The sequence below is a fragment of the Nocardia sp. NPDC055029 genome, assembly GCF_053608525.1.
In genome coordinates, this window is record NZ_JBSGVQ010000011.1 from 114077 (window position 1) to 171747 (window position 57671).

Here is a 57671-nt window from a genome sequence, read left to right on the forward strand (position 1 = left end):
CTCTGGGACCGCTACTTCGAGGTCGTCGACCTCCTCGTCGGCACCGAGAACGGTTACGCCCGAAACTACGGCCTCGAACCCCTCGCCACCATCACCACCTGAACCCCGGCGAGCCCCTACACGGCGCGCGGGCTAGACGCAGACGAACTCGTCGTCGCGGGCACCGGCGACGAAGGCCTCCCACTCACCGGCGGTGAAATGAAGCAGGATGTCGTCGTGGCGGAGGGTCGCCGAACCGTCGACGGAGACGTGGGCGACCAGGTCGGGATGACGACGCGTGCTCAGCAGGCAGTGTAGGAACGCGGTCCACAGCTCGGCGTCAACGGTGATGATCGGCTCGTCGAGACCGACGTTCATCGGATTGCGACGGAATTTGCTGTCACGTATCTGAACCGTGTCACCATCGAAACGGACCTCGACACATTGGTTGCCGTTATTGGAGCGCGACGAGGTGAACCAGCCGTGATCGGCCGGGCGGCGACGAGCGGTGGTGGACATAGCCCGAATCTTACACGCTGGCATAGTCGCTGATCAGAGCCAGAGATTCGGTGCGCGAGAGGGATTGCTCCCTGGCGCGCAGGTAGGCGAAGCCGAGATCGCGGACCTGTTCGGCATCGTCGACGGGGCCGCCGAAGACAGCGCTCTCGGCCCACGCGAAGGTAGGTAGCTGATCGCTTGCGAAGTCGAGCAGATGGAAGCTGGAGCCACCGAGAACGGCACCCTCTGGCGCACTGAACGGGATGACGCGCACGTCGACGGTGTCCAGTTCGCGCATCAGGTCGGCGAGCTGACGCAGCTGCCCGCGCAGCACCTCGGGTCCCCCGGTCTGCTGACGCAGCGTCGCCTCGCCGAGCACCGCGGTGAGCTCGAGCGGATCTGGCCCGCGCAGGCGCTGCTGACGGCGCATCCTGATCGCGACCAACTGGTCGACCTGCACCGGCCGGATCATCACATCGGCGCTGATCAGGGCGCGCGCGTATGCCTCGGTCTGGAGCAGGCCGGGCACGATCAGGCTGTCGTAGCTGCGGATGCTCAGCGCGCCGGCCTCCATGCCGTAGAGGCGCTGCAGCTCGGGACCGATCAGCGCCGACGAGGTCGACCACCAGCCGCGCCGCTTGCTCGCCTCGAGCAGGGCGAGCAGTTCCCCGCGCTCCTCGTCGGCCACGTCGAGGACGTCGAGGACCGGTTCGATGGTGGTGCGGGTGAGCACCCGCCTGCCCTTCTCGACGTGGGACCAGTTGGCAGGGGTGAACCCGACCCGACGGGCGAAGCCTGCCGAGTCGAAGCCGCGCTGCTCGCGCAGTTCGCGCAGGCGCAGCACCAGTTCCCAGCGCGCCGCGGTCGGCGAAACGGGTGGCATGGGCGAATATCGTACGCTGATCGACACGCCAGCTACTGACTATTGTCAGCGCGGTTGTGCGGCACTAGGCTGTTGCGAACGGCATTTTTCCCCTGGTAGAGGCCGTTATGAAAAAGTTTCCCGCTTCACCCGGTTCGTGATGCAGAGTTCCTCCCCGTTCGAGCGAATCCACAGCTACATCGAGTCACCGTCGACAGAGACGAGGTCGTGATGAGCACGTCGCGCACTGATGAAAAAGGCGGGTATACCGCGGCCGAGGAGTACTCGGCCACCCAGGATGCGCTGGCGCGCTGTCGCCACTATCGCAAGCACAACGGGCTCTACGGCGTGGTCGACTCCTCGATGGGCCGGATCATGCTGGAAATCGGTGCGGTCGGCGCGGTGGTCATGCCGTCGACGCTGGGGGAGCGGGTGCGCGGCCTGCTGATCGGGCGCGGCCAGCGCTGCGGGCCGATCATCGCCCATCCCCGCTCCGGCCGCTGGACCTTCCTGACCGGCCCCACCGACAATTCCTATCTCGACACCGTGCTGTTCGCCGAGCTGTTCCGGGTGTGCGCCTCGGTGGCCCTACCCGGCAGCGAGATCGTGCTGCCATCGCCCGCCGACGAACGCAGCGGCTACCGCACCTGGGTGCAGGAGCCCGACGGCGACTACCGGCCCGACTTCGCCCAGATCGTCGCCGCCACCCGCACCAACGCGCGGTCGGTGGTCCTGGCGCAGGAGTCCGGCTCGGCCTGAGGTCACTGCCCGCCCAGGCGGGCGTGCATCTCCCACACCAGCACCTCGGCGTCGCCGTGCGGGCGCACCAGCTGGCCGCCGGAACGGGTCAACCGGACCGCGTCACCCTGGTACATGGTGCCGATTCCCTCCACGTCGACCTCGCCGCGCGCTACGAAGACATGCAGGTAGGGGGCATCGGGCAGGGTGATGCCCGGACTGTCGGCCTGCATCCGCGCGACGTGCATGGCGGCGTGCGAGGAGTTGATGGCGATCGCCGTGCGATCGCGGTAGCGGGGCAGGCCGGAGGCGACCGTCACCAGGCCGCCGCGCGCCAGCTCGTCGTCGATCTCGAGCTGCTGATAGCCCGGGTCGACGCCCGGCTCGTCCGGCACCACCCACATCTGGACGAAATGCACCGGTTCGTCGTGCTCGGGCACCTTGCCGTCCAGGCGCCACGAGTCGTTCTTCTCCGAGTGCATGATCCCGGTGCCCGCGCTCATCCGCTGCGCGAGGCCGGGGTAGATGATGCCGTTGTGGCCGAGTGAGTCCTGGTGCACCAGGCTGCCGCCGAGCACCCAGGTGACGATCTCCATGTCCCGGTGCGGATGCGTGTCGAAGCCCTCGCCGGGCAGCACCACGTCCTCGTTGTTCACCAGCAGCAGGCCGTGATGGGTGTTGTCGGGGTCGTAGTGCTCGCCGAAGGAGAACGAGTGTTTGGAATCGAGCCAGGAGATCCGCGTCTTCATCCGGTCTCCGCCGCGATGGAGTTCGATCCGCGGTGTCGTCGATGTGGACATGACGTTCCTCCTGCTCGCACCCGTACCGCCGACTCAATTCTGGCACCACTATCCTCACGAGGTGTCGACTGATCGCCATGACGGCTCGAATCCGGCAGGTGAGCGGCCGATCTCGATGCGAAACTTGCGCCGCGACAGCCGCGGGGTGCTGCGGCGGAATCCGCAGATGCCGCGGCTCGCGCTGCTGCGCCTTGCGGCCCAGTTCGGTGACGGGATGTTCCAGGCCGCGCTGTCGGGCGCCATCCTGTTCAACCCGGAACGCGAGACCGACCCGCTGGCGATCGCCGCCGGCTTCGCGGTCCTGCTGCTGCCCTATTCGGTGCTCGGGCCCTACGCGGGCGCGCTGCTCGACCGGTGGGATCGGCGCAATGTCCTGCTGACCGCCAGCGTGGCCAGGGCGGTGCTGATCGGCCTCGCCGCGATCGGGCTCGCGATGGGGATCGGGGAGACGCCGCTGTTGCTGCTCGCGCTCGCGACCGTGGGAATCAGCCGGTTCGTGCTGGCCGGTGTCTCGGCGGCGCTGCCGCGGGTGCTCGAACAGCGATGGCTGGTGCCGATGAACTCGGTGCTCGCGACGGTGGCGTCGGTGTGCGCCGGCATCGGTGCCGCGGCGGCGGTGGCGGTGATCGCCCTGATCGGGGCGGGCGACGCCGCCTCGGCGGTGGCGGTGGCGCTCAGCGGCATCGGTTCGATCGTCGGCGCGATCCTCGCCTTCGGCTTCCGGCGCCGGGTGCTCGGGCCCGAAAGTGGTTCGGCCACTTCGGAGAGCACGGTGCACGCCATCGCGACCGGCTTGCGCACCGGCGCGGTCACGGTGTGGCGATCGGTGCAGGTGACGACGGCGATGATCGGCATCGGCGCGCACCGGATCGTCTTCGGCATGAACACCCTGATCATGGTGCTGGTTCTGCGCCAGCACACCGGCGACACCGAGATGAGCGGTGGCCTGGTCGGATTCGGTGTCGCGATCGGTTTCGCCGCGGCGGGCATGCTGCTCGCCGCGATCCTGGCGCCGGTGCTCATTCCGCGCCTCGGCAGGCCACGCACCGTGCTGCTCGGGCTGACGACCGCGGTCGCCGTGCAGTTGACGCTGGTCACCCCGATCGCGCTGGCGACCGGTTCGGCCGTCGACAACGCCCATCGGCTGCTGCTCGCGGGCGCGTTCGGGCTCGGCCTCGCGGGCCAGACGATCAAACTGACCGGCGACGCGAGCATGCAGATCGACATCGACGACGACCAGCGCGGCCAGGTGTTCGCCCTGCAGGACACGGTTTTCAACATGACCTTCGTGCTGGCTATCGCCGCGACCGCGCTGGTCATCCCCGCCGACGGCCGCTCGATCGGGGTGGTGCTGGCAGGCGCGGCCGTGTACGCGCTCGGCATCGTGGCGATCGCGCTCAATTCCCGTCGAGCCAGGGCGGCCTGCTGAGCGGACTCGCGGTTTCCTGCGCGAGCACCGCCCGGTGGTCGACGGAGAACAGCGGGATGTCCGGCAGCAAGGCCGAATCGAGAGCGGCGGCGCCGTCGCGGTCCCAGGAGGCCGCGTCGTTGCTCGTGTCGCTGTCGAAGTCGAGCCATAGCGTGTCGGCGATGCCGGTGTCGGCCAGTTCGGCCTGCCCCGACCAGTCGTGCACGATGCCGTCACCGGTTCCGAGGACGTACTCGATTTCGCTCACATAGGGATTGGACGCACGGAAACCCCGTTCGGTTCCGGTAAGTTCATGGTCGAGTCGGTGGTATTTGTTTGTTCGTTCGGATATCCATTCGAGGGAGCACATGCGCGCATCGCACGGATCGACCGCACTCGGCGCCCTGCTGGCGGTGACGCTCGCCGTCCCCGCCTACGCCGCGCCGTTCCCCTGGATGCCGCCGCCCGTAAACATCTGCGGTGAAACAGGATTCGACCCACTCAACCGGCTGCCAGATCCGGACGCGCCGCCCGCGCCGCTCGGGCCGATGGTTCCGCCGAGCATCGATATCCCCGTCGTGATACCGGAGCTGACCCCCGTGCCGCTGCCCGATCCGCCGCACGACAACACCCGCGTCGCGCAGGTGCCGTTGCCCTCGGATCCGTGCCTCAATCCGTGCCCCGAGGTCAGGGACACGCCCGAACCCGAGGACGGAATCGAGGAGTCGGACGCCACGTCACCGAGTTCGGGCTCTGGCTCGGGTTCGGGGACGGGTTCGGGTTCAGGCTCGGGGCTGCCGCGCATCCGGCTCAAGCCCGAGCGGGAGACTATCCCGTACCCGGTACCCGGTGGCGAGGGCGAACCTGCCCAGGAAGCGCCGCCACATGTGGTGCGTCCGGTGGAACCGGGTCCGCTGCGGCCCGCGGTCGCGGCGCCGGTGGTGGAGTCGGTGCGGCTCGTCGAGCAGGTCACCGGGCACGGCTCGAACAACCGGACCGACATGCGCTGGCAGGTCGACGGCACCGACCTCGGCCTGTTCTGGGAGACCGAACCCGGCAAGGTGGCCATGGTCTTCGGCGACACCTTCGGCGAGGGCTGGGAATACGGTGGCGCCGGCTCCGACACCGCCGACTGGCGGTCCAACGTGCTCGCCTACAGCACCGACACGAACCTCGACGACGGACTCGTCATCGATTCGATGGTGCAGGACAGTCCCTGCCACGCCGCCGAACTGCTCGGCAGCCGCAAGATCAAGAACTGGGAGACCACCACCATCCCCACCTCGGGATTCGCGATCGGGCGCAGGCAGTTCCTGAGCTACATGTCGGTCAACCACTGGTCGAGGGTCCCCGGCATGTGGCTGACCAACTACGGCGGGCTGGCGTACTCCGACGACGGCGGGCAGACCTGGACCAAGGATCAGCATGCCCGCTGGGAGAACATGTTCGGGGTCGGCCGGTTCCAGGTGGCGGCGATGGTGCCGCACGGGGAGTACGTCTACATGTTCGGCACGCCCAACGGGCGGATCGGCGTGATCGGCCTGGCCAGGGTGCGCAAGAGCGACGTGCTCAACAAGACGGCCTACCAGTACTGGGTGGACGGCGATTGGGCGCCCGCCGCGGAGAATTCGGCGACACCGCTCGTCGCGGGCTCGGCCAGCGAACTGTCCGTGCGCTTCGACGCGGAGAGCCGACAGTGGCAGATGATCTACCTGGACGCGCCCGCCAGCCAGATCGTGCTCCGCACCGCGTCGGAACCGCAGGGGCGGTGGACCGCGGCGGTGCCGCTGGTTTCCACGCAGGACTATCCGATGGCCTACGGCGGCTTCATCCACCCCTGGTCGACCGCGCGCGACCTGTACTTCACGATGTCGGCGTGGCAAAGCTACAACGTGTACCTGATGCACGCCCGGCTGAATCCGCCCGGCTGATCAGCGCGCAGGCACGAACCGCAGTCGCTCGCCCGGCCTGGCCTGGGCCACCCGGTCCACATCCGCGTCGAGCACGACGGCGATCACCGGATAGCCGCCGGTGATCGGGTGATCGGCGAGGAAGACGACCGGCTGGCCGCTCGGGGGAACCTGGACCGAGCCGAGCGCCACCCCTTCCGCAGGCAGTTCGTGGTCGACCGACCGGACCAGCGGTCGGCCCTCGGCGCGATCGAGGCGGGCGCCGATGCGATCGGTGTCGGCGGAGACCACCCAGGAACCGTGGAACAGCTCGTCGGGGTCGGTGAACCAGTCGTCCCGGGGGCCTGGCCTCGCCCGGATGGTCAGCACCTCCGGTGGCACCGGCAGCGGCGCGAACTCGACGGTCGGCATGGTTCGTGGCGGCGGCCCGACCGGGAGCTGCGTGCCCGGCTGTAATGGCTCGGGACCGATGCCGGACATGGTGTCGCGGCTGCGCGAACCGAGGACCTTGGGCACGTCGATGCCGCCGCGCACCGCCACATAGCTGCGCAGACCCGACAGGGCCAGACCGAGTCGCAGCACCTTGCCCTGCGCGAGTTCGAGCACGCTGGCGTGTCCGACCGGCGTGCCGTCGACGGTCGCGGGCGCGGCGGCGCCGGTGACCGCGACCGTGAGGTGAGCGTCGGCGCGCAGGGCCAGCCCGCCGAGCAGCACCTCGATGGCGGCGTAATCCTCCGGATTGCCGACCAGCCGGTTCGCCAGCCGGAGCGAGGCGCGGTCGGCCGCCCCCGCCTGTCCCACCCCGGAATCGAACCACCCGGGCCGCCCCAGGTCCTGGACCGTCGCGAGCGGTCCCACCCGCTCGATGAAGATCAGCATGCGATCACTCCCCGATTCGCTGTCGAGGCGGCGCATCGTTGAGCAGCCCTGGTGTTATTCCGTGGTCGCGGTGTCGACGAACCGTACCGCCGTCCCCGCCCGCACCAGCGCTGGTGGATCACGGTCGACCACCCACATCCGCAGATCGGTCGTGCCGATCAGCTGCCAGCCGCCCGGCGTGCCCCGCGGATACACCGCGGAGTAGCCGCCCGCCAGCGCCACCGCGCCGGGCGGGATGGCGGTGCGGGCCTGGGCCCGGCGTGGCACCGTCAGCCTGCCGTCGGGCGAGGTCAGATAGCCGAAACCGGGTGCGAACCCGACGAACGCGCACCGCCAGACGGTGCTGGTGTGCGCGGCGATCACCTCCGGCACCGACAGGTCGAGCAGCCGGGCGACCTCGGGCAGATCCGCGCCGTCGTAGCGGACCGGAATCTCCACCACGTCGGCGGGAATCTCGCTGTCGGGCAGTGTTCCACGGGAAACATCGGGCGAATCCGCTTGCGGGGGTTCCTGATCCAGCCGGTCGAGCAGCGCGACGAGCTCGCGGCGGACCTGGACGCCGTAGCTCACCGAATGCATGGTCACCAGAACGGTTTCCGCCGCGGGCAGCACGTCCTGCACACCGGCGATCGCATGCACGCGCAGGGCCGAGGCGAGCCGTTGCACCGGCCGCGGATCGTCGAGCGTGATGAGCATGGCACGGTCACCCGCGGGCCGGATCCGCGAGTTCCAATCGTTGGCCGTGTCCCTCGGTCCTGCCTCGTCCATCCTGCCTCCCACCCTCAGCCGAACGGCTCCACCGGTACGCCCGCCTCGTCGAGCGCCTGCCGAACTCGGCGGGCCATCTCCACGGCGGCAGGGGAATCGCCGTGGACGCACACACTGGCCACGGTCACGGCGACCGTACCGGGACCGTCTACGGTACGCGCGGTGCCTGACACCGCAAGAGAAACAGCCTGGGCGACGGCCGTGTCGGGCGGCAGCACCGCGCCGGCAACTCCGCGCGGGGCGAGGGCGCCCGTCGCGGTGTAGGCGCGATCGGCGAAGCCCTCGCCGACAAACCGGACGCCCAGTCTGCCCGCGGCTCGCTCGAGCTCCGTTCCGGCCGGTCCGAGCAGGGCCAGTCCGGGTTCGGCCTCGGCCACCGTGGCCAGCACGGCGTCGGCGAGCAGGCGATCGCGGGCGGCCGCGTGGTAGAGCGCGCCGTGGGGCTTGACGTAGCGCACCCGGTCGCCCGCCGCGCGCGCGAACGCCGCGAGGGCGCCGATCTGGTACAGCATCTCGTCGCGCAGGTCGGCCGGGGCGATGGCGATATCGCGGCGGCCGAAGCCAACCAGGTCGCGGTAGCCGACGTGGGCGCCGATCCGCACGCCCTTGGCGACCGCGAGTTCGCAGGTCCGGCGCATGATGGACGGGTCGCCTGCGTGGAAACCGCAGGCGATGTTGGCGCTGGTGACGATGTCGAGCATCGCGGCATCGTCCCCCATGCGCCACGGGCCGAAGCCTTCGCCCAGATCACTGTTCAGGTCCAGCGGCATGCGATGCCCTCCGGTGTTCGCGCGGCACTCCCAGGTGGTGATTCGAGCATGAACGACTCCGTTCGCGCCGTCACCACCGGGGCGTGGATACCCGCACCATCCGGCCGAGCCGCGCGCACAACACGCCGTTGAGCATGGCCGCTGGGGCGGTGGCCAAGTACGCTCGGACCATCATGGCCACGTATTTCGATCCGAAGTCCTGGTCACTGTCGGGCGCTGTCGACCTGGGCAGACGCCTGCTCGACCCGTCGTGGATCGACCAGTGGCTCGGCTTCACCACGTCCTGGGCCGACCCCGTCGCCGACCTCGGCTCCGGCACCGTCACCGCGCTCATGCCCGATGTGCTGATGACCGTGCTCAGCGAGGGAATCCTCAGCCGGTTCGGCGGGCAGGAAGTCAGCGCCACCCTGCTCGGTCACGACCTCACCGCCACCCTCGACGTGTTCAAGGTGCGCAGGCGCGGCGCCCACTTCCAGAGCAAGACGGTGCTGTCGGACCTGGTCTGGGACTCGCATCCGTTCGACAACGTCACCGTCATCGCGCACGGCGTCCGGCTCATCCCCGGCGTGCCGACCAAGATCCGCGTGCAGCAGCTCGACATCGAGGGCACCATCGGCATCGGGGCGCTCGTGGAATGGGTGGACGCGCAGAACCTGGACTGGCGGGTGCGTCTCGATGAGCGTGGCCGCATCCTCGCGACGCATCGCACCCGCAAGATGCGGGCGCTGGTCGAGGCGCAGGTCTACGACAACCTGCTCAGCATCGACATCCGCAAGGCCAGCTGGCACGGCATCCGGCTGCCCAAGCGTGCGGTACCCGCACCCGCGCTGCTGCTCGACGACCTGCCCAACCGGGCGAGCATCACCTACGCCCACCGCCGCGGCGACAAGGTGCGCTTCCGGATCGAACTGCCCGAGACGACCGGCTCGTTCGACCTGGCGCAGATCCGCTCGGCCATCGTCGCGGGCACCACGCTGATCGTCTTCTGATCAGGCGTTCTCGGCGGCCCACCACTCGAGCAGCGCCGCCTCGGCTTCCTCGCGGGTCATCGGGCCGCGGTCGAGGCGCAGGTCCTTGAGGTATTTCCACGCCTTGCCGACCTGCGGGCCCGGCGCGAGGCCGAGCAGCTCCATGATCGAATTGCCGTCCAGGTCGGGCCGTACCCGGGCCAGATCCTCCTGCGCGCGCAGCGCGGCGATGCGCTCCTCCAGCTCGTCGTAGGTGGCGCGCAAGGCGGCGGCGCGGCGCTTGTTGCGGGTCGTGCAGTCGGCGCGGACCAGCTTGTGCAGGCGGTCGAGCAGGTCGTCGGCGTCGGTGACATAGCGGCGCACCGCCGAATCGGTCCACTGGCCCTTGCCGTAGCCGTGGAAGCGCAGGTGCAGGAACACCAGGCGCGCGACCTCTTCGGTGAAGGCCTTCGGATACTTCAACGCGCGCATGCGCTTGCGCACCATCTTCGCGCCGACCACCTCGTGATGGTGGAAGCTCACGCCGCCGCCGGGCTCGTTGCGCTTGGTGTCGGGCTTGCCGATGTCGTGCAGCAGCGCCGCCCAGCGCAGCACCAGGTCGGGGTCGCCCTCCTCCTGGTCGATCGCCTGGGAGAGCACGGTCAGCGAATGCTGGTAGACGTCCTTGTGCTGGTGGTGCTCGTCGATCTCGAGCTTCATCGCGGGCACCTCGGGCAGTACCCGCTGCGCCAGGCCGGAGTCGCACATGAGGTTGATGCCGTCGATCGGGTGATCGGCGCCGATCAGCTTGTCGAGTTCGGTGCGCACCCGCTCGGCGGTGATCCGGTCGATCTGCTCGGCCATCTCCTCGATCGCGGCCCGCACCCGCGGCGCCACGTCGAAACCGAGCTGGGCGACGAAGCGGGCAGCGCGCAGCATCCGCAGCGGGTCGTCGTCGAACGAATCCTGCGGCGCGGCAGGGGTATCGAGGACGCCGTCGAGCAGGGCGTCGAGACCGTCGAGCGGATCGACGAACTCGAGCGAGCCGTCGGCGGCGATCTTCACCGCCATCGCGTTGACCGTGAAATCGCGGCGGACCAGGTCGCCCTCGAGCGTGTCACCGAAGGTGACCTCGGGATTGCGCGAGACCCGGTCGTAGGTGTCGGCGCGGAAGGTGGTGATCTCGAGCTGCTGATCGTCCTTGGCCGCGCTCACGGTGCCGAAGGCAAGGCCACCGGTGTCCCAGAGATGGTCGGCCCAGCCGCGCATCATCTCCTGCACCACGTCCGGCCTGGCATCGGTGGTGAAATCCAGATCGGTGCCAAGCCTGCCAAGCACCGCGTCGCGCACACTGCCGCCGACAAGATAAAGGGAATGCCCGCGCTCGGCGAACATCTCACCCAACGGTGTCAGCACATCCGACAACTGCCCCAGCGTCACCGCCGCCGCGGCCAGCAGCCGAGCTCGACGATCCGCCACAGCATCAGGGACAACGTTCGGGGACACCACGAACGACCAGCCTACTGGGCCACCCGCCCACCCATCCAGCAGGTATCAGCCCACAGTCCCGCCTCTCCGAGAATTCAGCGGGCCGTCCGGGAAATCGACCGTTGGCGATCGGGATCGCGTCAGGTTTGTTGCGGCTGGGAGGTGGCAGGGGAGTTACCCATGTTCTCGCGTGATCAGTGGGTTGCACTCGACCTATAAGCTGGCGGGGTGTCTCCTCCGGCCGATCGCGCGAACAGTCGACGCCGCCAGCCGCGGCGGCGGGGTTCGGCGAGCAATGCCGGTAAGCCGCGGATGCGGACCGTGCGCGAGACCTCGGCGGGCGGTCTCGTCGTCGACGGCCTCGACGGTCCGAGTGAGCACCGCTCCGCCGCGCTGATCGGGCGTACCGATCGCCGGGGACGACTGCTCTGGTCGCTGCCCAAAGGGCATATCGAAGCGGGGGAGACCTCCGAGCAGACCGCGATTCGCGAGGTCGCCGAGGAGACCGGCATCAGCGGCGAAGTGGTCGCCGAGCTGGGCAGCATCGATTACTGGTTCGTGACCGAGGGCAGGCGGGTACACAAGACCGTGCACCATTTCCTGCTGCGCTCGCTCGGCGGTGAACTGTCCGACGCCGACGTGGAAGTCACCCAGGTTGCGTGGGTTCCGTTGAGCGAGTTGGATTCCCGATTGGCCTATGCCGACGAACGGCGGCTGGCCGAAGTGGCGAATCGAATGATCGACCGGATGGAGACCGGCAAGCGATGACGGGTGGACTGTTCCGGCTGATCACGGCGGTCCTGACCATCTTGGGTTCGGTGACGCTCCTGCCGGCGGTCGGGCACGCGCAACCGAACGGGTCGGGCGCGTCGGCACCGAAATTCCTCAAGCTGACCCTGGACGCCATCGCGCCGGGCACAGTCACGACGAGCAGCGACCCGATGCTGACGGTGTCGGGCACCGTCACCAATATCGGTGACCGGGTCGTCGACGATGTGGCCGTGCGGATCCAGCGCGCCGCGCCGGTGGACTCGCCGAGCGGGCTGCGCAGTTCGCTGCGGCTCGATCAGGTGAACTACGAGCTCACCGGGCCGTTCCAGGATGTGGCCGAGCGGTTGAGTCCCGGTCAGCGCAAACAGTTCTCGGTGCGCATCACGCTGCGGCCGGGCGGCGAGGGCGCCTCGCTCGGGCTGACCGATCCCGGGGTGTATCCGCTCCTGCTCAACGTCAACGGGGAACCGGCCTACGGCACCCAGGCCAGGCTCGACGACGCCCGCTTCCTGCTGCCGGTGCTCGGGCTGCCCGGCACCGGCAGTGAGGAAGGCGGCGCCGCACCGGTGCCGGCGCCCGCCGACGCGACGCCGGTGGCGACCACGCTGATCTGGCCGCTCGCCGACCGCCCGCGCATGGTCGCGGGCAGGCCGGGGTCGGCCAACGGGCAGGCCGAACTGCTCGACGACGAGCTGGCCGTATCGGTCGGCAAGGGCGGACGGCTCGAACAGCTGGTGGCCGCGCTGGAATCGGTCCCCCCGGGGCCGGGTCGTGAGCGCGGCGTGGCGAGTTCGGTGTGCATCGCGATCGACCCCGACCTGGTGTCGACCGTGCAGACGATGACGCGCGGCTACCGGGTGCTGGCCAGCCCGTCCGATCCCGAAGGCGCGACCAGGGAGGGGACCGGGGCGGCGAGCGCGCAGGCCTGGCTCGACCGGTTGCGCGCGCTGGCCGGGTCGATGTGCACGGTGGCGTTGCCGTTCGCGCAGGTCGACGTGTCGGCGCTGGCCGCGGTGAACGATCCAGGGCTGTCCGCGCGGGCGCTGCTGGCACCGGCCGACGTGGTGGACGCGATTCTCGGCACCCAGTCGCTGCGCGGGATCAGCCTGCCCGATTCCGGCAGCATCGACGATCCGGCCGGGCAGCTGCTGCGCGGTCACGGGTACGGGACGGCTGTACTGGCGAGCACGGCCGTGACCAGCGACGATGCTCCCAGCGATACCGAGAACGCCCTCACCTCCGCGCCGGTGACGCTCGAACCGGGCGTCGTCGTCGGTGGGGAACAGGCGGCGCCGGACGTCGTCCGGGTACCCGGGGTGAGCATCGACCCACCCGCGGCCGCGCCCGCGACGACCGACCCCGCGCTGCGGGTGACGACCTTCGACATCTGGTCGGCGACCGCGCTGGCCGCCGTCGGCTCGAACCCGCCGACCCCGTCGTTCACGCCGTCGAAGGTGCGTTTCGACGTCACCAACGACTCGCGCGCGGCCCGGTTGCAGGACGCGCTCGGCGCGATGGCCTGGACGGCGCTGAACCCGGCCGCTGACCGGCCGCGCTCGCAGCTGCTCATGCCGCCGCAGCAGTGGGGTGCCAATCGGGAAGAGGGCATCGCGCTGCTCAAGCAGGTCGAACTGCTGACCCGCAACAATCTCGCGAGCCCACGCAGTTTCGCCGACCTCGTCGCCCAGGCGCCCGACCCGCGCCCGTTCACGCTCGAATACCTGCCGCGCGCCGCCCAGGACGCGGCGCCGGAGCGGTTCGTGCCGCCGATCCACGCCCAGGGCGCGCGGATCACCGAGCTGATGCGCGCGCTGGTCGAGCTGCCGGAATCCGAGCTCACCCCGCACGCCTTCATGACCCCGGCCAGGGAAGACCTGCTGCGCGCGCTGAGCCTGTCCGACCGCAGGACCGACGACGACACCCAGGCCGATCTGCACGCCCAGCGCCGCATCGATCAGGCCACCCGCGAACTCGACGACATGTTCGCTTCGGTATCGGTGCTGCCGCCGGGCGGGGTGTACACGCTGGCCTCGGAACAGAGCCCGCTGCTGCTGGTTGCCCGCAATGAACTGCCGGTCGCCATCCGGGTGCAATTCCGGATCGAGGCGCCCGCCGAGACGAACATCACCGATATCGGCGAACAGCTGCTTCCGCCGTCCGGCACCCGCTCGTTCCAGATTCCGACCGAGGTGAGCGACAGCCGTAAGCTGGTGATTCCGATTTCCCTTACCACGCCCGACGGCGTCGCGCTAGGCGAGCCGACCTCGGTCTCGGTGCGGTCGAACGCCTACGGACAGGCCTTGGCCATAATTACGGCATGTGCCGGAATACTGCTGTTGCTGTTGGCCGGGCGCCGGTTGTGGCGCCGGTTCCGCGGGCAGCCCGATCCCGCCGACGAGGGGTTCGAACGGCACTGATCGCCCGCGCCTGACACGCGGGCGGGGGAACATGGCAGACAAGGACGAGAGTGGCACGGGTGAGCGAAACGCTCATCGGACCGGCGGGATTCGCGGGTTACGCCGGGTACAGGAGGCATGATGGGCGACGATGATTCCGCTCATCGGCACGACCACGAGGATCGTCGCGACGGACCGGCACAGCGCCAGACGCCCGCCGCGCCGTGGGAGCGTGGGATGACGGCCGGGGAGCACGAGGGGAACGTCGCCGCGCCGCGTCCTGGTGAGCCCGGGCGTCGACCGCAGCCGCCATACCGGGCCGGCGAACCGGGCTTCGACCAGCAGGGCGTGCGTCGGCAGCCTGGACCTCGGCCTGGTGCCGAACCTCAGCCAGGCGCCGGACCCCGGCCCGGCATGCCGCCGGGTCAGCCTGGATATCAGCCCTCCGAGTTCCGTCCCGGCGAACAGCCGGCCGGGTTTCGGCCCGTATCGCCCGATCATCGCGGCGCGCCGCCCGCGGGATACCGTGCGCCGGATCAGCCACGCGGTCCGCACGGCGACAATCGTCAGCCACCGCCCCAAGCCGGTCGATCCGGTGAACTGCCGCGCGTGCAGATGCCGGGTCAGTCCGGTGAATTTCCACAGCAGCAGCGGCCCGGCCAGATCGGCCGTCCCGGCGTTCCGCCACAGCAACCCGGCCCGGCTGATCGTTCCGGCGAATTCCCGCAGCAGCAGCGGCCCGGCCAGATCGGCCGTTCCGGCGTTCCGCCGCAGCAACCCGGTGCCGCCGGTCGTTCGGGCGAGTTCCCGCAGGCACAGCGTCCGGGTCAGCCGCAACCGCCGCGTCCAGGTCCCGGCGCGCGCCAGGGGGACTTTCCGCCGTCGCGTCAGCCCCAGCCTCCGCACCCCGCCCAGGGTGCACGTCCTGGTCAGCCACCCCGTCCGGGTTCGGGCGCACGCCCGGGGGAGTTCCCGCCCGACCAGGCACCGAACCCCGGCGTGCGCCCGGGGGAGTTCTCGCAGCGACCCGGGACGGCCCCGCGGTCAGGTGAGTTCCCCCAGCAGCAGCGGCCCGCGCCGCCGCACGGGTCGGCTTCCGGTGCGATTCCACGGCAGGCGCGTCCTGATATCGATGCCGGGGTACGTCCCCAGCGGCCGCAGGAAGGTGCGCGCCCCGCGCCCGGTTCCGGTACGCGCGCCGGCGACTTTCCCCCGCGCGGTCCGCAGTCCGGTGCCATCCCCCGGCAGGGCCGACCGGAACAGCGGTTCGGGGAACAGCCCAACCAGCCTGGCGGCGGTCAGTCCGCTGGGCGACGACCGGAGCGCCGCGACGCCCCGCAACGCCCCTCCTATCCCGGGATGCCGGGCACGCCGGTCGGCGCGCACGCGGAACCCGGGCGTGGCTCGGCGAGTGGTCGGCGCACCGCCGTCGACGACCAGGCCGCCGCCAAGACCCAGAGGATCGCGCGCCCCAAGCGGGTGACGGCCGACAAGCCCGACACCCCGCAGAGCGCCAACGCGAAACTGCTCAAGGACTCCGGTTCGATCGCCGTCGCGACGCTGATCAGCCGCATCACCGGGTTCGCCAAGCAGCTGCTGCTGCTGACGGTCCTCGGTCCCGCCATCGCCAGTGCTTTCATCTCGGCGAACCTGATCCCGAACATGATCGCCGAGCTGGTGCTCGGCGCCGTGCTGACGGCGATCGTCGTGCCGACGCTGGTCCGCGCCGAACACGAGGACGCCGACAACGGCGCCGCGTTCGTGCGCCGGTTGGTGACGGCGGCCTTCACGGTGCTGTTCGTCGCGACGGTACTGACGCTGGCCGCGACCCCGATCCTGGCCGGCCATGTGCTCGTCGACTCCGGCGGCAAGGTGAACACCCACCTGACCACGGCGCTGACCTACCTGCTGGCGCCCGCGATCCTGTTCTACGGCATGTCGGCGCTGTTCACCGCCATCCTCAACACCAGGCAGGCGTTCAAACCAGGCGCGTGGGCCCCGGTCCTGAACAACATCGTCGTGCTGGTGGTACTGGCCGCCTACGCGCTGACGCCGGGCGAGATCACGCTGGATCCGGTGCGGATAAGCGACCCGAAACTGCTGGTTCTCGGCATCGGCGTCACCGCGGGTGTGGCCACGCAGGCGCTGAGTCTGCTGCCCGCGATCCGGCGGCACGGCATCGATCTGCGCCCGCTGTGGGGCGTCGACGCGCGCCTCAAGCAGTTCGGCAAGATGGGCGCAGCGATCATCCTGTACGTGCTGATCAGCCAGATCGGCCTGGTCGTCGCGAACAACATCGCCTCCGCCGCCGACGAGGCCGGTCCCGCGATCTTCGCCAATGCCTGGGCGCTGCTGCAGCTGCCCTACGGCGTCCTCGGTGTCACGCTGCTCACCGCGATCATGCCGAGGCTCAGCCGCAACGCCGCCGCCGACGACACCCCGGCCGTGGTCGACGACCTGTCCGTGGCCACCCGGCTCACCATGATCGCGCTGATCCCGGTCGTCACCTTCCTGACCCTGGCCGGTCCGGAGATCGGCCAGGCGCTCTACGGATACGCCCAGTTCGCCGGTGATGCCGAACGCCTCGGCAGTGCGGTCAGCTGGTCGGCGTTCTCGCTCATCCCGTACTCGCTGGTGCTGATCCATCTGCGGGTGTTCTACGCCAGGGAACAGGCGTGGACCCCGACCTGGATCATCCTCGGCATCACCACCATCAAGATCCTGTGCTCCGCGCTGGCGCCGGTGCTGGCCCGCGACAGCGACGACGTGGTGATCATCCTCGGCGTCGCGACCGGCCTCGGTTTCACCGCGGGCGCGGTGATCGGCGGCATCCTGCTGCACCGCAGTCTCGGCGATCTGCGCATGTCCAATGTCGGCCGCACCGTCACCCGCGTGCTGCTCGCCTCGGTGGCGGGCGGTGCGGTGATGCTCATCGTCGACACGATCACCAGGATGGATCAGCTCACGGGCGGTCCGGCGTCGCTGCTGCGCGTCATCGTCGGCGCGCTGGTGATGTTCTCGGTGGCGTTCGGTCTGATGCGCCTGGCCGGAATTCCCGAGGTCGTGGCGATCACGGTCGCGGTGTCGCGCAAGCTGGGTATCACCCCGCCCGCGCCGGATCTCGGCCTCGACGAGAGCCCCGCCGACGACATCTACGCGACCACGGTCCTGCGCAGGCCCGACACCTACGGGTTCCCGTCGTATGGGCCGTCGATGGACACCCAGACGATGATCCTGCCGGTGATCCGGCCGGGCGCTGTTGACCTCACCGGCCAAGCACAGTTCCCGTACGCTGTTCGGCAGACCGACATGGGTAGTGATGTCGTGAACACGCGGAAGGATCCGCGAGATCAGGGCGAAGGAGGACCGAGGGTGAGCGATGACGCGGTGGGCGGCGTCCCGGCCGCTGATTCTGCGGCGCGCAAAGCAGGAGGAATGTCCACCGATGTCGATCCTGCCGCGACCCGCGCGACAGGATCCGAGCACGCCGACACGCCCGACGAGGCCGAATCGCCACAGAGCGGCCCGGCAGACAACGAGCGACATCCGGCGGACGAGCCACGGGAAATGCCACACGATCCGACCTACGACACCGGCATGTTGCCGATCCCGCCGCAGGTCCAGCCGTCGGCGAACCGTGCGCAGCGTGGCCCGAAGCTGATGCCCGGCGCGTCCGTCGCTGGTGGCCGGTACCGGTTGCTGGCCGATCACGGCGGTGCGCGCGGGCTGAGGTTCTGGCAGGCGCTCGACATCAAGCTCGACCGCGAGGTCGCGCTGACCTTCGTCGACGCCGATCAGAAGTCGGGGGAGAACTCCGGCCACGACGGCCCGCAGGCGATCCTGTCGCGCACGCTGCGCCTCGGCCGGATCAACTCGCCCGGCCTGGCCAGGGTCCTCGACGTGGTCCGCGGCAGCTCCGGCGGCATCGTCGTCGCCGAGTGGACGCCGGGTCGTTCGCTCCGCGAGATGGCCGAGACGGTGCCGTCGCCGATCGGCGCGGCCAGGGCCATCAGGGCGCTCGCCTCGGCGGCCGAACTGGCCCACCGCGGCGGTGGCTCGCTCTCGATCGACCACCCCGACCGGATCCGGATCAGCGCCTCCGGTGACGCCGTGCTCGCCTTCCCCGGCACCCTCGGTGATTCGGACGCCCAGGCCGACGTGCGCGGCCTCGGCGCGATGCTCTACGCCCTGATCACCGCCCGCTGGCCGATCCGGGTCGGCGGTGTCACCGGGACCGCGGCCACCATCGGCGGCCTGCACCTCGCCGACTTCGGGCCGGACGGCACGCCGGTGGAACCGCGGCAGATCCGGCCGGAGGTCCCGTTCGAGATCTCGGCCGTCGCGGTCCGCTCGCTCGAGTCGAACAAGGGTGTGCGCACCGCCGCCACCGTGCAGCACGTGCTCGAGCAGGCCTCGGTCGTCGACCAGAAGACCGACTTCATCCCGGTCCTGCGGCTGGGTCAGCGGGCCGTGGCGAGTGGACCGGACTCGCTCGCCGATCCGGAGCTGCTCGCCGCCGAGCGGGACCGCTCCAAGCGGATGATGTGGATCATGGTCGGCCTCGGCGTGCTCGCCGCGCTGGTCGTCGGCATCTTGATCTGGTGGATGGTCAGCATCTTCGCGCCCGGCGCCTCGGACAAGCCGCTGGACGAGCAGATCAACATCGGGCTCACGTCGAGTGTCGCGCCGCCTGCCGCCGCGCCACCAGCGGGCCAGACCCCGGCCGCGCCGCCGACCAGCTTCCCGGTGCCGGTCACCGGGGCAGCGGTGTTCTCCCCGGAGGGCACCCCGGACGGTGCGGCCACGGCGGGCGCGGTGCTCGACCAGAACACGGCGACGGTGTGGCACACCGATCAGTACTTCCAGCAGTTCCCCGCCCTCAAGAAGGGCGTCGGCCTGCTGGCGACGCTGCCGACGCCCGCCAAGCTGACCAATGTCTCGATCACCTCGCCCAGCGCGGGCAGCACCGTCGAGATCCGCACCTCGCCCACCGAGGCACCCACGCTCGACCAGACCCAGCTGATCGGGTCGGCCAAGCTCGGTGACGGGGTCACCGACATCGCCGTGCAGACCGACCAGGCCGCGCGTTTCGTGCTCGTCTGGATCACCGGACTGGCGAACTCGGGCGGTCAGTTCCAGACCGAGATCGCCGACGTCCGTTTCGACGCGGCGCCCTAGTCGGCGACTCTCCTTCTCCCACCGCAATCAGCGCAGGTGGCCGCCTACTTCCGGGCCGGATGCCGACCGTCATCGAACCGCGGTCCGGTTGGTGCGCAATTGTTATCGACGGTATGATCGCCCCGCGCTCTCGGCTGGGAGCTACCCGGGATCTGTCGACGTCGGTCCTGGACGCCGCGTAGTAGTCAGGTGATGGATCGGCCTCGTTCGCCGACGTGAAGTCGCCGTAATGAGCGCTGTCCAAGGGGTAAGGTGTCGCCGGAAGTCAACGAGCAGGTCCGCGGGGGGAGAACGCGGCAGGTCGCCGCATACCGCGACCGCTCGTTCCTCCTGGAGAACGGCAGCGACAAGCAACTGCTGGCCGCGCATGTCCGTGGCGAGCCGCACGCGTTCGCCGAACTGCTGCGCAGGCACAAGGACCATCTATGGCAGACCGCCCTGCGCACCTCCTACAGCCGCGAGGACGCCGCCGACTCGCTGCAGGACGCCCTGCTGTCCGCGCACCGCACCGCGAAGTCGTTCCGGGCCGAGGCCGAGGTGCGCAGCTGGCTGCACGCCATCGTCGTCAACGCCTGCCTGGACCGGATCCGCCGCAACAAGACCCGCCGCGCGATATCGATCACTCCCGACGTCATGCCCGAGGCGGTCGACTCGCGCGACGAGTTCGCCGAGTTCGAACTGTCGACCGTGGTCGAGGAGGCCCTGTTCACACTGCCGGAGGACCAGCGGCTCGCCCTGGTCATGGTCGAAATGGAGGGGCGCAGCGTGTCCGAAACGGCCGCCTTGCTCGGCGTGGCGGAGGGCACTATCAAGAGCCGTTGCTCCCGAGCGCGCGTACGTTTGCAAGAACGTTTGGAATTTTTCCGGGATCCAGGGAACCGGATCTAGCCCGGATGCGTCATTAACAGTGACGAACAAGTCAGCGATGTAAGTCCTGCGATCCGATATCGACAGAACAGGGGAGGTGCGAGGGTGTCTCGATCCGTGCCGCAGCCTCCGTTCCCGTCGGAACTGCTGGCCGATCTCCATGCCGACAACCTCGCGCCGGAACTGCGCGAGCAACTGTGGCCGACCGTCAGCACCGACCCAGACGCGCTGCGTTACCTGAATCAGCTCGACGAGGTGAACGCTCACCTCCGCAGGCTCGGCGACGACGAGCGGGTCATGCACCGCATGCCCGACGACGTCGCCGACCGCATGTTCCGTTTCGTCGCCGAACTGGACGCGGGCGACGGTCCTACCGAACGAGTCACGCCGCTGTCCGCGGAGCTACCGGCCGAACCGCCGGTTTCCCTAGCGCGGTACCGATCCCGTCGCCGGATGGGCCTGCTGGCCGCGGCCGCCGCCACGGTGGCCGTCCTGGCCGGCGCGGGCGCGGTCGTCAGCACGCTCGACACCACCGACGGCACGCCGACCGCGGCGCAGTTCACCGAACCGGCCACCCCGGGCGACGAACTCACCACCGCGGCCGCGCTCAGCGCACTGGGCAAGCGCGAGGTCCGCGGTCCGCTGGCCGACGACGCGGCACTGACCCGCTGCGTCCAGGCCAACGGCATCGACCGCGCTGTCCTCGGTGCGTCGAGTATCACCTTCCGCGGCTCCGACGCGGTCCTGGTGCTCGTCGTCGGGCCGGAGCCGCCGACCATCACCGCGCTGGTCGTCGGCGCGGGCTGCACCGTCGGCGCCCCCGAACAGCTAGCGCTACGCGATATCGGCTGACGCGGCAGCTTCGGCGGACAGCGCCGTAGCACCGGGAACAACACCGTTTAGGCTGTTGTTGACCGACACGTCCCCAGCTTGTCTTTCGGAAGGGCCCCATGAGCACGCCAGTTCGCGACCTGATCATCGTCGGCTCAGGACCCGCCGGCTATACGGCAGCCGTCTACGCCGCTCGCGCGGAACTACAGCCCCTCGTCTTCGAGGGCACCCAGTTCGGTGGCGCCCTGATGACCACCACCGAGGTGGAGAACTTCCCCGGCTTCCGCGAAGGCATCATGGGTCCCGACCTGATGGAGCAGATGCGCGAGCAGGCCAAGCGTTTCGGCGCCGACCTGCGCACCGAGGACGTCGACGCGATCGACCTGTCCGGCCCGATCAAGAAGGTGACCGTCGGCGACGAGACCTTCGAGGCCTACGCCATCGTCCTGGCCATGGGCTCGGCCGCCCGCTACCTGCACGTGCCGGGTGAGCAGGAGCTGCTCGGCCGCGGCGTGAGCGCGTGCGCCACCTGCGACGGCTTCTTCTTCAAGGGCCAGGACATCGTGGTGGTCGGCGGCGGCGACTCGGCCATGGAGGAAGCGACCTTCCTCACCAAGTTCGCGGCCAGCGTCACCGTCGTGCACCGTCGCGAGGAGTTCCGCGCCTCGCGGATCATGCTCGAGCGCGCCAAGGCCAACGAGAAGATCAAGTTCCGGCTCAACGCCGAAGTGGTGAAGGTCAACGGCGAGAACAGCGTGTCCAGCCTCACCCTGCGCGACACCCGCACCGGCGAGGAGTCCGAGCTCGCCGCGACCGGCCTGTTCGTCGCCATCGGCCACGACCCGCGCAGCGAACTGGTCAAGGGCCAGGTCGCGCTCGACAGCGAAGGCTATGTGCAGGTGACCGAGCCGGGCACCGCCACCGACGTGGCAGGCGTGTTCGCCGCGGGCGACCTGGTCGATCACACCTACCGGCAGGCGATCACCGCCGCGGGCACCGGCTGCCGCGCCGCGATCGACGCCGAGCGCTGGCTCGCCGAGCAGGGCGACATCACCGCGAACACCCTCGACAACGCCGACGGCCCGGCAGCAGTGTCCACCAACTGATTTCGAGCACGTCGAGTTCCACCCCCAGCAAGGAGTACACCCATGGCCGAGAGCGCCAACACCATCACCGTCACCGACAAGTCCTTCGCCGATGACGTCCTGCTCAGCGAGAAGCCGGTGCTGGTCGACTTCTGGGCAGACTGGTGCGGTCCGTGCAAGATGGTCGCCCCCGTGCTGGAGGAGATCGCGGGCACCCACGCCGACAAGCTGACGATCGCCAAGCTCGACACCGAGGCCAACCCCGGCACCGCCCGCGATTACCAGATCCTGTCCCTGCCGACGATGATCCTGTTCCAGGGCGGCAAGCCCGTGAAGCAGATCGTCGGCGCCAAGGGCAAGGCCGCGCTGCTGCGTGAACTCGACGGCTTGATCTGATAAAAGCACCTCCTACCGGCCGACGCGCCGTAGGATGCCTGGACCCGGGGATTCCCGCAAAGCGCCCCGGGTCTGAGACAATCGAGGCGACGCTCCGGTCGAAGAAAGGGCTCTCACGCATGCACCGACTTCGTCACGGCGATTCAGGACCAGCCGTCGCAGAGGTTCGGAGCACCCTCGCAAGCCTCGGCTTCCTGCATCCCCAGCACGGCGACTACTGGAAGGACACCGACGCGGAGTTCGACCGCCCGCTCGACTCGGCGGTACGCGCGTTCCAGCAACAGCGCGGTCTGCTCGTCGACGGGGTCGTCGGTCCGGCGACCTATCGCGCGCTGAAGGAAGCCTCCTACCGCCTGGGTGCCCGCACGCTGATCTACCAGCTGTCCGCGCCGCTCTACGGTGACGACGTGGCCACCCTGCAGCGCAAGCTGCAGGACCTCGGCTTCTACGTGCACCGGGTCGACGGCTACTTCGGCCCGCACACCCACGACGGGCTCAGCGCCTTCCAGCGCGAGATCGGCCTGTCCGCCGACGGCATCTGCGGTCCCGACACCTTGCGTTCGCTGGATCTGCTCGGCGCGCGCGTCACCGGCGGCAACCCGCACCGCATCGCCGAGGAAGAGGTGGTGCACCGGGCGGGTCCGCAGCTCACCGGCAAGCGGATCGTCATCGATCCCGGATTCGGCGGCGCCGACAAGGGTTTCGCGGTGCCCACCGAGTTCGGTGACGTCTACGAGTCGGAGATCCTCTGGGATCTGGCTTCCCGGCTCGAGGGCCGGATGGCCGCCACCGGCATGGAGACGTTCCTGTCCCGGCCGTGGGGCGCCAACCCCACCGATGCCGAACGCGCGGACACCTCCAACGCCTTCGACGCCGACCTGATGATCTCGCTGCGCTGCGCCACCAGCGACAACTCGTCCGCCAAGGGCGTCGCCGGCTTCTACTTCGGCAACTCGCACGGCTCGGTCTCGATGATCGGGCAGGTGCTGGCCGGCTTCATCCAGCGCGAGGTGGTCGCCCGTACCTCGGTGCAGGACTGCCGGACTCATCAGCGCACCTGGGATCTGCTGCGGCTCACCAAGATGCCGACGGTCCAGGTCGATCTCGGCTACCTCACCAACGAATACGACGCCTCGGTGCTCACCAACCCGCGCATGCGCGACGTGATCGCCGAAGCCATCCTCATCTCGGTCAAGCGGCTGTATCTGCTCGGCCAGGACGACCAGCCCACCGGCACGTACACCTTCGCCGAGTTGCTTGCCGAGGAACTGGCCGCTGCCGAGTCCGGCAACGTCACCGTGCCGCGCGTCTAGCAGACCCCCGAAACGAACAATGGCCCCGCGGTTTCCGCGGGGCCATTGTCGTGTGTTGTGTTCCTCAGAGCACGCCGACGCGGGTCGGCGGTGCCATCGACGCCGCCGCGAGCAACTGGTCGAGGGCGCGCTCGACGTCTTCCTTCCAGCCGTGGTCGGAATCCAGTTCCAGGCGCAGCCGGGGGAAGCGGTGATGCGGGGCCACCACTTCGAAACCGACCTCGGTGAGGAAATCGGCGTCGATCATGCAGGTTTCGGGGGTGCAGTGGGTCGCGGCGGCCGGATCCCGTAGCGGCGCCGCGATCCGTTCCATCAACCGCATCGAGGATCCGAGACCGCGATCGGCCAGCGAGCTGCTCGCCGGACCGTTGCGAATGCCGAACGCCTCGATCGCGCGCACGCCGCGACGCACCAGATCGGCCACAACGGCCTGAATCAGCCGATGGGCTACATCGGCCTCCTCGTAGGGGAATTCGGCCTGCAGCGTGGTCAGCAGGACCGCGTCCGGGCTCACGGGGGAGGTAGGGAACAGGGTCGACCGCGGCACGGCGCTCGGGGGCGAGTACAGCGCGCAGCCGGCGATGTTGTTGTCGACATGCGCCAGCTGACCGCACGAGCCCCATTCGAGCATTACGGTCGAGAGCCAGGCTTCCTTCTCGAAGACCGGATCGCTGAAGGCGTGGGAGTCGGCAGCAACGGCAGGATCGAGCTCCCAGAACACACACCGCCGGGTGTGCGCCGGGAGCTGATCGAGTCGATCGAGAGTCAAGGCCGTGACGCTGGTCGACACCGCTCTGCTCAGCCTCCAGCTGTCCGATTCATCCACGCTCACGCCACATCACTATCCACAGTAATGCCGCCTCTTTCAATTATGTAGAAAGACTGGGAGTGCCCTGTCACAGTGACGTTTCAGGGCCGGATTGCTCCATCAGCGCCACAATGCGCTCGAGATCTTCGACGGAACCGAACTCGACAACGATCTTGCCTTTACGCTTTCCGAGGCTGACCGTGACCCGGGTGTCGTAGGAACCCGACAACCGTTCGGCCACTTCCTGCAGACCCGGCATGTGGATCGGCTTACGTTTCGGCGCCGGGGGAGCGACCTCCGACGGATTGCGGTTCGCGAGCGTCACCGCTTCCTCGGTGGCCCGGACCGACAGTCCCTCGGCGACGATTCGCGCCGCCAGCACTTCCTGCGCATCGGCACCGGCATCCAAACCGAGCAGCGCCCTGGCGTGGCCGGCCGAGAGCACCCCGGCGGCCACCCGACGCTGCACCGGAATCGGCAGCTTCAGCAGTCGGATCATATTCGTCACCACCGGTCGGGAGCGACCGATCCGCGTGGCCAATTCCTCGTGGGTGACGTCGAATTCCTCGAGCAGCTGCTGATAGGCGGCCGCCTCTTCGAGCGGGTTCAACTGCACGCGGTGGATGTTCTCCAACAGCGCGTCGCGCAGCATCGCGCCGTCGTCGGTGTCGCGGATGATCGCGGGGATGGTCGCCAGTCCGGCTTCCTGGCATGCGCGCCAGCGGCGCTCGCCCATGACCAACTGGAACTTGTCGACGCCCGGTTCGACGCGACGCACCACGATCGGCTGCATCAGACCGAACTCGCGGATCGAGTGCACCAGCTCCGCCAGCGCCTCTTCCTCGAAAACCTGACGCGGCTGCTTCGGGTTCGGCTCGATCTGCTCGGCGGGCACCTCGCGGTAGACCGCGCCGCCGGGGGAGACGAGGTCTTCCTCGGGTTCGGGTTCGGCATCCGGAACGCGATGCAGGAACGCCTCGGCCGGCTGCGGGCCGATCGGGTTGATCCCGATCACGCTCGCCGCGGCACTGCTGAGACCCGGCGCCGTCGCTGCCGGACCCGTCGGGATCAGTGCGGCCAAGCCGCGCCCGAGACCGCCCTTTTTCGCCTGACTCATCGGCTACCGATCCCTTCCTCGTTCCAACTCACTACGACGCGTCCTGGCGGAGCTGGGCGCGGGCGGCGAGCTCGCGCCCCGCGTCCAGGTAGCTCATCGCGCCGCGGGAGCCTGGATCATAATCGAGCACGGTCATGCCGTAGCCCGGTGCCTCCGAGACCTTCACGCTGCGCGGGATCATCGACTTGAGGACGACGTCGCCGAAGTGGTTGCGCACTTCCTCGGCCACCTGGTCGGCCAGTTTGGTGCGGCCGTCGTACATCGTCAGCAGGACGGTCGAAACGTGGAGTTCGGGATTGAGGTGCGCCTGCACCAGCCCGATATTGCGGAGCAGCTGGCCGACGCCCTCCAGTGCGTAGTACTCGCACTGGATCGGGATCAGCACTTCCTTGGCCGCCACGAGCGCGTTGACGGTGAGCAGACCGAGGGAGGGCGGGCAGTCGATCAGGACGTAATCGATGTCGTAGCCGGCGATGGCCGCCTCGTGGATCGCGGTCTTCAGGCGTCCCTCGCGGGCGACCATCGAGACCAGTTCGATCTCGGCGCCGGCGAGGTCGATCGTCGCCGGAACACACAGCAGCCGTTCGCTGTGCGGGCTCTGCTGAATCGCGTCCTTGACGGCGACCTCGCCGATCAACAGCTCGTAGCTGGAGGGGACCCCGGAGTGATGCGCGACGCCCAGCGCCGTACTCGCATTGCCCTGCGGATCGAGATCGACGACAAGCACCGTCATGCCCTGGTGCGCTAGTGCCGCAGCGAGATTGACCGTCGTCGTCGTTTTACCGACGCCGCCCTTCTGATTGGCGATGGTGATGATCCGTTGCTCGCGGGGTTTCGGCACAGTGACCTTTCCTGGATGCAGAATCTGGCTGGCGCGTTGCGCTTCCGCCGCGATCGGGGTCTCGGCCGGGGAGATATTCCCGAAAGGAGTGTTCCCGAACGTCTCCGCGTCGAAGTTGCTGGAATCCAGCATCCCCGGGACCCGCGACGCTGTTTCCCGTGAAACATTCGCCGGACCGCTCGACATAGACTGCTCCTAACCCGAGAAACTTCAGATCACGTACTCCCGACCGAGCGTCGGCGCCGTGTCATCACAAACAAGTTCGGGGGCGTCCGGCCACATCCGCGGTGGCTCCCGGCGCGCACGCCCGACTGTGAACAGCTTGCCAGCCCCGCGACAGTTAGGAAAGCTGAATCGCGGCACGCCGGTAAGGACACACCCAAAGTCGCGCAAATCGGTGCCAGGAGCGATGTTTCACGGGAAACACCGGGGAGCGTTCGCGGCGAAATCGGCCGGGCGATCAAGCCTTCCGACCCGGCCCTCAACCCATGACACCATCCGCCGGAACCGGCGTCGGTCGGCGAAGCCGAACTCTCCGACCAGCATCCGCTCCGGTCACCGTGAGCCATCGCGGCGACACCAGGGATGCACCGGCATGTGCGTGCGAAACCGTCAGCACAACTGGACAACCCGAGCAGGTGAAATCGTGGAACCTCGCCTCGCTCGCGTTCCACGTGAAACATGCCAGGAGGAGTGGATTGCAGCACCCCTCCGGAACTATCGGAATTCGGTCGGATTCGGCCGTAGGTAAATACCCTCGGCCTCTTTCGTCACGTTACGAAAGAGGGTTGCCGCTGCCACGGCGCTTCTTCTCCGCGCTGACTGCCTTCCGGGCCGCGCGACGGGTCGGACGCTCGGCGCGGGGGAGCAGCTCGGCGCTGATCACGAGAGTCGGGACCTCGACGATCCCGGCGCCGCAGCCGACGACCCGGAGATCGGTGGCTCCGTCGCGAATCAGTTCGGCGCCATCACGTTCGAGTTCCTCGGCGGCACTCGTTCCCTTGAGGGCGAGCATCCGGCCGTGGTCGCGGAGCAGGGGGAGCGACCAGTGCGCGAGCTTGGCGAGCGGGGCGACCGCCCGCGAGGTGACGACATCCGCGCCGCCAGCCTCCTTGATGACACCGGACTGCTCGGCGCGGCCACGAACGACGGTGACGTTCTTCAGCCCGATCTCGTCGATGAACTCGCTCAGAAAGATTGTGCGACGCAACAGCGGTTCCACGAGAGCGATGCGGAGATCCGGCCGTGCGATGGCCAGCGGAATGCCGGGGAGTCCGGCGCCACTGCCGATGTCGACCACGGCCGCGCTCTCCTCGATCAACTCGCCGACCACGGCGCAGTTGAGGATGTGACGCTCCCAGAGGCGGGGGACTTCACGCGGGCCGATGAGGCCGCGTTCCACGCCGGCGGTGGCCAGCGCCGCGCAGTAGCGGCGGGCGAGGTCCAGGCGGTCGCCGAACACCCGCGCGGCGGCGGCAGGCGGTTCCAGCTCGGCGGACAGCGCACCCAGTTCTCGTTCCACGTGAAACATCCTTCCGAGTGGTGGTCGATCGCAAGAGGACATGAATAAGGCCCCCGGTCCGAGACCGGAGGCCCTTTCATGGTCGCGGCGGTGTCAGCCTACTCGGGCACTACCACCACATGGCGATTCGGCTCGACACCTTCGCTCTCGCTGGCCACGCCCTCGATATCGGCGACGGCGTCGTGCACGATCTTGCGCTCGAACGGAGTCATCGCGGACAGCGCCTCGGGCTTGCCCGACTCGAGCACCCGCTTCGCGGCGGCGACGCCGAGCTCGCTCAGATCGGCGCGACGCTGCGCGCGCCAGCCGGCCACATCCAGCATCAGGCGGCTGCGCACGCCGGTCGCCTGCTGCACGGCCAGCCGGGTCAGCTCCTGCAGCGCGTCGAGGACTTCACCGTTGCGTCCGACGAGCTTGGTCAGATCGCGGCCACCGTCGATGCTCACGACGGCGCGGTCGCCCTCGACATCGAGGTCGATATCGCCGTCGAAGTCGAGCACGTCCAGCAGCTGCTCGAGGTAGTCGCCCGCGATCTCGCCCTCTTCGATCAACGCTTCTTCGGCGTCGTTCACGACGTCAACAGTCGTCGCCACAGTGGCGTCCCCTCCGTCGGTCTCGGTCTCAACAGTCATTGGATTCCTCTATCTGATCGCCACTCAGCGCTTACGCTTCTGGTTCGCTCGGCCACGGTTACCCGGCCGCTGCTGCCCACCGGGCCTGCGCTTACCGCCACCCTGCTTGGCGGTCTGCTTGGCGGTGCCGTTGGACGCGGCGGTGCCGTTGGTCGACTGTGTGTCCTCGGCCGGGGCGTCCTGTTTCTTGCGGACGTCGACCGGCTTGGCGCCGGGCTTCGGCGCGTTCTGCGCGCGCAGCTCCAGCTTCTTCGCCTTCTTCTCTTCCTCTTCCTTCTCCATACGGCCGAACACCAGGTGCTGCTGACCGTAGGTCCAGATGTTGTTGGCCACCCAGTAGATCAGGATGCCGATCATCAGGAAGGGGCCACCGACCATCACGCCGAGCGGGAAGACCCACAGCGACAGCTTGTTCATGATGGCGGCCTGCGGGTTCGCGGCGGCTTCCGGTGTCTGCCGCTGCACCGAAGCGCGGGCGTTGAAGTGGGTCGCCACACCGGCGATCACCATCAGCGGAATCGCGACGAGCGCGATGCTCAGCCTGGTCGGTGTGCCGCCCCATTCGGCGAAAGCTTCCAGCTCGCTCTGCGGCGCGGTGATGAAGGCAGCGATCGGCGCACCGAAGATGCGGGCGCTCAGGAACGACTGCACGTCGGTCGCGCTGAAGATGTAGTTCGGCGTGTGCGCGTTGTCGTACGCGGACATACCCAGCTGACCGAAGCCGTGCCCGGTGCGGTTGAACGAGCGCAGCACGTGGAAGAGACCGAGGAACACCGGCACCTGCACCAGGACCGGCAGGCATCCCATCAGCGGGTTGAAGCCGTGTTCCTTCTGCAGCTTCTGCATCTCCCGCGCCATGGTCTCGCGGTCGTTCTTGTACTTCTTCTGCAGCTCCTTGATCTGGGGCTGCAGTTCCTGCATCTGCTTGGTGGTACGCACCTGCTTGACGAAGGGCTTGTACAGCACGAGCCGCAGCGTGAAGACCAGGAAGACGATCGCGAGGCTCCAGGCGAGCCCGCTGTCAGCTCCGAACACAAAGCCGAAGGCTTTGTGCCAGAACCACAGAATTGCGGATACCGGCCAATAGATGATGTCGAGCACGGCTCTAGGTACTCCCGTCGTTCGTATCGCCGATCAGCGCGGGCGATGACTTTGTGCAGGCATTCGACCCGCGCTCTGGCACGGGATCCCACCCTCCAGGGTGCCAGGGTGCGCATTTGGCGAGGCGCACGGCCGTCAGTGCCGACCCGACGAGCAGCCCGCGGGTGCGCAGGGCGGTCACCGCGTACTCACTGCAGGTGGGGGTGAACCGGCAGATCGGCATCCGGGTGGGGGAGACATAGGTCCGGTACAGCTCGATCAGGAAGATCAGCGCGTTCGCGGGGAGCCGGGTGAGAGTCCTCATCGCCGCTCACCGGCCGGGGTGCGACCGAGCGCGGGCTCCGGTGCAGTACGCAAACCGAGCTTGCGTAGGCCGGAGCGCAGCTGGCGCAGCAACTCGGCGGAGTCGGCGGTAGCCGCGCCGGGCAGCGCCCGGATCACGACATCGGTACCGGCGGGCAGTTCGTCGACGACCTGGGCGCACATATGACGCAGGCGGCGGGCCACCCGGTGGCGAACCACCGCGTTTCCCACCGCCTTGCTCACAATCAGCCCGAACCGCGGACCGCCTACCCGGATCAGGGAATCGACATCGGCGACATCGTCGTACGTGTGCGTAAGCGCGTGTACGACGAGATCTCGCCTCCCGATTCGCTGACCGCGGCGCACCGTGCGGGAGAATTCGGCACGGTGGTGCAACCGATACGGCTCAGGCAACACCCGAGCGTCCGACTACGCGCGATCAGGCAGTCAGTTCGGAACGGCCCTTACGGCGACGCGCCGAAACGATGGCGCGACCCGCACGGGTACGCATCCGGAGGCGGAAGCCGTGCACGCGCGCCCGACGACGGTTGTTCGGCTGGAACGTCCGCTTGCCCTTGGCCACGGTCAACACTCCTCGAGTTGGTGGGCACCGTTCGGCGCCCGAAGTTCTGTTCAATGATTCGGATGTCTGCGCAGCGGACCGCGGTCTACACGCAGAAAGCCTTGGCGATCGACGTGCAGCACACAGCCGCCACCGCGCCAAGGGGTGACTGTACGAGGGTACTGATACCGCTACGCAGGGTCAAACTCGGCCCCCAGGCACGTGCGCTAGGCACGATGTCCAGATTACCGGACCCCGGATAACCGCCAGGGAGCGGGCCGACCTGGGCCGACACGCCCGGGACGCACTGACGCATCGGGGCAGTTTTCGTGAGTTCCTCCACACCTCTGGCCTTCTGCGGCGGGGACGGCTAACCTCTGTAGCCGGGGGATTGCTGAAGAACCGCAGGTCCAGCCCCGTTCACTGCCACACGCTGGCAGATTCCCTCTATCCCCAGGTTTGTCCACATCTGTGGATAATTGTGTGGAAAGACGGCCGGAGTGGCATATTCGTAGGGCCGACGGTGCCCGCGCCGCACTCGGAGATTCTGGGACCGCACGGCGTTCGAACCGGCTTCGGTTGTACGCAGGATTACTGGATTCCACCTGTTCACAGGTGGTTTTGCTCGCGTGCTCCCGGCCGTGGGCCCCAACAACCGGTCCGGGGAGGACGCTGCATGGACGACGAGCAGAATGTGCTGGCCACAGTATGGCCAGAGGTGGTTGCCGAGCTCACCACCGGCTCGGCCGACGGCGCCATTCCCGCGGTCAGCCGCGCGCAGCAGGCCTGGCTGAAGCTGGTCAAACCGCTCACCGTCGCCCAGGGCTTCGCGTTGCTGTCGGTTCCGTCCTCGCTCGCGCAGGAGGCGATCGAGCGTGATCTGCGCGAACCCATCCTGCGCTCGCTGGGTCGCCGGCTCGGGCCGCAGGTCGAAGGATTGGGCGTGCGCATCGCCGCGCCGAGCCCGGCCGCGGGGGAGCGGGCGGGCAGTTCGCCGCGGCACGCCAGGATGACGAGCCGACCGGAGCGCCCGCGCGAGCAGGTGCGCCCGCCGACCGGCTATCCCGGTCCCGATTTCAGTGTTCCCGACTACGTCGCGCGCGGTGAGTACGGCCGCCCCCGCTACGGCGCGGGCGAGTACCCCGCGGGCAATGGCGAGTACGGCAACGAGTACCAGGGCGGGCAGGAATATCCGCCCGCCGGTGACTACGGCAACAGCTACGGCGGCCGCGAGTACCCCGCGCAGGCGGGCGAGTACGGCGAGCGCCCCGACTACGCCGGTCATCGGGAGTACCAGCCCGAACCGGAATACCGGCAAGCCGAACCGGAATACCAGCAGCCCGAGTATCAGCAGCAGCCGCCGGAGTATCAGCAGCAGCCCGAGTACGCACAGGCATCGGAGTACGGGCAGGCACCGGAGTTCCAGCCCGACCGAGCCGAGTTCCCCGGCACCGACTTCGAGCCGACGGCGGCGTACCCGGTACCCGACTTCAACGGCGGCGAGTTCGGCGGTCGTGGCGAGTTCCGTGGCGCGCGCCCTGACCAGCGCCCGGCCGATGCCGCCCCACCCGCCCGCCGGGAGCCTTCCGGTTCGCCCCGACGCGAGCACATCCCGCCGGGTCAGGAGTCGCTGTTCACCCCTGACCCGCCGCCGCAGCGCGCGCCGAGCCGGGGCCGGGGGCCGCAGCAGGACGAGCCGATCGCCGCGCGGGCCGAGGAACCCACCATCGAGGCGGCGCCGGAACCGCTGCGGCCGGGGACGCCGGGTGCCGAGCCCGCCGACGACGAGCCGGTGGTCGACGCCCGCAACAACTGGCCGACGTATTTCAACAAGTCGCCCGAGGCGCCGCCGCAGCCGTCGTCCTCGGCGAGCTTGAACGCCAAGTACACCTTCGAGACGTTCGTCATCGGCGCGTCCAACCGGTTCGCGCACGCCGCGGCGGTCGCCATCGCGGAAGCGCCTGCCCGCGCCTACAACCCGCTGTTCGTCTGGGGCGCTTCGGGTTTGGGCAAGACGCACCTGCTGCACGCGGCCGGGCACTACGCCCAGCGGCTGTTCCCCGGCATGCGGGTGAAGTACGTGTCCACCGAGGAATTCACCAACGACTTCATCAACAGCCTGCGCGACGACCGCAAGGTCGCGTTCAAGCGGCGCTACCGCGAGACCGACATCCTGCTGGTCGACGACATCCAGTTCATCGAGGGCAAGGAAGGCATCCAGGAGGAGTTCTTCCACACCTTCAACACCCTGCACAACGCGAACAAGCAGATCGTCGTCTCCTCCGACCGTCCGCCCAAGCAGCTGGCGACGCTGGAGGAGCGGCTGCGCACGCGCTTCGAGTGGGGCCTGATCACCGATGTGCAGCCGCCCGAACTGGAGACCCGCATCGCGATCCTCCGCAAGAAGGCGCGGATGGACCGGCTCGATGTGCCACACGACGTGCTCGAGCTGATCGCCAGCCGGGTGGAGCGCAATATCCGCGAGCTCGAGGGCGCGCTCATCCGGGTGACGGCCTTCGCCTCGCTCAACGGTCAGCCGCTGGATCTGTCGCTGGCCGAGGTGGTGCTGCGGGACCTGATGCCCGACACCGCGGCGCTCGAGATCAACGCGGCGACGATCATGGCCGTCACCGCCGAGTACTTCAATACGACGCTCGAGGAACTGACCGGGCCGGGCAAGGCCAGGCCGCTCGCGCAGGCCCGCCAGATCGCCATGTACCTGTGCCGTGAGCTGACCGATCTGTCGCTGCCCAAGATCGGACAGGCGTTCGGTCGCGACCACACCACGGTGATGTACGCGGAGAAGAAGGTGCGCAAGGAGATGACCGAGCGGCGCCGCGTCTACGACCAGGTGCAAGAACTCACAGCCCGGATCAAACAGCGCTCCCGCTGATTTCATCCACACCCTCGAACACCGCCCTGACCTGGGGCGGTGTTCTTTTTTGCCCTGTGGATTCCTCGAGGAATCCCTGTGGAGTCCTCGAGGAATCCACCGGTTGTGCACCGGTTGGCGCACAGGGGCTGGGGAGCGATCTGGGGGTGTTCGCTCACAGGCAGTTGTCCACATCGTCCACAGCTGGATCCACTCACACCCCCACGGTCATGCCGACCTGCGACGTTGCCGAATCGGCCCTGTGGATTCCTCGAGGAATCCGTGTGGAGTCCTCGAGGAATCCACCTAGTTGCCACCACCCTGCCCCTGCGTGTGAACAACAGGGTGAATCCGGTGGAACAACTCGAGGACTACTCGAGGATGGAATTGGGACAACTTCGGGCGTCCACAGACGCTCCCGGTTCATCCTCGAGTCACCCCACGGCCATCCCCACGCCGACGTGCGCGCTGACCTGCGGATTCGGTCGAAGTCCACAGATTCCACAGTGCCTACTACTACTTCAGTTCTATTTCTTGAAGAGATCTCTTCAAAACAAGGTGTGTGGAAAGTCGGTCGGACAGGCTCGGCTCGGTCGGTGCTCCACTCACAAGCGGCAAGGAGAAGAGGGGATGGGCCGGCAGCGCTCGATCGGCAGGGAGGGTCGATGCGGACTTCCCGCGATGCCCGGGTACCGTTTGGTTGTCGGCTTGTTGTGCGAGACTCAGTGCGCGGCCGACGCAGCACCTCAACTCCGCTGAACACACCCGCACACGGATTCGAAACTCGGAGAGGACAAATCGGGCGATGGAGCTTGCGAGCATGAAGTTTCGGGTCGCCCGAGAGGATTTCGCCGAGTCGGTGGCCTGGGTGGCGCGCAGTCTGCCGTCCCGTCCTCCTGTGCCTGTTCTGGGCGGTGTGCTGCTGGTGGCCGACGAGAACGGCCTGACGGTCTCCGGGTTCGACTACGAGGTCTCCGCGCAGATGCGGGTGGCCGCCGAGGTCGCCGGTCCCGGCCAGGTGCTGGTCTCGGGCCGGCTGCTCGCCGACATCACCAAGGCGCTGTCGAACAAGCCGGTCGATGTCTCCGTCGACGGCACCCGCGTCCTCATCGCCTGCGGTAGCGCCAAGTTCTCCCTGCCCACCATGCCGGTCGAGGACTATCCCCAGCTTCCCGAGGTGCCGCAGCAGACCGGTGAGCTCGGTGTCGACGTGTTCGCCGAGGCGGTCGGCCAGGTCGCCGTCGCCGCGGGCCGCGACGACACGCTCCCCATGCTCACCGGCATCCGCGTCGAGATCGAGGGCAACGACGTGGTGCTCGCCGCCACCGACCGTTTCCGCCTCGCCGTGCGTCACCTGCAGTGGCAGCCCACCCGCTCCGACATCGAGACCGCGGTGCTCATCCCCGCGCGCACGCTGTCCGAAGCCGCCAAGACCCTCGGCGCCACCGACGCGCCGGTGCAGCTCTCGCTCGGCACCGGGGGCGGGGCCGACGGCCTGCTCGGCATCGTCAACGCGGGCCGCCGCACCACCACCCGCCTGCTCGACGCCGAATTCCCCAAGTTCCGCCAGTTGCTCCCCAAGGAGCACACCTCCATCGCCACGCTGCCCGTCGCCGCGCTGTCCGAGGCGATCAAGCGTGTCGCCCTGGTGGCCGAGCGCGGCGCCCAGGTGCGCCTGGAGTTCTCCACCGACGGCGTGCTGCTGTCCGCGGGTGGGGACGACGCAGGCCGCGCCGAGGAGTGGCTGGAAGCCGATTTCCGCGGTGAGCCGCTGACCATCGCGTTCAACCCCGGCTACCTGACCGAAGGCCTGTCGGCGCTGCACACCGACCGGGTCACCTTCGGCTTCACCACGCCCAGCCGTCCCGCCGTCCTGCTGCCCGCCTCCGACGAGGAGCCCAAGGTGCTGGAGTCCGGTGCGTTCGCGGCGCTGGAGAGCCAGTACATCTACCTGTTGATGCCGGTCCGGCTGCCCGGCTGAACCCCGCACGCGTAATCCGGCATGTTCATTCGTGCGCTGTCGGTCCGTGATTTCCGGTCGTGGGAACACGCCGAGCTCGAGTTGTCCCCAGGGCGCACGGTGCTGTTGGGGGCCAACGGCAACGGCAAGACCAACCTGCTCGAGGCGATCGGCTATCTGGCGACCCTCGGCTCGCACCGGGTCTCCGCCGACGCGCCGCTGATCCGGATGGGCGCGACGCAGGCCAGGATCGGCGCGACCGTGGTCAATCTGGGCCGCGAACTGCGCGTCGACGTCGAGCTCAAACAGGGCAGCGCCAATCGTGCCCAGATCAACCGTTCACCGGTGCGCCGGTCGCGGGAGATCCTGGGGATTCTGCAGACCGTGCTGTTCGCGCCGGAGGATCTGGCGCTGGTGCGCGGCGACCCGGGGGAGCGCAGACGGTTCCTCGACGAGTTGTGCACAGCCCGGCTGCCCAGGCTCGCCGGCGTGCGCGCCGACTACGACAAGGTGCTGCGGCAACGCTCTGCCCTGTTGAAAACCGCTGGGCGCCATGTGCGTTCGCGTGCCGATCTGAGCACACTCGACGTGTGGGACGGGCATCTGGCCGAGCACGCGTCGGTGCTGCTCGCGCAGCGATTACGGCTGGTCCACGACCTGTATCCGTATCTCGCACAGGCTTATCGGTCGATCGCGCCCGAATCACGTCCTGCGGCAATCGCTTACCGGTCGGGGTACCTGCCGCCGGAGCTGCTCGACCCGGCCAGGGAGCCTGCGGCCGACGATGCCGAGCAGCTGCACGAGATCGTGTTGCGTGAGTTGTCCACAGCCAGGAACAGGGAGTTGGAGCGCGGGGTGTGCCTGGTCGGCCCGCACCGCGACGACCTCGACCTGCTGCTCGGCAGCGCACCCGCCAAGGGGTTCGCCAGTCACGGCGAGTCCTGGTCGTTCGCGCTGGCGCTGCGGCTGGCCTCGTTCGAGCTGCTGCGCAGTGCGGGCACCGAGCCGGTGCTGCTGCTCGACGACGTGTTCGCCGAGCTGGATCGGCGCAGGCGTACCGCGCTGGCCGAGGTCGCCGCCGGGGCGGAGCAGGTGCTCATCACCGCCGCGGTGGCCGAGGACGTGCCCGCCGAACTCGCCGCCGAACCGCTGCGTGTGCAAACAACCGGCGAAGCCGACCGGCGTACCTCGATGATCGTCACCGAACCGGCCGAACAATCCGAAGATATGCACAGATAGCGATAGTTATCAACAGCGCCTGTGGAAAACCGGCAACATGCTGGACATATGCCGGATCGGTCTCGGCGGGACTGTCGGCGCCCCGGCGTAGACTCTCCTCCGCACTCGGCCAGTATCGACACCGGAAGGCGGAACCGAGGTGACCGAAGAGCCGGAACAGCAGCTGCGCGGGATCGACCTCGCCCGGCGCGCACTGGAGGAGGCACGGGCCGCGGCCAAGGCCAGCGGTAAGTCGGTCGGCCAGGGCCGGGCGTCGCCGGTGCGCAAGCTGCGCGCGGGCGGACGCAGGCGCACGGGCTGGTCCGGTGCGGGTCCCGATCCCCGTGATCCCCAGCTGTTGTCGGCGCTGACCGGCTCGATCGCGAAGAGTCGTGGCTGGTCGGGCAAGGTGGCCGAGGGCATGGTGTTCGGTCGCTGGGCGAGCGTGGTCGGTGAGGACATCGCCTCGCACGCCACGCCGGTGACGTTGGAGGGCGGTGTGCTCAAGATCGCCGCCGAGTCCACCGCGTGGGCGACCCAGCTGCGCATGCTCCAGGGGCAGATCCTCGCCAAGATCAATGCCGCGGTCGGCCAGGGCGTCGTCACCCAGTTGCGGATCACCGGCCCCGCCGCGCCGAGCTGGCGCAAGGGCGAGCGGCACGTCAAAGGACGCGGTCCACGCGATACCTACGGGTAGCCGGACGGTGACCAGGGCGAGTTGCCTTGCGGCGGCGCCGCTCTCAGGCCACGGAGTTTTGTACATGTGGACAAAACCTGTGGATAACTCGAACCGGAGGCGAAAGCCGTCGACCGCGTTTCACGTGGAACCGCCGAACGCAAGTCTCACGCCAGTTCTGGCGGGCGGAAATCTCCGGAAGGCGGACGCTTGTCGCGGTAGGCCGATTTCTCGCATTCACGGCGGCGTCAGGGGTGTCGTAGGTGCACTGTAAGTTGGGCTTACCAGTAGGATGGTGACGTAACCAGCGGCGAACCCTCGACGCGTGCTGTGCAGTCCGCGTGCTGCCCGATCGCTGCGACAGGGATCAGCAAGTAAGGAGAGCTACCGACAAGTGGCTGCCAACGACTCCAACGCATCGGGCAACAAGCAGGGCTACGGTGCCTCCTCCATCACGGTCCTCGAGGGCCTGGAAGCGGTGCGCAAGCGCCCTGGCATGTACATCGGTTCCACCGGTGAACGCGGTCTGCACCACCTCATCTGGGAGGTTGTGGACAACTCGGTCGACGAGGCGATGGCCGGCTACGCGACCCGGGTCGACGTCACGCTGCTGGAGGACGGCGGTGTCGAGGTCGTCGACGACGGTCGTGGCATCCCCACCGGCATGCACGCGCAGGGCATCCCGACCGTCGAGGTCGTCATGACGCAGCTGCACGCGGGCGGCAAGTTCGACTCCGACTCCTACGCTGTCTCCGGTGGTCTGCACGGCGTCGGTATCTCGGTGGTCAACGCGCTGTCGAGCAAGCTGGAAGCCGAGATCGACAACGACGGCTACCACTGGACCCAGGTGTACAAGGACGCGAAGCCGGGCAAGCTGATCCAGGGCGAGCCGACTCAGCGCACCGGCACGACGATCCGGTTCTGGGCCGACCCGGAGATCTTCGAAACCACCACCTACAACTTCGAGACGGTGGCGCGCCGCCTGCAGGAGATGGCCTTCCTCAACAAAGGCCTGACCATCACGCTGACCGACCAGCGGGTCACCGACTCCGACGTCATCGACGAGATCGTCAGCGATACCGCCGAGGCGCCCAAGCACGTCGAGGACGGTGTCCAGGCGCCGGTCGAGCACAAGGTCAAGACCCGCACCTACCACTATCCGGGCGGCCTGGTGGACTTCGTCCGCCACATCAACCGCACCAAGTCGGCCATCCACAACTCGGTCGTCGGCTTCACCGGCAAGGGCACCGGCCACGAGCTCGAGGTCGCGATGCAGTGGAACTCGGGCTACTCCGAGTCGGTCCACACCTTCGCCAACACGATCAACACCCATGAGGGCGGCACCCATGAAGAGGGCTTCCGCGCGGCGCTGACCACGGTGGTCAACAAGTACGCCAAGGAGAAGAAGCTCCTCAAGGAGAAGGACGGCAACCTCACCGGCGACGACATCCGCGAGGGCCTGGCCGCCATCGTGAGCGTCAAGGTCGGCGAGCCGCAGTTCGAGGGCCAGACCAAGACCAAGCTGGGCAACACCGAGGTCAAGTCGTTCGTGCAGCGCGCCTGCAACGAACACCTGCAGCACTGGTTCGAGGCCAACCCGGCCGACGCGAAGACCATCGTGCAGAAGGCGGTGTCCTCGGCGCAGGCACGCATGGCCGCCCGTAAGGCGCGTGAGCTGGTGCGCCGCAAGTCGGCCACCGATCTGGGCGGGCTGCCCGGCAAGCTGGCCGACTGCCGCTCCAAGGATCCGGGCAAGTGCGAGATCTACATCGTCGAGGGTGACTCCGCAGGCGGCTCGGCCAAGTCCGGCCGCGACTCGATGTACCAGGCGATCCTGCCGCTGCGCGGCAAGATCATCAACGTCGAGAAGGCCCGCATCGACCGCGTCCTCAAGAACAACGAGGTCCAGTCGATCATCACCGCGTTCGGCACCGGCATCCACGACGAGTTCGACATCGCGAAGCTGCGCTACCACAAGATCGTCCTGATGGCCGACGCCGACGTCGACGGCCAGCACATCGCGACGCTGCTGCTCACGCTGCTGTTCCGGTTCATGCGCCCGCTGGTCGAGCACGGTCACGTGTACCTGGCCCAGCCGCCGCTGTACAAGCTCAAGTGGATGCGTTCGGATCCCGAGTTCGCCTACTCCGACCGCGAGCGCGACGCGCTGATCGAGGCCGGCCTTGCCGCGGGCAAGAAGATCAACAAGGACGACGGCGTCCAGCGCTACAAGGGTCTGGGCGAGATGAACGCCAAGGAGCTGTGGGAAACCACCATGGATCCCTCGGTGCGGGTGCTTCGTCAGGTGACGCTCGACGACGCGGCCGCGGCCGACGAGCTGTTCTCCGTGCTCATGGGCGAAGACGTGGAGGCACGTCGCAGCTTCATCACCCGCAATGCCAAGGACGTCCGCTTCCTCGACGTGTAACCGGTGCAGCGCCGTAAGCGCGCGCCCGTGAAGCATGTCAGGCCCTCGAAGGAGATTTGATGACTGAGACCACGCTGCCGCCCTCCGGTGGTGCGGGCGACCGGATCGAACCGGTCGACATCCAGAACGAAATGCAGAGCAGCTACATCGATTACGCGATGAGCGTGATCGTCGGCCGCGCGCTGCCCGATGTGCGCGACGGCCTCAAGCCGGTGCACCGGCGCGTGCTCTACGCCATGTACGACAACGGCTACCGCCCCGACCGCGGTTACGTGAAGTCGGCCCGTCCGGTCGCCGAGACCATGGGTAACTACCACCCGCACGGCGACGCGTCGATCTACGACACCCTCGTGCGCATGGCCCAGCCCTGGTCGCTGCGCTATCCGCTCGTCGACGGCCAGGGCAACTTCGGCTCCCGCGGCAACGACGGCGCGGCCGCCATGCGATACACCGAGTGCCGCCTGACGCCGCTGGCGATGGAGATGCTGCGCGACATCGACAGCGAGACCGTCGATTTCGTCCCCAACTACGACGGTCGCTCGCAGGAGCCGACCGTGCTGCCCGCCCGCGTGCCCGCCCTGCTGATGAACGGCAGCAACGGCATCGCGGTCGGCATGGCGACCAACATCCCGCCGCACAACCTCAACGAGCTGGCCGAGGCCATCTACTGGGCGCTGGAGAACTACGACGCCGACGAGGAAACCACCCTCGCCGCGTGCATGGAACGGGTCAAGGGCCCGGACTTCCCGACGCACGGCCTGATCGTCGGCAGCCAGGGCATCCACGACGCCTACACCACCGGCCGCGGTTCGATCCGCATGCGCGGTGTGGTGGAGATCGAGGAGGGCAGCCGCGGTCAGACCCAGATCGTCATCACCGAGCTGCCGTACCAGGTCAACACCGACAACTTCATCAACTCGATCGCCGAGCAGGTCAAGGACGGCAAGATCGCGGGTATCTCCGATATCCACGACGAGTCCTCCGACCGTGTCGGCATGCGCATCGTGGTGACGGTCAAGCGCGACGCGGTCGCCAAGGTCGTGCTGAACAACCTGTACAAGCACACCCAGCTGCAGACCAGCTTCGGCGCGAACATGCTCTCGATCGTCGACGGCGTGCCGCGCACACTGCGCCTGGATCAGATGATCCGGTACTACGTCGACCACCAGCTGGAAGTCATCGTCCGGCGCACCCGCTACCTGCTGCGCAAGGCCGAGGAGCGGGCCCACATCCTGCGCGGCCTGGTCAAGGCGCTCGACCTGCTCGACGAGGTCATCGCGCTGATCCGCCGCTCGGCCAACACCGACACCGCGCGCACCGGCCTGATGCAGCTGCTCGACATCGACGAGATCCAGTCGACCGCGATCCTGGACATGCAGCTGCGCCGCCTCTCGGCACTGGAGCGTCAGCGCATCATCGACGATCTGGCCAAGATCGAGCTCGAGATCGCCGACTACAAGGACATCCTGGAGAAGCCGGAGCGCCAGCGCGCGATCGTGCGCGACGAGCTGGCCGAGATCGTCGAGAAGTACGGCGACGACCGCAGGACCAGGATCATCGCCAGCGACGGTGACGTCGCCGACGAGGACCTGATCGCCCGCGAGGACGTGGTCGTCACGATCACCGAGACCGGCTACGCCAAGCGCACCAAGACCGACCTGTACCGCTCGCAGAAGCGCGGCGGCAAGGGCGTGCAGGGCGCGGGCCTCAAGCAGGACGACATCGTCAAGCACTTCTTCGTGTCGTCGACCCACGACTGGCTGCTGTTCTTCACCAACAAGGGCCGGGTCTACCGGGCCAAGGCCTACGAGCTGCCCGAGGCCAACCGGACCGCGCGCGGCCAGCACGTGGCCAACCTGCTCGCGTTCCAGCCGGACGAGAAGATCGCCCAGATCATCCAGCTCAAGACCTACGAGGACGCGCCGTACCTGGTCCTCGCGACACGCGCGGGCCTGGTGAAGAAGTCCAAGCTCACCGATTTCGACTCCAACCGCTCCGGCGGCATCGTCGCGGTGAACCTGCGCGACGACGACGAACTGGTCGGCGCGGTGCTGTGCTCCTCCGACGACGATCTGCTGCTCGTCTCGGCGCACGGCCAGTCGATCCGGTTCTCCGCGACCGACGAGGCGCTGCGCCCGATGGGCCGCGCCACCTCCGGTGTGCAGGGCATGCGCTTCAACGCCGACGACGAACTGCTCTCGCTCAACGTGGTTCGCGAGGACACCTATCTGCTGGTGGCGACCGCGGGCGGCTACGCCAAGCGCACCGCCATCGAGGAGTACACCGCGCAGGGTCGTGGCGGAAAAGGCGTATTGACAATCCAGTACGACCCGAAGCGTGGCAGCCTGGTCGGTGCGCTCATCGTCGACGACGAGGACGAGTTGTACGCGATCACTTCCAGTGGTGGCGTCATCCGCACCGCAGCCAAGCAAGTTCGTAAAGCCGGACGCCAGACAAAGGGCGTGCGATTGATGAACCTCGCGGATGGCGATACCTTGCTAGCGATCGCGCGCAACGCCGACGAGCCCGATCCCGATCAGCTCACCGGCGACGCGGCTTCGGAGCAATAACCCAATCAGCGGCGGCAACGAACGGATCTGAGGATTCCATTGACCACACCGAATCAGTCGAATGACGATCGGAACCAGACCAACGGCGTCACCGAGCGGATTGCCTCGTCTCCGATCCAGCCGCGGCCGATCCCTCGCCAGGGCGGTCCGGCCGAGGGCGCGGCGCCGGAATCCGGTGCCGCGGGGGGCGAATCGTTCGACCAGTCGACCGTGCGGATGGGTACCGAACCCACGCCGCCCGCTGGTAACGGGCCTCCCGCGGGCAACGGGAAGGGCAAATCGTCGCCCTACCAGGACGGGTGGGCGCAGCTGCCGCAGCGCGAGCCGCAGTCGAACCTGTACCGGCCGGGCGAGGCGCCGAGCCAGGGCCGTCCGTCGACCGGGGCGCCCGCGCCGGCGGGTGGGCTGAAGGGCAGTGGCTCGTCCAACGCCCGCACCACGGCCGACCTGGCGGCCAAGGCGGCCCGCAAGGAAGCGGCGATGGTGAAGTCCGTCGGCATCGACGGGCCGACCCGCAGCATCGCCCGTCCGGAACTGGTCAAGGACATGCCCGATCTGTCCGAGGTGCGGCATCCGACGCCCGACGCGCCGCCTGCTCCGCCCGGCTTGCCGATGGCTCATATTCCGCCGCAGCCTGGTCCGGGTGCCAGGGCCGCCGCTCCCGCGTCGGTCTCGCCGGCGGTGCCGGTGGCCATCGCCGCGGCCGCGTCGGGTGAGCCGCTACGCGCGACGGTGCAGATCCGCCGGATCGATCCGTGGTCGACGTTGAAGATCACCCTGGTGATCAGCATCGCGCTGTTCTTCGTGTGGATGCTGGCCGTCGGCCTGCTCTACATCGTGCTCGCCGGCATGGGCGTGTGGGACAACCTGGACAGCTCGCTGGGCGAGATGTTCAACCAGGAGGGCGGCTCGACGAACCTGATCGACGCGGGCACGGTATTCGGCTACGCCGGCGTCATCGGCCTGATCAACGTGGTGCTGTTCACCGCGCTGGCGACCGTGGGTGTGTTCATCTACAACCAGTGCTGCGATCTGGTCGGTGGCATCCAGGTGACCCTGGCCGATCCGGACTAGAAATCGGTCCTGCCCCGACGGCCGGTCAGCCTCGCAAAAAGGGGTCTGACCGGCCGTTTTGGCTAACAGCGGCCGGGTAGGGTAACCTCGTTCCTCGTTGCGGTTCACTGCTCCGGCAGGGGGCCGAAAACGAGTACGGGCCTATAGCTCAGGCGGTTAGAGCGCTTCGCTGATAACGAAGAGGTCGGAGGTTCAAGTCCTCCTAGGCCCACTCCCGTACATCACAGTAGGGTGGGAATCATGAAGATTGTCCTCACGGTCGGTGTCGTGATCGCGGTTCTCATCGGTATCACCAAATTCCGCAAGCGCGATGACGCAGACCTCTGGCGCGAGGTCACCACCCGCTGATTCGGGTTGCCAACTGGTTTCACCAAGCCAGCAAGGGGCCTTAGCTCAATTGGCAGAGCACTGCCTTTGCAAGGCAGGGGTTAGGGGTTCGATTCCCCTAGGCTCCACTTCTGTGAATTCCTCGGTATTCGATTTTCTGCTCACCGCAGCTCCCGTCGAGTCGACCTCGACCGATATCGCCGCGATCGCGGCACAGCATCGCGCCCGCAGCGCCGCCTTCGCGAGTTCGATCGATCGCGCGGCCGTCGCCGGATTCGACAGTGCCGGAACAGGTACGGCCTTTCTCGGCGGCTATCAGGAAGCGCTGCACGCGCTGGTTCCCACGCTCGGTTTCGCGGGGCTGACCTCCATGTGCGCGACCGAGGCGAACGGCGCCAAGCCGTCGTCGATGACTACCACCGTGACCGCCGACGGCACTGTCACCGGCACCAAATCCTTCGCCACGCTCGGCGAGTTCGCCACCAGCTTCCTGGTGATCGCCCGTTCGGGCGAGCAGGCCGACGGCCGCGCCGAGTTGCGGGCGGTGCTCGTGCAGGCCGGACCCGGCACCGTGGTGACGCCGCTGCCCGCGCTGCCGTTCGCCCCGGAGATCCCGCACGCCACCGTCACTTTCGACGCCGCGCCCGGCGAGCTGCTGCCCGGTGACGGCTACGCCGACTACCTCAAGCCGTTCCGCACCGTCGAAGATCTGCATGTGGTCGCCGCTGTGCTCGGACAGCTCGTCCGGGTTGCCCGGCAAGCACCATGGCCCGCCGAGGCCGTAGAACAGCTGCTGGCCCTGTTTGCGGCCGTGCGTGGCGTGAGTACCGAGGATCCAGGTTCGGCAGGCGTGCACATCGCGCTGGGTGGCGTCTTCGAGCGGCTGACGCGACTGCGTGCCGAGCTCGCGCCGCTGTGGGAGCTGGTCGACCCCGAGACCAGGAGCCGGTGGGAGCGCGACGAACCCCTGCTCGGGGTCGCAGGCAAGGTCAGGGCGCTGCGGCTCGCCGCGGCGTGGCGCGCGGTCGAGGTCACCGGGTGAATTTCCCGAGGCCGTTCTCGTCGAAGTAGTCGAGGGTGAGCGTGCCGTTGTCGAAGATCGCCGAGGAGACGCTGCCGGGCGGTGCGTTCTCGCCGCTCAGCTCGAAGGCGAAGGTGTCGCCGTCCCAGTGCCGCAGCGGGTATCGGCGCTGGGCCGGGCCGAGGGTGAGGACCAGGGCGCCGTCGTCCTCGGCGATCGTCGCCGGGCCCCAGTACTCGTTGGCGTAGGTGCCCGCGTAGCTCGGTAGCGGCTTGGCCGCGGCCGGATTCGCCGGCGCGGACTTGCCGGACAGGTCGCCGACCGGATCGTTGATGGGAGCGATCGCGGCCTGGTAGATGCCGCGCCAGTCCTCGCGGATCTCGCCGAACTGCACGAGATCGCCGAACTCGGCGGTCAGCGCCTCCGGCACGCCGATCGGCGCGGCATTGGTGAGCGCGACGATCGCGACGTCGGCGGACGGGATCGCCAGGAAGTTCGTCGCGGCGCCGAGCGCGAACGCACCGGAGTGGCTGTAGGCCGTGCGGCCTGCGGACGACGTCGACGAGTTGAAGCCGAACCCGTAGAAGCCCGCCCGTGCTTCCGGCGATGACGCGGGGGAGGAGATCACCTGCGGGCTGATCGCGGGCAGCAGCGCGTCCGGCTCGGCGATGGTCGTGCCGTTCGACGCGCCGTTGCCGAGCACCATCGCCAGCCAGCGGGCCATGTCGTTCACCGAGGAGCTGACACCGCCCGCGGGAGACTGCGGGTCGGGGTTGCGGACCTGTCCGGCGACCCAGTTGCCGTCGACGTTCACGTGGCCGACGGCGCGGTTCGGGCGCGACTGGAAGTCGACGAAGCGGGAACTGGTGGCGGACATGCCGAGCGGGGTGTACAGGGTGTCGGCGCTGAGCCGGTCCCAGGCGGTGCCCGCCGCGGCGGCGACGGCCTCGGCGCCTGCCGTGAGACCGAAGTTGGTGTAGTGGTAGGTGATCCGGAACGGGTCGAGCGGCTCGAGGCGGAGCTTGTCGAGGATCGCGGCCTGGTCGTAGCCGAGGTCCTCCAGCCGGTCACCCGCGTGGTCGGGCAGGCCGCTGCGGTGCGCGAACAGGTCGCCGATGGTGAGCTGGGCGGTGGTGGCCGGGTCGGCCAGCGCGAACGACGACAGCTTCGACACCACGGGTGTTTCCCACTCGACCGTGCCCTTGCCGACCTGGTGGGCGACGACGGTGGCCGCCACCGATTTCGACACCGAGGCCAGCTGGAAGACGGTGTCGGCGTCGACCTTGTCCTGGCCGCCTGCCTCGCGGACGCCGAAGCCCTTGGCATACACGGTCTTCCCACCGTGCACGACGGCGACGGCCATGCCGGGGATGCGGCTGCTGTCCATGAGCGAGGTGGCCAGCTCGTCGAGCTTCGCCACCGCCTTGTCGACCGCGTCGTCGGGGAGCGCGACCGCGGCGACCTGGTTCGGTGGCAGCTGCTCGGTGGTGGTCGCGACGGTGTGCTCGTCGCCGGCCTCTCCGCTGCAGCCGACAACGACAGCCATCGAAACGACGAGCGCCGCGATCGCACCCTTGGCAGGCACCATGGGCAGACGATAGACCTGGTTGCGGGTTGATCGCGGGAACGTGGCTGGACTGTGACGATCTGCTACCGGGTGTACGCACCGGTAGCTCGAGCTGCACCTTGCCGGAAAATGGGGAGCGGGCCTCGGCGAAGGGGGGGAGTTAGCCGAGGCCCGCGTAGGGTCGGCCCGGGGGGGAGGGGCCGACGTGAACGATCCTACGCGATGCGAGCGGAATTCGTGTACGCGCAACGAACCAGTTTCCGAAAATTTTCGGCGACCATGGGCGGAGTGGGTGTCCGCATCAGGCGCTGGGGGCGGCGGTTCCGCTGGTCGAGCACCCGACAGTTGTCTTACGTCGCGTGGAAAAGGCTGGTACGCAACGTTTTACGAAAAAATGCCGGTGAACAGGTTCTCGTCGTACCTGTGTCCGTGCCCCGGATACCGGGGGCTTGCCTTTCACAGCACGGCCGGAAAATCCGTCCGATTCGTCGCGTGTCGCAACAGCTCGGCATGTCGAACAAATCTGTACATCGGGGTACCCGACGGCGGGCAAAAGGGGATGCGACTTGTCGGTGGGTACCGCAATACTGGGGCAACAGCGTTGAACCACGACATCAGGAGAATCATGCCCGACGCAATCGTCGCCGAGGGTCTGGTCAAACGGTACGGGCAGCTTGTCGCCCTGGACGGGCTGGATCTGGCCGTTCCGGAAGGTACCGTCACCGCACTTCTCGGCCCCAATGGCGCGGGAAAGACCACGACTGTCCGCGTTCTCACCACTTTGCTCATCCCCGACGAGGGCAGTGCCACCGTCGCGGGGATCGACGTGCTCCGCAATCCCCAGGCCCTGCGTTCCCGGATCGGCGCATCCGGGCAGTACGCAGCCGTCGACGAATACCTCACCGGATTCGAGAATCTCGAAATGGTGGGCAGGCTCTATCACCTCGGCACGCAGCGCAGTAAGGAACGCGCGCGCGAACTGCTCGACCGTTTCCGCCTCTCCGACGCCGCCGATCGGCCGGTGAAGGGCTATTCCGGCGGTATGCGCAGGCGCCTCGACCTGGCAGGCGCGCTGGTGGCCAACCCGCCGGTGCTGTTCCTCGACGAGCCGACCACCGGTCTGGACCCGCGTGCCCGGCTCGACCTGTGGGACGTCATCGAGGAGCTCGTGGCGGGCGGCACCACGCTGCTGCTCACCACCCAGTACATGGACGAGGCCGATCGGCTGGCCGACTCGATCGCCGTCATCGACCACGGCAAGGTGATCGCCCGCGGCACCGCCGACGAACTCAAGGCCATCGTCGGCGGCGACCGCATCGAACTCACCGTCGCCACCGCCGATCAGCTCGGGCCTGCCCAGCAGGCGCTGGCCGGGCTGGCCGACGGCGAGATCCACCTCGAACCGGGCCTGCGCCGGGTCACCGTCCCGGTGGCCAACGGCTCGCAGGACCTGGTCACCGCGATCGGCAGGCTCACCGAGCAGAAGGTGCAGATCAACGACGTCGCGCTGCGCAGACCGTCGCTCGACGACGTCTTCCTCACCCTCACCGGGCACGAGGCAGAGGAACTGGTCAACGGCGATGCCGCGGCGCAGACCGTCGGCGCCGAGGAAGGACTGAACCGATGAGCACCACGCTGAACAAGGCGGTGGACGTGCGGGGCCCCGGGCTCGGTGAACGGCTCTCGATGGTCGTCAGCGACAGCGTCACCATCGCCAAGCGCAATGTCATCAAGATCAAGCGCGTGCCCGACGTGCTGGTCTTCACGACGCTGTCGCCGATCATGTTCGTGCTGCTGTTCGCCTACATCTTCGGCTCGGCGATCCAGATCGAGGGCGTCGCGGGCGGCTATCGCGAATTCCTGATCGCGGGCATCTTCGCGCAGACCGTGGTCTTCGGCGCCACCTTCACGGGCGCGGGCCTGGCCGAGGACATGCAGAAGGGCATCATCGACCGGTTCCGGTCACTGCCGATGGCGCCGTCGGCGGTGCTGGTCGGCCGCACGATCAGCGACGTGGTGATCAATATCGTCAGCCTGGTCGTCATGTCGCTGACCGGCCTGATCGTCGGCTGGCGGATCCGCGGGTCGTTCCTGGACGCGGTGCTCGCCTACGCGCTGATGTTGCTGTTCGCCTACGCGCTGTCGTGGATCATGGCGGTCGTCGGACTGCTCGTGCGCGCGCCCGAGGTGTTCAACAACGCCAGCTTCATGGTGATCTTCCCGCTGACGTTCATCTCGAACGCGTTCGTGCCGCTGGAAAGCCTGCCGGGGCCGCTGCGCGTCTTCGCCGAATGGAACCCGGTCTCCGCGCTCACCCAGGCCGTGCGCGACCTGTTCGGCAATACCAACCCGTTGGGCCCGCCCTCGGATGCCTGGCCGATGCAGCACCCGGTGGCCACGACGCTGATGTGGATCGTGGTGATCCTGATCGTGTTCGTGCCGCTGGCTCAGGTGCAGTACAAGAAGTCCGTCAGCCGCTGACGGTTCAGTGCGCGCCGGTCTCCGCGATGGGGGCCGGCGCGGCACCGTTGCGGGAGTAGCCGAGGCGCGGCGGTTCGGCGGCGGGCTCGGGAAGTTGCGGACGCTTGCTGCGGGCCAGCAGGGCCAGGGCGCCTGCCCCGGCGATCGCGAGGGACGCGATGAGCGGGTTACGAAGCTTCATACGACCACTCTACGAGACGCTCCCATCAGGTTCCCGGCGTCACACTGGGCCCGTGGCACCATATTCGCGTGACCTCACCCCATCAGACGGCCGTGGCGACGCTGCACACGAACCACGGCGATATCAAGATCGCGCTTTTCGGTAACCACGCTCCGAAGACGGTGCGCAATTTCGTCGGTCTCGCCGACGGCAGCGCGCCCTACACCACCGAGAACGCCGGTGGTACCGAGGCTGGCCCGTTCTACGACGGCGCCGTCTTCCACCGGGTGATGCCGGGGTTCATGATCCAGGGCGGCGACCCGACCGGCACCGGCCGCGGTGGGCCCGGCTACGAATTCGGCGACGAGTTCCACCCCGAATTGCGCTTCGACCGCGGCTACCTGCTGGCCATGGCCAATGCGGGGCCGGGCACCAACGGTTCGCAGTTCTTCATCACCGTCAGCGCGCAGCCGCACCTGAATCGCAAGCACTCGATCTTCGGCGAGGTGGTCGATCCCGATTCGCGCAAGGTCGTCGACGCGATCGCCGCGGTGCAGACCGATCGCAACGATCACCCGGACGAGCCGGTCGTGATCTCCTCGGTCACCATCGGCTGATCGAGCCGTACACAGCAGAACTCCCCGCCGCGACAGTCGCGACGGGGAGTCCTTTGCTTCACGTGAAACGTTGCGGGCTCAGTCGGCCACCGCGGCGAAGCCGTTGACGACCAGCGCGTCGTAGACATCGTGCGGGTTGGTGCCGAGATCCCAGCGGCCGAAGATCAGCAGCCGCTCCGAGCCCTCGTGCTGGACGTCGATCTCGAGCATCGCCGACTTCCGGCCGAGGCGGCGGTAGGAGACCATCCGGATCCGGTCGATGCGGTCGAGCGGGTACTCCTTCGGCCCGGTGAGCGTGCCGACCACCAGGCGCGGCGCGGGGCCGGACACCATGGTCAACCGGGGGCGCTGCCGGAAACCGAGCACGGCCATCCCCAGGACGGCGACCGCGGCCAGGCCGACGAGCAGCCTGCTCGGTCCGTCCTGGGCGAGCACGGCGGCCACGACCAGGATCAGGCCACCGCCGGAGACGGCGACCAGACCAGCGGTGGGAGTTGTCCACGAGGTGCCGCCTGCGGAATCCACAGCGTTCACGCGGCCTCGTCCCCCATTGCTCCTCGAGTTGTCCACAGCTTCATCCACAGGTGTGCATGAATAACACCGGTGTAATCCGGCGCGTACCTGCTGGTCAGCGCCATCGCATGGTCATGATCAGGCCGATGACCATCAGGCCGAACCCGATCAGGAAGTTCCACGCGTTGAGATCGTTCATCCAGCCGATCTGCTCGGCGGCCAGGTAGTACACCAGCAGCCAGACGAGGCCTGCCAGCATGAAACCAAGCATGATCGCGACGTACCAAGCCGGCGACGGGCCCGCCTTCACCTTCACCGGGGTGCGGCTGGCAGGGCTCGGGGTGTAGTCGGCCTTCTTACGGACCTTGGACTTGGGCATGACGTCCTCGAATTCGGAATACAGGTAACTACTAGGCTATCCCACCAGGTATTGGATGCGACGACCTACGGGGTCGGCACGTACTCTCGACGCATGCGTGTTCTGGTCGTCGACAACTACGACAGCTTCGTGTTCAACCTGGTGCAGTACCTCGGCCAGCTTGGTGCCGAGGCCGTGGTCTGGCGCAACGACGACCAGCGCCTCGCCGACCTGGACACCCTGCTCACCCGCGGCGACGAGGGCGGGACCTTCGACGGCGTGCTCGTCAGCCCGGGGCCGGGCAGCCCCGACCGGGCTGGCGCCAGCATCCCGCTGGTGCACGCGGCGGCCAAGCATCAGGTGCCGTTGCTCGGCGTGTGCCTCGGGCACCAGGCCATCGGCGAGGCATTCGGCGGCACGGTCGATCGGGCGCCGGAGCTGCTGCACGGCAAGACCAGCCAGGTGTTCCACCTCGGCTCGGGCGTGTTGGCCGGCCTGCCCGACCCGTTCACCGCCACTCGCTACCACTCGCTGACCGTCCTGCCCGAGACGATCCCGGACGAGCTGGAGGTCGTCGGCCACACCGAAAGCGGGATCGTGATGGCCATGCGCCACCGCACCCTGCCGATCCACGGCGTGCAGTTCCATCCCGAGTCGGTGCTCACCCAGGGCGGGCACCGGATGCTGGCCAACTGGCTCGAGGTGTGTGGGCAGCGCCCCGCCGAGGCACTGGTGTCGGCGCTCGAAGCGGAGGTCGCCGCGCTGGTGACCCAGTGAGGCCATATGTACTGCTGTCGGTGGCTGCCAGCCTGGACGGCTACATCGACGACACGAGCGCCCAGCGGCTGCTGCTGTCCAACAGCGCGGATTTCGACCGGGTCGACCAGGTGCGGGCCGAGTCCGACGCGATTTTGATCGGCGCGCAGACGCTGCGTGCCGACAATCCCCGGCTGCTGGTCAACAGCGCCGAACGCCGCGCCGACCGGGTGTCGGCGGGTAAGCCGGAGTATCCGGTCAAGATCACCGTCACCGCCTCCGGTGAGCTCGATCCCGAGCTGCGCTTCTGGCATTCAGGCGGCGACAAGCTCGTCTACACCTCCGACGCGGGCGCGGCGACGCTGGGTGATCGGCTGGCTGGACTGGCCGAAGTCGTCGCGCTCGGCCCCGAACTCGCGCTGTCCGCGCTGCTCGACGATCTCGGCGAGCGCGGTATCCACAGGCTGATGGTCGAGGGCGGCACCGGGATGCACACCGGGTTCCTCGCCGCCGACCTGGTCGACGAGATCCGGCTCGCGATCGCGCCGATCCTGGTCGGCGACCCCGCAGCGCCGCGGTTCGTCGGCCCCGCCGAGTTCCCCGGCGGTGCACAACGCCGGCTGCGCTTGGCGGGTGTGGAACAACTTGGGGATGTCGCTGTGCTGAAGTACCTGGTCGGCGACGCGGACGAGTCAGTTCGCTAACCGGTCCTGTGTTCGAAATCATGGGACCGACCTGCGGAAATATCACTGTCCACAGTTTGTCGAACGAATCGCTGCACACCTGAACATGACCGACTCCACATCATGCGACAGTTGTGGATAACTCCCGACCAGCAGGGGAATTCGATGAGCGCAGACAGTGCCGAGAGCACCGACCACCGATTCATGCACAGGGCGATCGACCTGGCCAGGAACTGTCCGCCCAGTACAACGGCCTACTCGGTGGGCGCGGTGATCGTCGCCGACGGCGTGGAGATCGCGACCGGCTGGTCGCGCGAGACCGACGAGAAGGTGCACGCGGAGGAATCGGCGCTGAACAAGCTCGACCCCGACGACCCACGGCTGACCAGGGCGACGATCTACAGCACGCTCGAACCGTGCTCGACCCGCGCCACGGCGAGCCGACCGCCGTGTACCGACCGGATCCTGGCCGCCGGTATCCCGACCGTCGTCATCGCCTGGCGCGAGCCGAGCCTGTTCGTCGCCGCGTGCGAGGGTGTGGACAAACTCCGCAAGCACGGTGTGCGCGTAGTGGAACTCACCGACCTGGCCGAGGAGGCCATGTCGATGAACACGCACCTCGATCTGAGCTGAGGCTCAGGGCCGCCCGTAGATGGCGGTCACGAACTCGCCGAGCTGATTGTCGTCGAGGTGCCTGGCCAGATCGGCCTCGCTGATCATGCCGACCAGCCGCTTGTTCTCGATCACCGGCATCCGCTTGACCCGATGACTCTCCATCTGGTCGAGCACGTCTTCCACATCCGCGTCCGCGCTGACCCAGCGCGGAGTCGACTCGCACAGTTCGGCCGCGGTCGTCGTTTCGGGGGACAAACCGAGCGCGATGCACTTCACGACGATGTCGCGGTCGGTGATGATGCCGCACATGCGTTCGTCGTCATCGGCGACGACGAGCGATCCGACGCCGAGATCGGCCATCGCCGTCGCGGCGGTCGATACGGTGTCGCCGCGGGTGATCCACTGCGCACCGGGCTTCATGATGTCCCTGGCCGTGGTCATAGGGCTACCTCCTCGTTCAGCGTTGCTGGTTGGGATGAAGCAGCCTCATTCTGCGCCCGCCGCGCCGCGGCGGGTAGGTTCTCCACGCAATCGAGACCTCAGCGCGGAATCGGTGAAGCACCTACCTGCAGCACGACATTGCTGGTCATGGTGACCGAGGACCCCGCCGCCGGACTCTGCCCGACGACCTTGCCCGACGCACTGCCGTCGAGCGTGATCACCGTGGTCTGGCTGAGCTGACCCGTCCAGCCGACCGCGCGCAGCTGTTCCTGCGCCTGGGTCGGGGTGAGCCCGCTCAGATCGGGGACGATGATCCGGTCACCGGCCGAGACCTGCACGGTGATGGTCGACCCCTTCTCCGCGTTGCTGCCGCCGGCCGGGTTGGTGGAGAGCACCTGCCCCCTCGGCGCGGTCGACTTCACCTCCTGGATGTCGACCTTGAACCCCGCGCTGTCGACCAGATTCGGCTGGGCGACAGCGATGTCCTGGCCGACCACCGTCGGCACCCTGATCTGCTCCGGTCCCGAACCGATGGTGACGACGATCGGCTGATCGATGTCGACCCGCACCCCCGCGCTCGGCTCCTGCGAGATCACCTTGTCGGTCTCGGCGGTGCTCGACGCCTTGCGCGCCACGTTCGGGTTCAGCTGCAGCCCGATCGAATTCAGCTTCTGCTCGGCCTCGGCCTGCGTGAGACCGGCCAGCCGCGGCACCTGGACCTGCGAGGGACCGGTCGAGACCTGCAGGGTGACGGTGCTGCCCTCGTCGATCCGGGAACCGCCGAGCGGCTGGGTCGCGATGACATTGCCCGGCGTCACCTTGCCGTCCGGCTTCTGCAGCACGGCGACCTTGAACCCGGCGTTCTGCAACGCGGTCTGCGCCTGCTGGGAGGGCTGACCCGACACATCGGGCACCGCGACCTGGCCGGGCTTGCTACCCGGCCCGACCAGCACCCAGAACAATCCGAAGGCCACCGCGAGCGCGGCGGCGACACCGAGCGCGATCAGACCGGTGCGATTACGGCCCTCGGCGGGCGGCGCGAGCGCGGCCTGCTCGGAGGTGTCGTCGCGGCGATCACGGAACGTCCGCGGGGAAGGCTCGTCGTCGTAATCCATGATGGTGGTGCGATCTTCGTCGTTCATCACCATCGGCGCGATCGGCTTCTGCCCGCCGAGCACCCGGATCAGGTCGGCGCGCATCTCCGCGGCCGTCTGGTACCGGTTGGCCGGGTTCTTGGCCATCGCCTTGAGGATCACCGAATCCAGTTCGCGCGGCACGCCGGGATTGACCGACGACGGCAGCGGCGGATCCTCCTTGACGTGCTGATACGCGACCGCGACCGGCGAATCGCCGGTGAACGGCGGCTGCCCGGTGAGGATCTCGAACAGCACGCAGCCGACCGAGTACACATCGGATCGGGCGTCGACGGTCTCGCCGCGCGCCTGTTCCGGCGAGAGGTACTGGGCGGTGCCGATCACCGCGGCGGTCTGGGTCATCGGGTTGGAGCTGTCGGCGATCGCGCGGGCGATGCCGAAGTCCATCACCTTCACCGCACCGGCGCGGTTGATCATGATGTTGGCCGGCTTCATGTCGCGGTGCACGATCCCGGCCTTGTGACTGAAATCGAGCGCGGCGCACACGTCGGCCACGACTTCCATCGCCTTGCGCGGCGCCAGCGGGCCCTTGCCGCGGACGATGTCACGCAGGGTGTCGCCCTCGACGTACTCCATGACGATGTAGGGCAGCGGCCCGCCGTCGACGGTGGCCTCGCCGGTGTCGTACACCGCGACGATGGCCGGATGGTTCAGCGCGGCCGCGTTCTGCGCCTCCCGCTTGAACCGCAGGTAGAACGTGGGATCGCGGGCCAGATCGGCCCGCAGCACCTTGATCGCGACGTCGCGCGAGAGCCGCACGTCGCGTGCCCTGTGCACCTCCGACATGCCGCCGAACCCGATGATCTCGCCCAGCTCGTACCGCGAGGAGAGATTCTTCGGGGTGGTCATGGTTGTCCTTGTGACGGAGTGTTGTCGACGGTGATCTTCGGGCCGAGCGCGTTCGGCGCGTCGGGGAACGGCAGGTCGAGCGTGGGCAGCCGCGGACGTCCGTTGACCGTCGTCGTACCCTCCGCCGGCTTGGTGGTGGTCGGCTTGGTGGTCTTGGCCGTGGTGGTCGGCTCGGGCTTGGTCGTCTTGGTCGGCGGCTGCGTCGTCGTGACCGGCGGTTCCGTCGTGGTGGGCTGCGGCTCCTCGGTGGTGGTCGTCGGGCGCGGCGGCTGCGTGGTCGTCGGCGCCTCGCTGGGCGGCTCGATCACCGGCGGCAGCTGCTTGGTGGTGGTCACCGGCGGGGGCAGCGGTTTGGTGGTCTGCACCGTGGTGGTCGTCGTGCCGGTGCCGCGATTCGGCTCACCGCCGAACAGCAGCCACAGCACACCGCCACCGAGCACCAGCGCGCCGATGCCGAGCGCGATCAGCCACTTCTGGTTGTTGTTCCTGGTCTCGGGCGTGACGGCGGCCGCAGCCGCGGCCTGCGTCGCCGGGCCGGTGTAACCGCCGCCGGGCGTGATCGGCTGCGGCGCCTGGTGGCCGAAGCGCATGGTCGCGCCGTCGTAGTCCGCGGCGGCCGGGATCACCGTGGTCGGGCCGGGCGGCAGGACACGGGTCGCCCCGGTCATCGACGGGCCGACACCCGCGGGCGGGGGTGGCATGTGACCGGCCCGAACCGCCGCGACCGCGTCGGCGAACTCGCCGCCGCTGCTGTAGCGCTGGCTCGGATCCTTGGCCATCGTGATCGCGATCAGCTCGTGCACATTGGCCGGCAGATCGGCGGGCATCGGCGGCGGCGCGTCGCGCACGTGCTTCATCGCGACGGTGATGGCGCCGTCACCGGTGAACGGGCGCACTCCTGCCAGCGCCTCGTAGCCGACGATGCCGAGGGAGTACACGTCGCTGGCCGCGGTGGCGTCCTCGCCGACGGCCTGCTCGGGCGCGATGTACTGGGCGGTGCCCATCACCATGCCGGTCTTGGTCACCGGCGAGGCGTCGACCGCCTTGGCGATGCCGAAGTCGGTGATCTTCACCTGGCCGGTCGGAGTCACCAGGATGTTTCCCGGCTTCACGTCACGGTGCACGACGCCGGCGGCGTGCGCGACCTCGAGTGCGCGGCCGGTCTGCTCGAGCATGTCCAGACCCTGGACGACCGAGAGCCTGCCCATCCGGTTCAGCACCGCGTTGAGCGGTTCGCCCTGCACGAGCTCCATCACCAGGTAGGCGGTCTCGCCGCCGGACGGGTCGGTGGTCTCGCCGTAGTCGTAGATGCCCGCGATCCCGGGGTGGTTGAGCTGCGCGGTGGTGCGCGCCTCGGTCCGGAACCGCTGACGGAACGTCGGGTCGGCGGAGAACTCGGTCTTGAGGACCTTGACCGCGACCCGCCGGTCGAGACGGGTGTCCATCGCTTCCCACACCTGGCCCATACCGCCGGTGGCGATGAGCCGCTGCAGGCGGTAGCGGTCGGCGATCATGGCGCCGTTGTTCAGCATCGGGGCCCCCGTGTTGTCACTCGCACACTCATTTCGTTCAGCCCCCTGCCAGGCCGGCATCCAGCACCGACCTGGCGATCGGAGCGGCCACCGAACCACCGGTGGCCGCCAGCGCCCGGTCGCCGCCGTTCTCGACGATCACCGCGATGGCGATCTTCGGGTTCTGCGCGGGCGCGAACGCCATATACCACGCATGCGGCGGGGTGTTACGCGGATTGCTGCCATGTTCGGCCGTGCCGGTCTTGGAGGCGATCTGGTACGGCGACCGGCCACCGCCGGCGGTATTGGCCTCCGAGGCGACCATCAGATTCGTCAGGGTCGACGCTACCTGGGGGCTCACGGCTTGTCCGACCGAGACCGCCTTGGTCTTGCTGAGCTCGGACAGGTCCGGCGCCTGGGTCTGGTCTACCAGGTACGGCTGCATCCTGGTCCCACCGTTGGCGATGGTCGCGGCGACCACCGCGACGTCGAGCGGGGTGACCGCGACATCGCGCTGACCGATGCTCGACTGGCCGAGGGCGGCGTTGTCGGGAATCGGGCCGACGGTCGACTCGGCGACCGGAATCGGTACACCGCGGTGCGGGCCGATGCCGAACGCGGCGGCCTCGTCCTTGAGCGCGCTCGCGCCGACCTTCACGCCGAGTTCGACGAACGCGGTGTTGCAGGAGCGCCGGAACGCCTCGTAGAGGCTGGCGGTCGGCCCGTCACCACAGGTGCTGCCGTTGTAGTTCTCCAGCGTGGTGCTGGTGCCGGGCAGGGTGATGTTGGGCGCCGCGGTGAACTGGTCGTCGGGACCGGCGACGCCGTTGGAGAGCGCGGCCGCGGTCACGATGGTCTTGAAGGTCGACCCGGGCGGGTAGGTCTGCGAGACAGCGCGGTTGAGCATCGGCTGGCTCTGATCGGTGCTGAGCCGTTCCCACGCGGCCCGGCCCGCGGCGCCGTCGTGGCCCGACAGCTCGTTGGGGTCGTAGCTGGGGGTCGAGACCATCGTCAGGATCTTGCCGGTGCTCGGCTCGATCGCGACGACGG

54 protein-coding genes and 2 tRNA genes (2 of these 56 running past the window's edge) are annotated in these 57671 nt (G+C 68.3%); 30 read left to right on the plus strand and 26 right to left on the minus strand.

The genetic code is table 11. From position 1 onward, the window contains the following. Window positions 1-102, plus strand: the 3' portion of a protein-coding gene (locus ACWF9G_RS13155) for a darcynin family protein (RefSeq protein WP_452515443.1). 33 nt of this gene lie to the left of the window's left edge; only the last 102 of its 135 coding nucleotides appear in the window; the start codon falls outside the window, past its left edge; the stop codon is at window positions 100-102. Between the two features lie 30 nt (window positions 103-132). On the opposite strand, the gene ACWF9G_RS13160 is transcribed toward ACWF9G_RS13155, so the two are convergent. Further along, window positions 133-498, minus strand: coding sequence for a DUF397 domain-containing protein (locus tag ACWF9G_RS13160; RefSeq protein ID WP_379306035.1), 366 nt, complete (start codon window positions 496-498; stop codon window positions 133-135). Window positions 499-508: 10 nt separating this feature from the next. Further along, the gene (locus tag ACWF9G_RS13165) at window positions 509-1360 is read right to left on the minus strand and encodes a helix-turn-helix domain-containing protein (RefSeq protein ID WP_452515371.1); all 852 of its coding nucleotides are present in this window, start codon (window positions 1358-1360) and stop codon (window positions 509-511) included. A 210-nt stretch (window positions 1361-1570) separates the two neighbouring features. On the opposite strand from ACWF9G_RS13165, the gene ACWF9G_RS13170 reads away from it, so the two are divergent. Then, window positions 1571-2098, plus strand: a complete 528-nt coding sequence (locus ACWF9G_RS13170; RefSeq protein WP_379306039.1) for a hypothetical protein — start codon at window positions 1571-1573, stop codon at window positions 2096-2098. A gap of 2 nt (window positions 2099-2100) precedes the next feature. On the opposite strand, the gene ACWF9G_RS13175 is transcribed toward ACWF9G_RS13170, so the two are convergent. Next, window positions 2101-2877, minus strand: coding sequence for a pirin family protein (locus tag ACWF9G_RS13175; RefSeq protein ID WP_452515373.1), 777 nt, complete (start codon window positions 2875-2877; stop codon window positions 2101-2103). Between the two features lie 115 nt (window positions 2878-2992). Between ACWF9G_RS13175 and ACWF9G_RS13180 the strand changes: the two genes are divergently transcribed. Continuing rightward, window positions 2993-4306, plus strand: coding sequence for an MFS transporter (locus ACWF9G_RS13180; protein ID WP_379306137.1), 1314 nt, complete (start codon window positions 2993-2995; stop codon window positions 4304-4306). On the opposite strand, the gene ACWF9G_RS13185 is transcribed toward ACWF9G_RS13180, so the two are convergent. Beyond that, window positions 4275-4553 (minus strand): hypothetical protein, encoded by a 279-nt coding sequence (locus ACWF9G_RS13185; protein ID WP_452515375.1) that lies wholly within the window; start codon window positions 4551-4553, stop codon window positions 4275-4277. The genes ACWF9G_RS13180 and ACWF9G_RS13185 overlap by 32 nt on opposite strands. Window positions 4554-4653: 100 nt before the next feature. On the opposite strand from ACWF9G_RS13185, the gene ACWF9G_RS13190 reads away from it, so the two are divergent. Next, on the plus strand, window positions 4654-6216 hold the full coding sequence (locus ACWF9G_RS13190; RefSeq protein WP_452515377.1) for a DUF4185 domain-containing protein: 1563 nt from the start codon (window positions 4654-4656) through the stop codon (window positions 6214-6216). Here the strand turns inward: ACWF9G_RS13190 and ACWF9G_RS13195 are convergent, their stop codons facing one another. From ACWF9G_RS13195 to ACWF9G_RS13205, 3 genes are read right to left on the minus strand one after another with little or no spacing between them, the layout of a single operon-like run. Beyond that, window positions 6217-7074, minus strand: a complete 858-nt coding sequence (locus ACWF9G_RS13195; RefSeq protein ID WP_452515379.1) for a 5-oxoprolinase subunit C family protein — start codon at window positions 7072-7074, stop codon at window positions 6217-6219. It abuts the gene before it with no gap. 54 nt (window positions 7075-7128) lie between these two features. After that, window positions 7129-7842: a 5-oxoprolinase subunit B family protein gene (locus tag ACWF9G_RS13200; RefSeq protein WP_452515381.1), complete on the minus strand. Its 714-nt coding sequence runs from the start codon at window positions 7840-7842 to the stop codon at window positions 7129-7131. A 14-nt stretch (window positions 7843-7856) separates the two neighbouring features. After that, on the minus strand, window positions 7857-8612 hold the full coding sequence (locus ACWF9G_RS13205; RefSeq protein WP_452515383.1) for a LamB/YcsF family protein: 756 nt from the start codon (window positions 8610-8612) through the stop codon (window positions 7857-7859). 83 nt (window positions 8613-8695) lie between these two features. Between ACWF9G_RS13205 and ACWF9G_RS13210 the strand changes: the two genes are divergently transcribed. Then, window positions 8696-9601, plus strand: a complete 906-nt coding sequence (locus ACWF9G_RS13210; protein WP_452515385.1) for a hypothetical protein — start codon at window positions 8696-8698, stop codon at window positions 9599-9601. Here the strand turns inward: ACWF9G_RS13210 and ACWF9G_RS13215 are convergent, their stop codons facing one another. Beyond that, window positions 9602-11038 (minus strand): CCA tRNA nucleotidyltransferase, encoded by a 1437-nt coding sequence (locus ACWF9G_RS13215; protein WP_452515386.1) that lies wholly within the window; start codon window positions 11036-11038, stop codon window positions 9602-9604. Window positions 11039-11359: 321 nt separating this feature from the next. Here ACWF9G_RS13215 and ACWF9G_RS13220 point away from each other — a divergent pair, with 321 nt between their 5' ends. Next, on the plus strand, window positions 11360-11815 hold the full coding sequence (locus tag ACWF9G_RS13220) for an NUDIX hydrolase (RefSeq protein ID WP_379306139.1): 456 nt from the start codon (window positions 11360-11362) through the stop codon (window positions 11813-11815). Continuing rightward, window positions 11812-14235: a DUF6049 family protein gene (locus ACWF9G_RS13225; RefSeq protein WP_452515388.1), complete on the plus strand. Its 2424-nt coding sequence runs from the start codon at window positions 11812-11814 to the stop codon at window positions 14233-14235. The genes ACWF9G_RS13220 and ACWF9G_RS13225 overlap by 4 nt, the downstream gene beginning before the upstream one ends. Before the next feature lie 72 nt (window positions 14236-14307). Here the strand turns inward: ACWF9G_RS13225 and ACWF9G_RS13230 are convergent, their stop codons facing one another. Then, window positions 14308-15120: a hypothetical protein gene (locus ACWF9G_RS13230; protein ID WP_452515390.1), complete on the minus strand. Its 813-nt coding sequence runs from the start codon at window positions 15118-15120 to the stop codon at window positions 14308-14310. A gap of 453 nt (window positions 15121-15573) precedes the next feature. Between ACWF9G_RS13230 and ACWF9G_RS13235 the strand changes: the two genes are divergently transcribed. The 6 genes from ACWF9G_RS13235 to ACWF9G_RS13260 all read left to right on the plus strand — a co-directional run bounded on the left by ACWF9G_RS13235 (window position 15574) and on the right by ACWF9G_RS13260 (window position 23884). Beyond that, window positions 15574-19392, plus strand: coding sequence for a murein biosynthesis integral membrane protein MurJ (locus ACWF9G_RS13235; RefSeq protein ID WP_452515392.1), 3819 nt, complete (start codon window positions 15574-15576; stop codon window positions 19390-19392). A 330-nt stretch (window positions 19393-19722) separates the two neighbouring features. Next, complete coding sequence (gene sigM, locus ACWF9G_RS13240) at window positions 19723-20280, plus strand: RNA polymerase sigma factor SigM (RefSeq protein WP_379306141.1); 558 nt, start codon at window positions 19723-19725, stop codon at window positions 20278-20280. Window positions 20281-20376: 96 nt separating this feature from the next. Then, window positions 20377-21111, plus strand: a complete 735-nt coding sequence (locus ACWF9G_RS13245) for a hypothetical protein (protein ID WP_452515393.1) — start codon at window positions 20377-20379, stop codon at window positions 21109-21111. A 98-nt stretch (window positions 21112-21209) separates the two neighbouring features. Then, window positions 21210-22196, plus strand: coding sequence for a thioredoxin-disulfide reductase (gene trxB / locus ACWF9G_RS13250; RefSeq protein WP_379306064.1), 987 nt, complete (start codon window positions 21210-21212; stop codon window positions 22194-22196). A 42-nt stretch (window positions 22197-22238) separates the two neighbouring features. Beyond that, a complete protein-coding gene (gene trxA / locus ACWF9G_RS13255) occupies window positions 22239-22571 on the plus strand; it encodes a thioredoxin (RefSeq protein ID WP_379306066.1) in 333 nt (110 codons plus the stop codon). 119 nt (window positions 22572-22690) lie between these two features. Continuing rightward, complete coding sequence (locus tag ACWF9G_RS13260) at window positions 22691-23884, plus strand: peptidoglycan-binding protein (RefSeq protein WP_452515395.1); 1194 nt, start codon at window positions 22691-22693, stop codon at window positions 23882-23884. A 64-nt stretch (window positions 23885-23948) separates the two neighbouring features. Here the strand turns inward: ACWF9G_RS13260 and ACWF9G_RS13265 are convergent, their stop codons facing one another. The 9 genes from ACWF9G_RS13265 to rpmH form a co-directional block, all read right to left on the minus strand. Next, window positions 23949-24674 (minus strand): GNAT family N-acetyltransferase, encoded by a 726-nt coding sequence (locus ACWF9G_RS13265; RefSeq protein WP_379306142.1) that lies wholly within the window; start codon window positions 24672-24674, stop codon window positions 23949-23951. A 106-nt stretch (window positions 24675-24780) separates the two neighbouring features. Then, entirely contained in the window at window positions 24781-25809 is a 1029-nt protein-coding gene (locus tag ACWF9G_RS13270) for a ParB/RepB/Spo0J family partition protein (protein ID WP_379306070.1), read from the minus strand. Window positions 25810-25840: 31 nt separating this feature from the next. Further along, window positions 25841-26782, minus strand: a complete 942-nt coding sequence (locus tag ACWF9G_RS13275; RefSeq protein WP_229740037.1) for a ParA family protein — start codon at window positions 26780-26782, stop codon at window positions 25841-25843. Between the two features lie 643 nt (window positions 26783-27425). Beyond that, window positions 27426-28181 carry a 16S rRNA (guanine(527)-N(7))-methyltransferase RsmG gene (rsmG, locus tag ACWF9G_RS13280; RefSeq protein ID WP_452515397.1) on the minus strand — a complete coding sequence of 252 codons (756 nt, stop codon included), beginning with the start codon at window positions 28179-28181 and terminating at the stop codon, window positions 27426-27428. An 89-nt stretch (window positions 28182-28270) separates the two neighbouring features. After that, on the minus strand, window positions 28271-28804 hold the full coding sequence (locus tag ACWF9G_RS13285; protein ID WP_189031754.1) for a Jag family protein: 534 nt from the start codon (window positions 28802-28804) through the stop codon (window positions 28271-28273). Between the two features lie 24 nt (window positions 28805-28828). Continuing rightward, a complete protein-coding gene (yidC, locus tag ACWF9G_RS13290) occupies window positions 28829-29905 on the minus strand; it encodes a membrane protein insertase YidC (protein WP_379306075.1) in 1077 nt (358 codons plus the stop codon). Window positions 29906-29909: 4 nt separating this feature from the next. After that, a complete protein-coding gene (gene yidD / locus ACWF9G_RS13295) occupies window positions 29910-30209 on the minus strand; it encodes a membrane protein insertion efficiency factor YidD (protein ID WP_189031758.1) in 300 nt (99 codons plus the stop codon). Next, window positions 30206-30625, minus strand: a complete 420-nt coding sequence (rnpA, locus tag ACWF9G_RS13300) for a ribonuclease P protein component (protein ID WP_189031760.1) — start codon at window positions 30623-30625, stop codon at window positions 30206-30208. Before rnpA ends, yidD begins: the two co-directional genes overlap by 4 nt. 22 nt (window positions 30626-30647) lie before the next feature. After that, on the minus strand, window positions 30648-30791 hold the full coding sequence (gene rpmH / locus ACWF9G_RS13305; protein WP_071932098.1) for a 50S ribosomal protein L34: 144 nt from the start codon (window positions 30789-30791) through the stop codon (window positions 30648-30650). 655 nt (window positions 30792-31446) lie between these two features. Here rpmH and dnaA point away from each other — a divergent pair. The 11 genes from dnaA to ACWF9G_RS13360 all read left to right on the plus strand — a co-directional run bounded on the left by dnaA (window position 31447) and on the right by ACWF9G_RS13360 (window position 44937). Then, complete coding sequence (dnaA, locus tag ACWF9G_RS13310) at window positions 31447-33663, plus strand: chromosomal replication initiator protein DnaA (protein ID WP_452515399.1); 2217 nt, start codon at window positions 31447-31449, stop codon at window positions 33661-33663. 784 nt (window positions 33664-34447) lie between these two features. Continuing rightward, window positions 34448-35623, plus strand: coding sequence for a DNA polymerase III subunit beta (dnaN, locus tag ACWF9G_RS13315; RefSeq protein ID WP_379306080.1), 1176 nt, complete (start codon window positions 34448-34450; stop codon window positions 35621-35623). Between the two features lie 21 nt (window positions 35624-35644). After that, on the plus strand, window positions 35645-36841 hold the full coding sequence (recF, locus tag ACWF9G_RS13320) for a DNA replication/repair protein RecF (protein ID WP_379306082.1): 1197 nt from the start codon (window positions 35645-35647) through the stop codon (window positions 36839-36841). Between the two features lie 139 nt (window positions 36842-36980). Further along, the gene (locus tag ACWF9G_RS13325) at window positions 36981-37517 is read left to right on the plus strand and encodes a DUF721 family protein (protein WP_379306084.1); all 537 of its coding nucleotides are present in this window, start codon (window positions 36981-36983) and stop codon (window positions 37515-37517) included. 373 nt (window positions 37518-37890) lie between these two features. Further along, window positions 37891-39924: a DNA topoisomerase (ATP-hydrolyzing) subunit B gene (gene gyrB, locus ACWF9G_RS13330; protein ID WP_379306086.1), complete on the plus strand. Its 2034-nt coding sequence runs from the start codon at window positions 37891-37893 to the stop codon at window positions 39922-39924. Window positions 39925-39983: 59 nt separating this feature from the next. Next, window positions 39984-42494 (plus strand): DNA gyrase subunit A, encoded by a 2511-nt coding sequence (gyrA, locus tag ACWF9G_RS13335; RefSeq protein ID WP_379306088.1) that lies wholly within the window; start codon window positions 39984-39986, stop codon window positions 42492-42494. Window positions 42495-42533: 39 nt separating this feature from the next. Next, window positions 42534-43568, plus strand: coding sequence for a DUF3566 domain-containing protein (locus tag ACWF9G_RS13340; protein ID WP_379306090.1), 1035 nt, complete (start codon window positions 42534-42536; stop codon window positions 43566-43568). A 137-nt stretch (window positions 43569-43705) separates the two neighbouring features. Next, a tRNA-Ile gene (locus tag ACWF9G_RS13345) sits at window positions 43706-43779 on the plus strand. Window positions 43780-43808: 29 nt separating this feature from the next. Beyond that, window positions 43809-43916 (plus strand): DLW-39 family protein, encoded by a 108-nt coding sequence (locus ACWF9G_RS13350; protein WP_211359241.1) that lies wholly within the window; start codon window positions 43809-43811, stop codon window positions 43914-43916. 34 nt (window positions 43917-43950) lie between these two features. Next, window positions 43951-44023: transfer RNA gene (locus ACWF9G_RS13355), tRNA-Ala, on the plus strand. Between the two features lie 5 nt (window positions 44024-44028). Then, window positions 44029-44937: an acyl-CoA dehydrogenase family protein gene (locus ACWF9G_RS13360; protein ID WP_452515403.1), complete on the plus strand. Its 909-nt coding sequence runs from the start codon at window positions 44029-44031 to the stop codon at window positions 44935-44937. Here ACWF9G_RS13360 and ACWF9G_RS13365 read toward each other — a convergent pair. Next, on the minus strand, window positions 44927-46504 hold the full coding sequence (locus ACWF9G_RS13365) for a serine hydrolase (protein ID WP_379306094.1): 1578 nt from the start codon (window positions 46502-46504) through the stop codon (window positions 44927-44929). The two genes, ACWF9G_RS13360 and ACWF9G_RS13365, sit on opposite strands and share 11 nt — an antisense overlap. 604 nt (window positions 46505-47108) lie before the next feature. Between ACWF9G_RS13365 and ACWF9G_RS13370 the strand changes: the two genes are divergently transcribed. Next, a complete protein-coding gene (locus ACWF9G_RS13370; protein WP_379306096.1) occupies window positions 47109-48110 on the plus strand; it encodes an ATP-binding cassette domain-containing protein in 1002 nt (333 codons plus the stop codon). Window positions 48111-48169: 59 nt separating this feature from the next. Then, a complete protein-coding gene (locus ACWF9G_RS13375; RefSeq protein WP_379306144.1) occupies window positions 48170-48964 on the plus strand; it encodes an ABC transporter permease in 795 nt (264 codons plus the stop codon). A 4-nt stretch (window positions 48965-48968) separates the two neighbouring features. Here ACWF9G_RS13375 and ACWF9G_RS13380 read toward each other — a convergent pair whose 3' ends face one another. Then, on the minus strand, window positions 48969-49145 hold the full coding sequence (locus ACWF9G_RS13380) for a hypothetical protein (RefSeq protein WP_452515405.1): 177 nt from the start codon (window positions 49143-49145) through the stop codon (window positions 48969-48971). A 68-nt stretch (window positions 49146-49213) separates the two neighbouring features. Here ACWF9G_RS13380 and ACWF9G_RS13385 point away from each other — a divergent pair, with 68 nt between their 5' ends. Continuing rightward, window positions 49214-49741 (plus strand): peptidylprolyl isomerase, encoded by a 528-nt coding sequence (locus ACWF9G_RS13385; protein WP_452515407.1) that lies wholly within the window; start codon window positions 49214-49216, stop codon window positions 49739-49741. Between the two features lie 78 nt (window positions 49742-49819). Here the strand turns inward: ACWF9G_RS13385 and ACWF9G_RS13390 are convergent, their stop codons facing one another. Further along, window positions 49820-50266, minus strand: a complete 447-nt coding sequence (locus tag ACWF9G_RS13390; protein WP_379306146.1) for a PH domain-containing protein — start codon at window positions 50264-50266, stop codon at window positions 49820-49822. A 103-nt stretch (window positions 50267-50369) separates the two neighbouring features. Beyond that, window positions 50370-50633, minus strand: a complete 264-nt coding sequence (crgA, locus tag ACWF9G_RS13395; RefSeq protein ID WP_189031801.1) for a cell division protein CrgA — start codon at window positions 50631-50633, stop codon at window positions 50370-50372. A 93-nt stretch (window positions 50634-50726) separates the two neighbouring features. On the opposite strand from crgA, the gene ACWF9G_RS13400 reads away from it, so the two are divergent. The 3 genes from ACWF9G_RS13400 to ACWF9G_RS13410 all read left to right on the plus strand — a co-directional run bounded on the left by ACWF9G_RS13400 (window position 50727) and on the right by ACWF9G_RS13410 (window position 52684). Then, on the plus strand, window positions 50727-51389 hold the full coding sequence (locus tag ACWF9G_RS13400) for an aminodeoxychorismate/anthranilate synthase component II (protein WP_378849978.1): 663 nt from the start codon (window positions 50727-50729) through the stop codon (window positions 51387-51389). Beyond that, entirely contained in the window at window positions 51386-52072 is a 687-nt protein-coding gene (locus ACWF9G_RS13405) for a RibD family protein (RefSeq protein WP_452515410.1), read from the plus strand. Before ACWF9G_RS13400 ends, ACWF9G_RS13405 begins: the two co-directional genes overlap by 4 nt. 144 nt (window positions 52073-52216) lie before the next feature. Next, window positions 52217-52684 (plus strand): deaminase, encoded by a 468-nt coding sequence (locus ACWF9G_RS13410; RefSeq protein ID WP_452505175.1) that lies wholly within the window; start codon window positions 52217-52219, stop codon window positions 52682-52684. 3 nt (window positions 52685-52687) lie between these two features. Here ACWF9G_RS13410 and ACWF9G_RS13415 read toward each other — a convergent pair whose 3' ends face one another. The 4 genes from ACWF9G_RS13415 to ACWF9G_RS13430 all read right to left on the minus strand — a co-directional run. Further along, entirely contained in the window at window positions 52688-53107 is a 420-nt protein-coding gene (locus ACWF9G_RS13415) for a CBS domain-containing protein (protein ID WP_379080992.1), read from the minus strand. A gap of 98 nt (window positions 53108-53205) precedes the next feature. Beyond that, window positions 53206-55110, minus strand: coding sequence for a Stk1 family PASTA domain-containing Ser/Thr kinase (gene pknB, locus ACWF9G_RS13420; RefSeq protein ID WP_452515412.1), 1905 nt, complete (start codon window positions 55108-55110; stop codon window positions 53206-53208). After that, window positions 55107-56642 carry a protein kinase domain-containing protein gene (locus ACWF9G_RS13425; protein ID WP_452515414.1) on the minus strand — a complete coding sequence of 512 codons (1536 nt, stop codon included), beginning with the start codon at window positions 56640-56642 and terminating at the stop codon, window positions 55107-55109. The genes pknB and ACWF9G_RS13425 overlap by 4 nt, the downstream gene beginning before the upstream one ends. A gap of 37 nt (window positions 56643-56679) precedes the next feature. After that, on the minus strand, window positions 56680-57671 hold the 3' portion of the coding sequence (locus tag ACWF9G_RS13430; protein ID WP_452515416.1) for a peptidoglycan D,D-transpeptidase FtsI family protein. Its footprint extends 475 nt past the window's final position; only the last 992 of its 1467 coding nucleotides appear in the window; its start codon lies off the right edge, out of view; it ends in the stop codon at window positions 56680-56682.

Bases quoted from the DNA above. Each gene is read 5' to 3' on its own strand.
- ACWF9G_RS13160 (WP_379306035.1), bottom strand. From the start codon at position 498: ATGTCCACCACCGCTCGTCGCCGCCCGGCCGATCACGGCTGGTTCACC.
- ACWF9G_RS13165 (WP_452515371.1), bottom strand. From the start codon at position 1,360: ATGCCACCCGTTTCGCCGACCGCGGCGCGCTGGGAACTGGTGCTGCGC.
- ACWF9G_RS13170 (WP_379306039.1), top strand. From the start codon at position 1,571: ATGAGCACGTCGCGCACTGATGAAAAAGGCGGGTATACCGCGGCCGAG.
- ACWF9G_RS13175 (WP_452515373.1), bottom strand. From the start codon at position 2,877: ATGTCCACATCGACGACACCGCGGATCGAACTCCATCGCGGCGGAGAC.
- ACWF9G_RS13180 (WP_379306137.1), top strand. From the start codon at position 2,993: ATGCGAAACTTGCGCCGCGACAGCCGCGGGGTGCTGCGGCGGAATCCG.
- ACWF9G_RS13190 (WP_452515377.1), top strand. From the start codon at position 4,654: ATGCGCGCATCGCACGGATCGACCGCACTCGGCGCCCTGCTGGCGGTG.
- ACWF9G_RS13195 (WP_452515379.1), bottom strand. From the start codon at position 7,074: ATGCTGATCTTCATCGAGCGGGTGGGACCGCTCGCGACGGTCCAGGAC.
- ACWF9G_RS13200 (WP_452515381.1), bottom strand. From the start codon at position 7,842: ATGGACGAGGCAGGACCGAGGGACACGGCCAACGATTGGAACTCGCGG.
- ACWF9G_RS13205 (WP_452515383.1), bottom strand. From the start codon at position 8,612: ATGCCGCTGGACCTGAACAGTGATCTGGGCGAAGGCTTCGGCCCGTGG.
- ACWF9G_RS13220 (WP_379306139.1), top strand. From the start codon at position 11,360: ATGCGGACCGTGCGCGAGACCTCGGCGGGCGGTCTCGTCGTCGACGGC.
- ACWF9G_RS13225 (WP_452515388.1), top strand. From the start codon at position 11,812: ATGACGGGTGGACTGTTCCGGCTGATCACGGCGGTCCTGACCATCTTG.
- ACWF9G_RS13235 (WP_452515392.1), top strand. From the start codon at position 15,574: ATGCCGGGCACGCCGGTCGGCGCGCACGCGGAACCCGGGCGTGGCTCG.
- trxB (WP_379306064.1), top strand. From the start codon at position 21,210: ATGAGCACGCCAGTTCGCGACCTGATCATCGTCGGCTCAGGACCCGCC.
- trxA (WP_379306066.1), top strand. From the start codon at position 22,239: ATGGCCGAGAGCGCCAACACCATCACCGTCACCGACAAGTCCTTCGCC.
- ACWF9G_RS13260 (WP_452515395.1), top strand. From the start codon at position 22,691: ATGCACCGACTTCGTCACGGCGATTCAGGACCAGCCGTCGCAGAGGTT.
- ACWF9G_RS13270 (WP_379306070.1), bottom strand. From the start codon at position 25,809: ATGAGTCAGGCGAAAAAGGGCGGTCTCGGGCGCGGCTTGGCCGCACTG.
- ACWF9G_RS13275 (WP_229740037.1), bottom strand. From the start codon at position 26,782: ATGCTGGATTCCAGCAACTTCGACGCGGAGACGTTCGGGAACACTCCT.
- rsmG (WP_452515397.1), bottom strand. From the start codon at position 28,181: ATGTTTCACGTGGAACGAGAACTGGGTGCGCTGTCCGCCGAGCTGGAA.
- ACWF9G_RS13285 (WP_189031754.1), bottom strand. From the start codon at position 28,804: ATGACTGTTGAGACCGAGACCGACGGAGGGGACGCCACTGTGGCGACG.
- yidD (WP_189031758.1), bottom strand. From the start codon at position 30,209: ATGAGGACTCTCACCCGGCTCCCCGCGAACGCGCTGATCTTCCTGATC.
- dnaA (WP_452515399.1), top strand. From the start codon at position 31,447: ATGGACGACGAGCAGAATGTGCTGGCCACAGTATGGCCAGAGGTGGTT.
- dnaN (WP_379306080.1), top strand. From the start codon at position 34,448: ATGGAGCTTGCGAGCATGAAGTTTCGGGTCGCCCGAGAGGATTTCGCC.
- recF (WP_379306082.1), top strand. From the start codon at position 35,645: ATGTTCATTCGTGCGCTGTCGGTCCGTGATTTCCGGTCGTGGGAACAC.
- gyrA (WP_379306088.1), top strand. From the start codon at position 39,984: ATGACTGAGACCACGCTGCCGCCCTCCGGTGGTGCGGGCGACCGGATC.
- ACWF9G_RS13350 (WP_211359241.1), top strand. From the start codon at position 43,809: ATGAAGATTGTCCTCACGGTCGGTGTCGTGATCGCGGTTCTCATCGGT.
- ACWF9G_RS13365 (WP_379306094.1), bottom strand. From the start codon at position 46,504: ATGGTGCCTGCCAAGGGTGCGATCGCGGCGCTCGTCGTTTCGATGGCT.
- ACWF9G_RS13370 (WP_379306096.1), top strand. From the start codon at position 47,109: ATGCCCGACGCAATCGTCGCCGAGGGTCTGGTCAAACGGTACGGGCAG.
- ACWF9G_RS13375 (WP_379306144.1), top strand. From the start codon at position 48,170: ATGGTCGTCAGCGACAGCGTCACCATCGCCAAGCGCAATGTCATCAAG.
- ACWF9G_RS13380 (WP_452515405.1), bottom strand. From the start codon at position 49,145: ATGAAGCTTCGTAACCCGCTCATCGCGTCCCTCGCGATCGCCGGGGCA.
- crgA (WP_189031801.1), bottom strand. From the start codon at position 50,633: ATGCCCAAGTCCAAGGTCCGTAAGAAGGCCGACTACACCCCGAGCCCT.
- ACWF9G_RS13400 (WP_378849978.1), top strand. From the start codon at position 50,727: ATGCGTGTTCTGGTCGTCGACAACTACGACAGCTTCGTGTTCAACCTG.
- ACWF9G_RS13410 (WP_452505175.1), top strand. From the start codon at position 52,217: ATGAGCGCAGACAGTGCCGAGAGCACCGACCACCGATTCATGCACAGG.
- ACWF9G_RS13415 (WP_379080992.1), bottom strand. From the start codon at position 53,107: ATGACCACGGCCAGGGACATCATGAAGCCCGGTGCGCAGTGGATCACC.
- pknB (WP_452515412.1), bottom strand. From the start codon at position 55,110: ATGACCACCCCGAAGAATCTCTCCTCGCGGTACGAGCTGGGCGAGATC.
- ACWF9G_RS13425 (WP_452515414.1), bottom strand. From the start codon at position 56,642: ATGCTGAACAACGGCGCCATGATCGCCGACCGCTACCGCCTGCAGCGG.